We start from the raw sequence: 56420 nt of genomic DNA, 5'->3' as shown, positions 1-56420 counted from the left end.
CTGCGCCGTCTCCCGATATGCCGCCAAGAGCGCGCGAACATCGCCCGCCGCATAGGCGGCCGCGTACGGGCCGGTATACAACTCGACCCGCTGCGCGCCCACGGCCGCCGCGTCGCGTGCATCCTGCGGATTTGCGCTGATAAACAACGACACCCGGCACCCAAGCGCGTTCAGCCGCGCCACGATGCCCTGAAGAAACGGCGCATGAGCCTGCACGTCCCAGCCATGATCCGACGTGAGCTGCTGCGGGGCATCTGGCACGAGCGTCACCTGTGCCGGGCGGATGTCCGCCATCGCGTCCATGAAACGCTCCGACGGATAGCCCTCGACGTTCAGTTCCTGACCGAAGCGAGCGCAAATCGCCGCGATCTCGGGCAGGTCCGCAAAGCGCACATGCCGCTCGTCCGGCCGGGGATGGAGCGTAATGCCGTCCACGCCTCGCTTGAGACACTGCTCCGCGAACCGGCCTAGATCCGGATAGTTGCCCCCTCTGGCATTCCGGATCAGCGCGATCTTGTTGAGATTGATCGATAGTTTGGTGCTCACGTTATTCCTTTCTATTTGACGAGGATCTCTTGCGCTGTTGGCGATTCGGCGTCCACGAGAACGCCGGATTTTATGCACTGACATGCCGGATCGGAAAGCGCGAAGCGCACGTCTTCCGCTGTGCCCATCGGATCAATCACGCTGCGGTGCGAACCGGTTGGGCATTCTGCAAACGTGGATGCGGGCTCGCAAGGATACGGCGGAAACTAGCCTACGCGGTGGTCCCAGGGGGCGCACACACCGCAGGGTTGACACCATCCATCATCTGTATCTACACTAGTTACACTTTATTCTGCTCACCATGACCAGCAGCCGTTTCGCCGTCGCCGTGCACATCCTCACCCTGCTCGCCAGCGCGGAGGGGCCGGTGCCGTCGTCACTGATCGCGGGCAGTGTGGGCACCAACCCAGCGTTGATCCGCCGTTTGGTGGCGCAACTGGCCGATGCCGGTTTCGTGACTTCGCAGATGGGTGCGACGGGCGGCGCCACGCTGGCACAGCCGGCGGACCGCATCACCCTGCTGGATGTGTTTCGCGTGGTGGAGTCGCCGGTGCTGATTGCACTGCCGCCCAATGCACCCAACCCGGCATGCGAGGTCGGCCGCGAGATCACCGGCGTGCTGGAAAGCGTGACGCACCGCGCGCAAGCTGCGCTGGAAGCTGAACTGGCTGCCCGTACCATTGCCAGCATCCTTGACGAAGTCGGACACGCGCAACGTCGCCGCCGCCGGGCCTAGCGCTCCGGCCTATTTTTTTGTCCATATATGTAACTGCATTAATTACATATCCATCATCAACCACCGGAACTGTTCCACAAGGAGTTCATCATGAAGATTGCAATCATCGGCGCCACGGGGCGCGTGGGTACCCGCCTGATCGACGAGGCACTGCGTCGCGGCCATCAAGTGACGGCCATTGCGCGCACGGCCTCGAAGCTGCCGGCACGGGCCGGGTTGACCACCAAGGACGTGGATGTGGCCGATCAGGCGGCGCTCAGTGCGGCGCTCGTGGGTCATGACGTCGCTCATAGCACCGTGCGCTTTCTGCAAGCCAATGCCGACCAGATCGTTGGTGCGGTGAAGAAGGCGGGTGTGCCGCGCCTGCTGGTGGTGGGTGGCGCCGGCAGCCTGGAAGTCGCGCCGGGCGTGGCATTGATCGACACGCCGCAGTTCCCCAAGGAATACTTTGATGAAGCCTCCGCTGGCCGCGATTTCCTCAACGCGCTGCGCAAGGAAACCGAGCTGAACTGGACGTTCGTGTCGCCGGCAGCCATCTTCGAGCCGGGCGAGCGCACGGGACACTTCCGCGTCGGCAAGGACGCACTGCTGGTGGATGCCAACGGCAAGCCGTGGATCTCGATGGAAGACTACGCAATCGCCTTCCTCGACGAAACCGAGAAGCCGGCGCACCCGCGCCAGCGCTTCACGGTCGGCTACTGATCCAGGTAAATCAGTGACCCGGCACGTCCGCCATGCCTGGCGGCACGTCGTCGGGCTCAATGGGTTCGGGCACGGCATCGAGTGCCGGCAGGCGGATGACGATGGCACATCCCCTGCCATCTGCATGGGCCAGGCCGTCTTCAATGGCGACCGAACCATTCCCGAGCTCGGCGATACGGCGCACGATCGCCAGCCCCAGGCCACTGCCCTGCGACTGGCTGGTGCGCGGGCGATAGAACCGCTCGAACACGCGCTCGCGCTCGTCGGGCGGGATACCGGGGCCGGAGTCTTCGATGCGCAGTTCGACCATGGGCACACCGGCCTGATCGACGCGCCTCGCGGACACCCGCACCTCTCCACCGTTGGGCGTCTCGCGCACAGCGTTGTCGAGCACGTTTTCGACCAGTGTGGCGGCGTCTTCATGCGACACCGAGACCCATGCCTGATTGGCACCCTCGTATGACAACGTGATGTTGCGTCGTTCTGCGCGCGACGCCTGCTGGATCACGCCGCTGCGCGCACAACCGGCCAGGTCGGACAACGCACCTTGTGCCAGTTGCGCCTCCACGCGACGCGCATCGAGCCGCGCAATGGCCAGCAGCTTGGCCAGCGATTGCGTCGCACGTGAAATGCCGCGATCGAACTCGCGCAGCGCAGTCGAGCGATCTTCTTCACTGTCGGAATGGGACACCACGTAGGCCTGCGCCTGGATGGCCGCCAGCGGCGTACGCAACTCGTGCGCAGCATCGGCAAAGAAACGGCGGTCGGCCTCAATACCGCGCCGCACGCGCGCGAACAAGCCATTCAATGCGTCAACGAGCGGTTTCAATTCGGCGTGCGCCACGCTCTGCACGGGTTCGAGATCGGCAGAATCGCGCGCTTCTACCTGCCGCGTAAGCGTGCGCAGTGGCTTGAGCCCCTGGTGCGCCGCCCAGCCGACCATCACCATCAGCGCGATCGCCAGAATGGCCAGCGCAATGGCCACTTCCTGAAAGAGATCACGAATGGCGCGCTCGTAGGCCGACAGCGGCTGCGCCACCGTGGCAGAGAGCTTGCCGTCCACGCTATCCACCGTGTAGCTGCGCCACGGTTTGCCTTCGAGCATGATCTCGACCACGGCGTCGTGCGCCTTGCCGCACGGCATGGTCGGCGCACCGGGGAACGCGGTCACAACGTTGCCGGCACGATCGCACAGCACGTAGCGGAATTCACCGGGCAGGATATTGGGCAGTGACAAGCCCAGCTTGATGTCGGTGAGGCGGCGCAGGAATTCTTCGCGGCGCGGCACGTCGTCCATGTTGAGCGTGGTGAGGTCCGCATAGGCCTGTGCGGACATGCGCAGATCGCTCACCACCTGGCGGCTGTTGGTGCGCGAGATTTCCAGGTGCGCGATGACGAGCTGCACCAGCAGCATCAACACCAGCGCCAGCAGGATCAGCACATACAGCCGGAATGACAGCGAGCGAACCCGCAGGATGGCCGGAACCGCCAGCTTCATTGGGCAGCCCCGCGGTTGCCGCCGATCATGTAGCCGACACCACGGATGGTCTGGATGGTTTCGTTGCCGAGCTTGCGGCGCAGGTGGTGAATGACGACCTCCAGCGCATTGGCGCTCACGCTGTCGCCTTCACGGTAGAGCGCGTCCATGAGCGTTTCACGCGGCACCCAGCGGTGCGCGCGACGCACGAGTTCGAGCAGCAGTTGGTATTCGCGCGGGGTGAGTTCGATGACTTGGCCCTCTTGCGTCACGCGCTTCTGCGAAGGCTCCACCACCAAGTTGCCGACGTTCCACTGGTTGGTGCTCTGTCCCGCGTGGCGACGCAGTACGGCACGCAAGCGGGCGATCAATTCATCCACGGGGAACGGCTTGACGAGGAAGTCGTCCGCGCCGGCATCCAGGCCCTTCAACCGTTCGGACAAGGCATCGCGCGCGCTGGCAATGATGACGGGCACATCGCGGTGCGCGGCGCGCAGCTCTTCCAGAAAGACATGGCCCTCGCCATCGGGCAGGCCGAGGTCCAGCACGATGGCCTCGAAGGTGTTGGTGGTCATCCATTTCTGCGCGTCGACCAGGCGGCGCACCCAGGTCGCGTTGTAGCCGGCCTGACGCAGCGCGCGGGCCAGTGCGGTGCCCAACGGCAAGTCGTCTTCGATGAGGAGGATGGCGTTCATGCGCGGAAATCTCGGCGGAGAGTGGTGACGGTAAGAGCCGCTAACAAAACTGTCCTGGCTAGGCGTGCCGACGCAGACAGTACTGGCGTACCGAATGTTCGTCACTGCGGGAGGCACAACGACGCCCGGGCGGTTTTGTTAGCGGCTCGAAGACGGCCGTCACAACGGTAAACGGAGAGCCGGCACCTGGGAAACCGGTGCCGGCAAAGGTCGAAATCTACCGCAACGGACTGAGCTTTGCCTTAAATGTGTGGCGTCATGTGACGGCCGATGTGCCCGCAAACCGGCTTGGCACCGCGGCGGCGGCGCTCAAATCAAGCTTTAGCTATCATGATGTCGTTTTAATTGATTTTTCCTCAAACGGCCGCCGCCCCATGTTCCGCCTACCCACCACCGCCACCGCGCCATTCTGCCCATCCGAGGTGCGCGGCACCGTGGCCGTACCGCCTGGCCTGCCGCTGTGGAAGAAGCTGCTGCGCTTTGCGGGGCCAGGGTTGCTGGTGTCCGTCGGTTATATGGACCCAGGCAATTGGGCGACCGATATCGAGGCCGGCTCGCGCTATGGGTACGGGCTGCTGTTCGTGGTGCTGCTGTCCAGCCTGGCGGCCATCGTGCTGCAGTGTCTGTCGGCGCGGCTGGGCATTGTCACCGGCATGGATCTGGCGCGTGCCTCGCGCGAACGATATCAACGCCACCCCGGTACGTTGCGCGTGCAATGGCTGCTGGCGGAGCTGTCGATCATCGCGTGCGACCTGGCCGAGGTGCTGGGCTGCGCGCTGGCCTTCCATCTGCTGCTGGGCGTGCCGATTCTGGCGGGCGTGGCACTGACGGCGCTGGACACGCTGATCGTGCTGGGCCTGAAGGGCAAGAATTTCCGGCAACTGGAGGCCATCGTCCTGGGCCTCATCCTGACCATCGGGCTGTGCTACTTCGTTGAGCTGGTGCTCATCAAACCCCACTGGCCGTCGGTAGCAGCCGGCCTGATGCCGTCGTGGCAAGCCCTGAGCGAGCGCGAGCCGCTGTACCTTGCCATCGGCATCCTCGGCGCCACGGTGATGCCGCATAACCTGTATCTGCATTCATCGATCGTGCAGACGCGCATGACGGCCAACACCGAAGCCGCCAAAGGCGAGGCCATCGGCTTATCGCGGCTCGACACCATCGTGTCGCTCGGCCTGGCGCTATTGGTGAACGGCGCCATCCTGATTCTGGCCGCCGCTGCGTTCCATGCCCACGGCCATCAAAACGTGGCCGACATTCAAGACGCCTACCATCTGCTGGAGCCGATTGTCGGTACGGCGCTGGCCGGGTTGCTGTTCGGCATCGCCCTGCTGGCGGCGGGGCAAAGCTCCACCTTTACCGGCACCATCGCCGGGCAGATCCTCATGGAAGGGTTTCTGGACTTGCGCATCCCCTGCTGGCAGCGACGGCTGATCACGCGGGCGCTGGCGTTGATTCCGGCGTTCATCGGCGTGGCGATGCTGGGGGACCATGCCATCGGCAAGCTCCTCGTCATCAGCCAGGTGGTGCTGGGCCTGCAACTGCCGTTTGCGATGTTTCCGCTGATCCGCATGACCGGCGACCGCACGCTGATGGGCGCGTTTGTTAACGGTCGATTAACGTCAACACTGGCGTGGGCGCTGTTCGTCATCATCAGCGCGGCCAACGTGTGGCTGATGTGGCAGGTGCTGGCCGGCTGAGTGCTTGTGCGGCGTCGGAAAATCCGTGTGCGAATTCACACGGAACGCGCACACAACCGGCACGGCCCCATTAGAATGCGCGCTTTGCTGCGCAATCCGGCCCCACCGCGCCCGCACCATCCACCGCGCCCGAGGCCGGCTCATTCTGCCTTGAGCGCGAACCCGCCACCCCTTCTCGACGCATCCGCCCTGCCCGACGCGCGCACGCCATCGCGCGACTATCAGGCACGCCATTTCGTCCCGATGATCCTGGCGCTCGCCAAGTGCGGCGTGCTGGCGTATGCCTTCGCGGTGTTGCTTGGCTGGTCGACGGGCATGCTGCAAACGCTCGCCCCGCTGATGGTGACGCTCGGCGTGCTGATGGCCATCGTGCTGACGGCAGAGCGGCACCAGCACACGGGGCTGTGGCCGCCGCTGGCGCTCGCGCATCTGCTGACGGAAGAAATCGCCATCGTGCTCTTCGGGCATCAGGCGGGGCTTGAATGGGTGCTGCCGGCCTTCTATCTGATGCCGCTGGCCACCAGCCCCGCATGGCTGACGCGGCGCGATTTCGTGATCGCTATGGTGCTGTGTGCCGCCGGGCCGCTGGTAGCGATGTTCACGACGAGCACATCGCCAGCCGAGCTGCATAAGGCATGGCTCGGCCTGGTGCTGTATCTGCCGATCTGCATCGGCGCAGCAGCCGTGATTCACACCTACCTGCTGCGCGCGATGGCTCGCCACTTTGCGGCCGAACGCACGCTGGCCGACCGCGCCAACACCGACCACCTGACCGGCATGCTGGCGCGCCAGCGTTTTTTCGAGCTGGGGAGCTTTGCGGTAGAACGCGCCCAGCACCATGCCGAGCCGCTATGCGCACTGTATCTGGATGTCGATCACTTCAAATCCATCAACGATGCCTGGGGACATGCCGCCGGTGACGAGGCGCTGATTGCGCTGTCCGACGCGCTGGCGCAGGTGTTGCGCCCGCATGACCTGTTCGGCCGCCTGGGCGGTGACGAGTTTGCCGTGCTGCTGCCCAACTGCGGGTTGACCGATGCGCTGGCCGTGGTCGAGCGGCTCAAGGCGGCGGTGGCCGCCACACAAACCCCTGTGGGCCCGCTGACGATCAGCGTAGGCGCTGCGCCGCTGCGGCCGGGGCAAGACCTGGCTCATGTGCTGGCTGATGCCGACGTTGGCCTGATCGAAGCCAAACGGCAAGGGCGCAACCGCGTGTGCGTGCCGCCTGATCTGCAAGGGCTTGCCACCGCCACGACGTAACGCGGGCACATTTAGGCAGGCACATTTTGTGCGGCGCCACATCCCGTGACCAATCACGGAGATGCTGATGGAGTGGCTCAACGCCCACACCTTTCTGCGCGTGCCAGCCCGCGACTGGGCCGCCGCCACATTGACTGTCATCGTCGCGTATGTGGCGTTGTCGAGCGTGCTGCATTTGATCTGCAATCGGTTTGATGCCCGCGCCCAGCGCACCGGCTATCGCTTCGACATTCTTGTCACCGCCGTCCTGCGCGATACGCATCCACTGTTCATCGCGCTGGCTGCGTTGCTTGCGGGTTCGTATTTCATCGACCTACCCACGCGTATTGCCAACAAGCTCGACCACATCTGGTTCGTCATCATCGGTTTCCAGATTGCGCTGTGGCTCAACCGCGGCGTGAAGCTATGGGCGCGCGATCGGCTTTCCACACAAACCCATGCCACGCGCAACCCCGTCATCACATCGATGACCGCGTGGGTGCTGCGCTTCGCGTTGTGGTCGATGCTGCTGCTGGCCATCCTGGCCAATGTGGGCGTCAACATCACAGCCTTTGTCGCCAGCCTGGGTGTGGGCGGTGTGGCGGTGGCACTGGCGGTGCAGAGCATCTTGAGCGACCTGTTTGCCTCGCTGGCGATCGGGCTGGACAAGCCATTCGAGATTGGGGACTTCATCGTCTTTGAATCCATTGCCGGCACGGTGCAGCACGTGGGCCTGAAGACCACACGCATCCGCAGCCTGTCAGGCGAAGAGATCGTCGCCTCCAATACGGCGCTGCTCAAGAGCACGATTCACAATTACAAACGGATGTCAGAACGACGCATCGTCTTTACCTTCGGAGTGACCTACGATGCGCGCGCGGCGCAATTGCAGAAGATTCCCGACATCGTGCGCAAGGCGGTGGAGGCGGCCGGCAACACGCGCTTCGATCGTGCGCACTTCAAGGAGTTTGGCGAGAATGCGCTGAACTTCGAGGTGGTGTACTTCGTGACCGACCCCGACTTCAACCTGTACATGGACATCCAGCAGCAGATCAATCTGACGATCCTGGAGGGGCTGGAAAACCTGGGCACCTCGTTCGCGCTGCCTACTCGCACCATCCAGCTCGTGCGTCGCGATGGTGAACCCGTTGAACCCGACGACGTGGCCGGAAAAACGCCATCGGCTAGCACACAACGCGTCAGCGCCCGGGCTAGCGGCTAGGCGCTGCAGGCATGGCAAGGAATGCCGCATCGAGGGTGCGCCACAGCGGCCTGGAACGCGGCACCATGTCCTGCCGGAAGTACCACCAGAAGTAGCCGCCCACAAAGCGCGGATGCGCAACCGCCAAGCCGTAGTAGCGCGTGAGCAGTGCCGCCTTGCGCGGCGCTTGGCGTGTGCCGACTTCTCCGAAGCCGAGCATGGCGTGCGGGAACAGACCACCCAAGCGGTTGAATACGGCGTTCCAGTCCGGCGGTGCAATCTTGCAGTCGTCTTCATAGAAGCTGATGAACACGTAGTCGAGCCCATCGCGTAGGCGCTGCGGCAGTTTGCGTTCGGTCCAGTCGAACATCGCGCGTGCGGGTTGCTCGGCACAGCCCTCGTTGTAGTAGAGCGTGAGTGCGGTGCGGCCGCCGCGCTGGCGGGCGGCATCGTAGGCGGCCAGGGTCTTGTCGACCACGTCGCGTGTGGGGCCGGTCCATTCGCCGTTGATCTCGTTGCCGATCTCCCACACGTTGACGTTGCTGCCGAGCGTGTCGATATAGGCGATAGCGCGCTCGCGCAGTTGCGTTGCGGTGGTTTGCTTGAGCGTGGAGGAATCAGCCAGTTCGCCCATCACGTAAGCGACGTGGCGGATGGCCGCGACCGGCGCGGCATAGTGCGCCGCGCTCATGCCTTCATCAAACACGATGCGTACGGTAGGCGTGCGCGACAGATGCGCCAAGGCATCGACCACGGCAGGCACGTTGTCCACCGCGTCGATCGTCACCCCATACAACGGCACAGGGCCGGCAGGCATGGCACCTACCGGCCCTGCGGCCTGGGTGGATGCACTCAATGCCAGCATGGCCGCTGCCAGCAACGAGCGCATCCCGCGCATGACTACTGCGCCGTACTGGCGTCCGCCCAGGTATAGCCCAGGGACGTGATGCCGGTGATGATGGTTTGGAAATCCGCATACCCTGGCGTACCGATTTCCGGCTCCAGCCAGAACGGGTGGAAGAAGAACGAGGCAAAGCCATCGCGCACGACCAGCGCATAGTTCGCGTTGGTCAGGATGTCCTGCGCGGTGTACGTCAGGCACGACGACGGATCGATATTGCAGATGTTGTATTCCACGTTACCGAGGTTTTCCGGAATGATGCGCTGGTTGTAGTAGTCCTTCTGAATGATGTAGGGGAAGAACTGACCCACCGAGAAGTCATGCCCCGCAGTGGCGGCATTCAGCGTTTGCGGGTTGTCGGACGTGTAATACACCACGCGCTGATACGTGTTCTTGAAGTACTGCGGCACCGCCTTCATAGCCAGCGGCGAAGACTGGTAGTGCGGCGCTTCCCACGCAAACGGGAAGTAGCCGTTGAGCTGAAGCTCCAGCAACCCCGAAGACAATCGCCCGGCCGCCCATTGGGTCGAGTCTTCGTTCACCGGCCGGTTCTGCGTGGCCAGCCAGAACTCGAAGTCGTTCGCGCTGACTGCATTGATCAGGTTCGGGATGTTGCTGTACTGGTGGGTATAGCCGTGCATCAGGATCTTGCCGCCGCGCGCCAGCGCATGGTTCAGCGCCGACTTCAGCCCCGTTGCGTTGACCAGATGGATGGTCTGCGACACACCGCCGTTGTAGACCCCGTTCGGATCCTTGTACAGCGGGATCGTGGCGAGCGAGAACGGAATCTTCTTGCTGTACAGGTAGTCCGTCAGCGTGTTGATGGACGTAACGGTGTTGGTGGCGTTGATGTCTTCCAGACGCACCAGTGCACGATGCAGCGTTGCCGCATTGGTGCCCAGGATGTCGTGCAGCAGATCACACATTGCGAGGTAACGATCGCGCGGTCCGATGTACGAGAACGGCATGTCGGCGAAGTACCAGAAATTGCCGGAGCGGATGACGTACGGCGCGGTCTCCTTGGTGACGGAGTTGGTGATGGTCACCAGGCTGGTGGCCTTGGTGGCATCGGCCACGGACGTCACGCCAATGTCCGGATCGGCGCTGATGGCACCGGTGGAGGCATTGAAGGCGTAGTACTTCGTCATGGTCTGGTTCTTGTACGTCACCGTATCGAAGAACCCGGGGTTGGGCGCGCTGGCAGATGGCGCCGCATTCATGCCGCGCAGGCCGACAAAGTTGATGCCGTAGCGCGAGGTGAACGGATACGCCGTGTTCCAGGCCAGCTCCCACAGGTTGTACTTGAACCAGACCACCGTCTTCTGCGTGGTGCTCACGTCTGACATGAACGCCGCTGGAATGGGGTTGGCGTAGTAGCTGCCCATGTAGAACGTGGCGACGTACTGCTCCGTCATGCCCGCCGTGTAGCTCTGCACGGGCAGCATCGTGATCGTCGTGTTGAAGTGCGCGAGCAGGTTGTACAGCATGATCGCGTACGCCTTGCCGAGGTTGGTGTACTGATCGTTCGCGGGCGCGTCGTACAGCACGAGGATGGGCGCCGGCGTGGTTTGGGCCGATGCCGTGCCGCCCACCGTCACGCAGATGGGGCCAAGCCCGATGGTGCAGGTGGCCGCTTGCGCAGGTCCGCCCACCGAGACGCCGAGCATCCCGCCAACCAATACCAGCGCGCACAAAAACTTCCGAAAGAGGGTCTTCATGATGGTGCTCCGACTCATGGGCGATACACCGAGCCATCCGCTTGACGGTAGAGCCCGAGGTTGAAAGTGGGGCCACGATCGTGGCCGCGTTCCGTACCAGAGACTTCCGTCTCCGGCATGCCAGGTCGGATTTCTGTCATAACGGCTGGCCGTGGCGGGGGGACCACTTGTCCGTTTTCATCCATGACGCCGTAGCCGTAGGCACGCGGGCCACCAGTCACGGGTTTGGGCGTGGCGGCTGCCACCATGGTCGGCTGTACGGGTTGCGCAACCATGACCGTGCCCGGTGAAGCGGTGGGCGCGGCTTTTTGCTTGCCTGCTGCATCACTGCCCGGAGATACCGCCGGGTTGGAGGCGCCGCCAAGCCGGGCCGGCGCCTCCGTATTGCCGGCCCAGGGGGGGGCCATCATCAGCCAGCCGGCAACCAGTGCGGAGGCGAGCAACGCGCCGCCCCCGATGTGTTTCGCTTTCATCAAGACCTCCTAGCCACTCGAGCGGTGATGTGCCGATGGCCCTTGCGCAATGGCACGAGCCGCTTCCAGATGGATGATCTCGGCCTCCAAGGCCGTCTTGCGAATGAGTTGCGGGCCGCGTGCCGCCTGCGGCTGCGTGGTGAACGCCGCCTTCAGCGCGTTGACAATGCGCCGGCAAGCCTGCCCATCGCCATAGGGGTTGTGGGCCTGCGCCATGCGCGCGTATTCCGCGGCGTTGCCCAGCAGCGTTTCAGCCTCATCGACGATGCGTTGCGTATCCGTGCCCACCAAGCGCGCGGTGCCAGAAGCCACCGCCTCTGGCCGTTCGGTGGTGTCACGCGTGACGAGTACGGGCTTGCCCAGCGCGGGTGCCTCTTCCTGAATGCCTCCCGAATCAGTGACGATCAGGTAGGCACGGTCCATCAGGTACACGAACGGCAGATAGTCCTGCGGCGCGATCAGATGCACGTTTTCATGGCCGGAAAGAATGGCGTTGACCGGCTGCTGCACGTTCGGATTCAGGTGCACCGGATACACGATCTGCACATCCGGGTGCCGCGCCGCCAGCACGCGCAGCGCCACGCAGAAACGCTCGAACGGCTCGCCAAAGTTCTCGCGGCGATGCCCGGTGACAAGAATCATCCGCCGGCGCGTATCGAGAAACGGATAACGCGCCGCAATCTCCGCCGACAGCGCAGCATCCTCATCCAGCCGTTGCTTGACGGCCAGCAGCGCATCGATGACGGTGTTGCCGGTGAGCGTGACCTGCCCTGGGTCGATGCCCTCGTCCAGCAGGTTCTGGCGCGATTCCGCCGTGGGCGCGAAGTGCCAGGTGGTGACCGCATCCGTTACACGGCGGTTGAGCTCTTCCGGCCATGGCGACCAGATGTTTCCTGTGCGCAACCCCGCCTCGACATGCCCGACCGGAATGCGCCGATAGAACGCCGCCAGGCTTGCCGCCAACGTGGTCGTCGTATCGCCGTGCACGAGCACCGCATCGGGCTGATAGGCGTCCAGCACGCCGTCGATGCCGCCGAGCACGTTTGACGTGATGTCCGACAGCGTCTGCCCAGGCCGCATCAGGTTCAGATCAAAGTCCGGCACGATGCCGAACAGCTCCAGCACCTGGTCGAGCATCTGCCTGTGCTGCGCGCTCACGCACACGGCCGAGGCAAAGCCTGCCTCGGCTTGCAATGCCTTCACCAGCGGCGCCATCTTGATGGCCTCCGGGCGCGTGCCGAACACGGTCAAAATTTTTCCTGTCATGGTTTCCCCCCCGTTCATCTGCCTCAACGTAAAACAAAGCGCGGCGACGAGCGCGCCGCTTCCCACGCCGGTGCAGCCTTCACCCCAGAGCGAAGGCCGTGCCATGCGTACTACTTTGTCCAGTCTTGGCGATGCGACGCCGTCCTGCCGTGCGTCGCTGTCGCCTGTGTTCTTGACCCGCTTGCCTCGGTGCTCAGAAACGTTTCATTCGTGACACCTCTGACGGGGTCAGCGTGGATGCGTGGCTCCTCAGAACCACAGGATGGCGCGTGCCACCACCCCCTTCGCCCGGTCCGCGTGGGTCAGCGGCAGGCGGTATTGCACGGTCAGATCCAGCCAACTGGCCGGTGCTGCGTATTGCGATTCGCGAAACCAGTAGCGGAAGTTGATGCCGGGGCCAACACCCAGCGCGAGCTGGTGGTCAGCCTTGTTGTCGTGGTCGCCGGCCAGCACGATGTGCGGATACATCGTCAGGTGGTCGCTGATGGATTCCACCCGCCACGTGCGCCCATAGCGCGCCTCGGAGCTGATGATCAAGCGGCCCTGGTTGACGAAATACGCGGCCTCCCCATACACCTGCCAGGTCTGCCAGCGCGGCTTGGTCACCTGCAGGTCGATCCCCTGGTCGGTGGAGAAACCGATACGCAGCAGCGTGTCGTTGGTGGTCAGGTGGCCGATGCGGAACAGGCGCTCGGCGGTAAAAACGAGATTGAGGTCCTTGATCGGCTTGTAGCGCGCACCGACCGAGCCCTGGGCCGTGGGCAAGCCCGTGGTGCCGCTGCGGTCGTACACGCTGTCATAACCGCGCGCGAACACCTGGAAGACGCTGCCGTCGCGGTAGCCAATGCCGGGCGGCTGCCAGTACACCTCCGCACCAGCCTGCGCCACGCTGACGGTGTTGGGCAACCCGAAGGCCGAGGTCTGATAGGCGCCCGAAAGCACCATGCCCCACGTGCGCTGCATCTGTTCGATCTCGCGGCGGTAGCCAAAGCGGCGGTCGGCGGGGAGGCGGTCATCACCGTTGCCTCCGCTATCACCGTTGCTGCCTTTGGCATCGGCATCGGCGTGGTCCAGGCTGTCGTGGAACAGTTTGATGGCGGTTGGGTTGTCGCCCAGGCGCTTGGCAGCATACGCGGCATCGGCGTAGTGGCTCCAGTTGCCCTGGCCGGTGGCGAAACCGCGCTGGAACGCCGCCAACGCGGCGCGGTCATCTCGCGCACGCAGATGGGCGTAGGCGTCGTTCAAGGCACGCTGGCCTGCCGCGCTCGGCGTATCGGGCGCAGCTGCATCGGCCTGAGGCGCCGTGGCCTGGGCAAGCAGCGCTTGCGCGTAGCGTTGGCGGTCGGGGTCGGTGGTGTGCTCGGCGGCAAGTTTGGCTGCCTGCGCGGCCCCGGCGCGGTCCCCCAACTGCAGGCGGGATTGCGCCAACCGCAATTGCACATCCGCATCGGGCTGGTCTTGCAGGGGCGCGAGCGCATCCAGTGCCGCCTGCGGGTGCTTGGCGGAATACGCGCTGTCAGACCACGCCAGATCGAGATTGCGCCGCTCCTGGGGCGTCCAGTCAGTGCCCTTGAGCGCCTGCGCGAAATCTTGTTCGGCCGCAGCGGCGTCGCCTGTCTTCTGTGCAAGGAAGCCATGCTGCGCATACACGCGCGGCTCATCCGGGTACTTGCGCAACAACGCATCGGCTTGTGCGCGCGCGGCATCCAGTCGGCCCTTGCGGGTGAGCACGTCGAGCAGCAGCAGATTCAGTTGCAGGCTATCGGGCTGAACAGCCAGCGCTGCACGCGTGGCAGCCTCGGCATCGTCGAGCTTGTTGGCCTCAATGGCGCGATACGCGCGGTCGGCGCGGAAATACGCATCGGGCTGCAACGGTTGCACAGCCTGGTCGGCCAGCGACACGCCATGACATAGCGTCCACACCGCCACGGCAATCGGCCAGCGCAGCGCATGCAGACGGCGCACAGGAGAACGGTGATCTCGTTTGGGGTTCATGCCACACCTCCCGCAACAGATGGATTGGGGTGTGCCCCGGGCCCAGGCTTCGGGTCAGGCGGCACGGACATCGGGGGGATGGTGGAAACCTCGGGTGCGGGTGCCGTGCTTGGGAGCGCTGAGAACGTATCTGGGCCGGCGCCCGTCATGGATTCTGTAGACAACGTGGCCGCCAGCACGGCGGGTTGCGCCGCCGGGCCAAAGACCACCGTGGGACGGCGGTGCGGGGGTGCCGCCATGTGGGCCAGTTCGGCCAACATCTCATGGTCGCAAGCCATGAAGCACGCCACCTTGCGGCCCGCCGCATGTGCCAGCTCTTCCAGCGCCGCGCCATCGGGCAACTCCGACACCGCAATGTTGAGGGAGCCATCCTCGCCAATGGAAAACGGCACCACGTGATGCCGCACGGCCAGGTCACGCGGCAGGCAGTCCGCCAGCGCGCCCAGCACCACGTTGGTCAAGCTCACGCGTGGCAGGTCGGCCTGTTCGGCCAACGCATCGGCCAGGGTATCGGGCGTGACCAAACCCTGCTGCACCAGCACCTGCCCCAGGCGGCGCCCGGTTTTCTGCTGAATGGCCAGCGCGGCATCCAGTTGCTCTGGCGTAAGCACTTCCCACTTGAGCAGCGTTTCCCCCAGCTTGCACCGCGTACGGCCCAGCGCGTCGTTCGACAGATAGGTGTGCTGCGTCTTGTCCCACGCAATCGGTTTGCCGGTCAGGCAGTAGATAAGGAAAATCTTCCACGCCCGGCATACCGAGAAGAAGTTGATGAAGTTGTTCACCACCAGCCTGGGCAGGCACAGCACACCCTGCAGCGGGCCATTGAGCCGGCCGACAAAGTACACACGCTGCGCCAGCCGGTTGATGAGCAGCGTGGCATTGATGGCCAGCAGATCCTGCATCCACCACGTCCCCACCACAAACGAGCCATCGGGCACCGCAATCCAACCCTTGAGCTGCAGCGCCCCAACCAGCAGGTAGTTGAGCGACAGCACATACGCCAGGATGGAGAACAGTGCCGTCAGCACGCCCTTGCGGTCGCGGAAGAACATGTACTTGGTGATGAGGTTGCCCTTCCACCCCATCTGCAGCCAGCCCTGAAATGCAATGCCCAACACCCAGCGCGCGCGCTGCCGATACGCGGTGCGGAACGTGCTTGGAAAGTACTCGCGCGTGGCCAACAGTTGCGGCCGCGCCCCTGGCCGCCGATGGTGCAGCGAATGAGTGCGCATCACGTCGTCGGCATCGGATGTCGGTGCGACGTCCTCGCAGATCGGGAAGTGCACGAAGGCCTCGCGCATGCCCAGTTCGCGCAGGCGGAAGCTGAAGTCGTAGTCTTCAGTGAGCGTGCTGGTGTTGAAGGGGGAATCGCCGCGCACCTTCATCACCGCCTCGATGGCACGGCGGCTGTAGCACAGCGCCACGCCGGCCCCGGGCACCGTGCCGGTCAGCGCCTGACGGGCCACGAGGTCCTTCTGGTGCGTCTCGGAAAAGTCGTCCATGTAGGTGCCGGCCACCCACTCGTACCACTTGCGCTCAAGCGAAAGCACCGGCAGCTGCACGAGATCCTGGTCGCTGATGAAGTAGTTGAAGTACTTCAGCTCCAGCGGGTGGATCACGTCTTCGCAGTCGTGCATGATCACGCCGGCAAAGCGGATACCGTGGCCGGCCTCGTAGCGCACGATGGTCTGGATGATGGTGTTCAGGCAGTCGGCCTTGCAGGTGGGGCCGTCATGCGTGACGGCGGCGCGCACCACTCGGCCGGGATAGCGGCGCACCATGCGCTCCACCTCGGTGGTGGTCTCGGCATCGTTGCGGTAGGCACCGGCAAAGATGATGAAGTGCGTGTACTCCATCGTCGCCAAGGTGTTCTCCACCATCTTGGCGATGACGTCGTACTCCTTCCAGGCCGGCACCATGATGGCGAGCCACTGCTCTTCGCGCTCGCGCAAGGACTGCGCGGAAATCGTCACGGGCGTGCGGCCACGCTGCGGCCAGAGCCACAGCTCGCGCACCCAGTAGAAGGCGTCGAGGAAAAAATCGTCGGCGGTGCTGATGAGGATGACGAGCGTGGTCGCCACCGTCAGCGTATTGAGCAGCGCCACATAGAAGTCCCATGGCACGTCGCTCATGGTCCCTCTCCGGTGCTGACAAGCTGCCCTCGGCAGGTACGCCCGTCCTGATGCCTCTCGTTCCGCGCTGTGGCGCCCATCGCTTCCCCCAGGTCTTTATCCATGCCCTGCGCCTCGTGTGCAAACGATGGTCGCCAGAGCAACGTTCTGTTGCCCGCTTCGGGAGGAGGGAACGCGAGGACCATACCAACGCCCGCGCGGCGCGCCGTTGTGCGGCACGGCACTGTGCGCACGCACGTTGGCATGCGCCCCACGCGTGGCTTTGTTGCATGGGTGAACGCAAGACAAGGTGCGCAGCGGCAAGGTGATTGCCGCCATGGCATACAAGGCGCGCTGTCGGCACGCGGCACTCATCCACGCAGCCGATAGGGTCGCCGTACAAACGACGGATGCGTGGTGCCCTCGGGCACAGGGTGTTCGGGTTAAGCGTGCCGTGGGCCGTTGCACGGCACATTGCGGGCGGTTTGCCCCGCAGATGGCGCAGTTCCAGCCGCTACAACCACAAACCCTTGTCGCGCAAGGCCGCGCGGACCGCAGCCCATCTCCGATTCAAGAGACGCGTAGAAACGCGGCGAACGCCGTGAGGGAAATAGGCCGATCGCGCACTGCCCTCACCGGGCCAATCCACTGCAGCGGCAATGTTGATCAACCCCACCGCATGATTTGGTTGCAGCCCTGAAACACAAAGCCGCGCACGAGGCGCGGCTTGCATGCGTTGCTACCAACTGCGTTACGTCTGAATCTGCGTCAGAACTGTTCCCAGTCGTCCGCGTCGTCGGAGGTGGTTGCCAGGGCGAGCTTGCCCGGCTTCGATGCAACGGGCGCAGCCGTCGTCGAAACAGGCGCTGAAACAGGTAGCGGAGCCGGCGCTGACACGACCGCCGCTGCGGGCGCCGAAGCTGGGGCTGCCGTTGGCTTGCGCACGGCACGCGCCGTTGAGGTGGTTTTCACAACGGGCTTGCGCGGCGCCAGCTTGGCGATAGCCGGAACGGAAGATGCCTTCGGCGCTGCAGCCAACGCAGTCGGGCTGCTCCCATCCGGCAAGCGGAACGACGCCACAGCCGCGCGCAACACGCCGGCCTGTTCTTCCAGCGACTGCGCAGCGGCAGCCGCTTCCTCCACCAGCGCGGCGTTCTGCTGTGTGACCTGGTCCATCTGGTTCACAGCCTGGTTGACCTGTTCGATGCCGGAGCTTTGCTCGTCCGACGCAGCTGAGATCTCGCCCATGATGTCGGTCACGCGCTTGACGGCCACCACCACTTCGTCGATCACCGCGCCAGCCTCCGTCACCAACGCCGACCCGTTTTCCACACGGCCCACGGAATCGCTGATGAGTTCCTTGATCTCCTTGGCCGCCGTCGCCGAGCGCTGCGCCAGGCTGCGCACCTCACCAGCCACCACCGCGAAGCCACGACCTTGCTCGCCTGCCCGTGCGGCTTCCACCGCGGCATTCAAAGCAAGGATGTTGGTCTGGAACGCGATGCCTTCAATCACGCCGATGATGTCGGCAATCTTCTTGCTGCTGTCGTTGATGCCCGACATCGTTTCGATGACGCGGCCCACCACTTCGCCACCCTTGACGGCGACGTCCGACGCGCTGCCCGCGAGCTGGCTCGCCTGGCGTGCGTTGTCCGCGTTCTGCTTCACGATGCTGGTCAGCTCTTCCATGCTCGAGGCAGTTTCCTCCAGCGAGCTGGCTTGCTCTTCCGTGCGCTGCGACAGGTCCATGTTGCCGGCCGCAATCTGCTTGGTGGCGGTGGCGATGGATTCGCTACCCCCGCGCATCGTTTGGATGGTGCGGATCAGACCGCCCTGCATGTCGATGAGGCCACGCGTGAGCGCGCCCATCTCGTCCTGGCTGGTCACCGTGATGTGCTCAGTCAGGTTGCCGCGCGAGATCTCGCCAAAGTGGCCCAGCATGCGTGACAGCGGCACGGAGATCGCGCGATGCAGCCCGAACGCACAGCCGAGTGCCGCCGCAATACCAACCACGATGGCTCCGATGGACAACGTCAGAAACGCCTGCGTGCGCGCCACCGCGCCGTCATACGCGGCCTTGGCCTGTTCGGCCTGGTTGCGGTCCAGCGCCTCCACAGCGGCGGACAGCGCCACGAACTGCGGCGGAATCACCGTCATCACGACCTTGTCGACCGTGGCAACGTCATGGGCGCGCAGGGCGGCAATCAAGGGCTCGATGCCGTCGCGGAACAGCGCGGCGCGCTTGGTCTCCACTTCGGTCGCCAGGCGGGACTCTTCCGCACTCATCGGCAGCGCCTTGTATTGCTTCCAAGCGTCTTCCGACTTAGCGCGGTAGCCGTTGGCCTTGTCGATGATGGCGGCAATGTCGGCCGCGTCGGGGTGGAACACCGCGCGGTCCAGCGTGGTACGCACGATCGCGGCATTCAACTGTGCCTTGCCGACCAGCGACGTCGAGGCCAGCTGATTGCCGTAAATGTCTTTGATGTTTGCGTCGGACGCGCGCATGCCGACCACGCCGATGGTGCCGATGGTAGTCAGCAGCACCGCAAGCAGCGCCAGCGCGGCATTGAGTCGGAAGCGGATAGAGAGTCGATTAAGCATGGGAGTCGGAGCGGGTTATCGCTTCCGGTATATCGGCGGGCGGGCCGCATTTCTTAAGCGAACAGGCCTCCCATGCTGAGGTGCGGCTTAGAAGTGGTGAGTACCGCACTGCCAACAGGGCCGTCATGACAAAATCCGACCAATGTGCTGATGTCGACCTACGAGGTAGTGAAAATCCAATGAACAACCCGCTCGACAATGTGCTGCAACTGGCGTTGGCCAACGACGAACTGGACAAATTCCTGGTGGGCGAGCCGTTCTACGTCCTCGAGGCCAAGGTCGACAACGATGAGCCGCAGAACGTGGTGGCGGCCTTCGACCAGTTGATCCTGCCGTACTGGCGCCAGACCCATGATGCAAGCTTCCCGACGCGTTTTGTCGCGGCCCTGCTGACCCTCCTGGCGACCGATCCGGACCGCAACCGGGCGATCTACATCGCTCATGACTGGGTTTGGTACTACCGCTTCTGCCAGGACCGGCAGCGCAAGCAGCCGCAGGGCCCCTATGGCGACCTGTTCGATATCGACCTGGGCGGCGTGGCATTGGCGCTCAAGCGCCAGTTGGAGAGCCGCAAGGCCGACCTGCAGGCCGACACCCGCTGGGCGGGCGCGGCCTGGAACAGCCTAGACGGCATGTGGACGCCGTTGATGCGTTCGGCGCTGATGGTGCGGGACAAGCTGGGCGGGCCGGATTTCGTTCCGGCCAATGCCTGAGCCGGCGTCAGGCAGTCACTGCCTGCGCGGAGTGGCCGGCGTCCTTGAGCAGGGCGTCGACCTTCTTAGATGGGGTCAGTACGGCACCGCCATGTTGTTTTCGATGCGCGCGCGATCACCCGGGCGCAAGCCGTTCGGGTTGTTCTGCGTGAGCGTGACGCGGGAGTTGTCGTTCAGGCGCATCGTCACCTGATAGGTCTGACCGACCACGGTGTTGCCTTCCACCGCGTTGCCGGCCATCGCACCTGCCACCGCGCCGCCAATGGTGGCCACGGTGTTACCGCGTCCGCCGCCCACCTGATGACCCAGCAGACCACCCACCACGCCACCTAGCACCGCGCCCACACCCGAGGGTTGGCCACGCACCGGCACGGCGTCGATGCGCTCGACCACGCCGTAGCGGTTGTCCGCAGGGGCCTGGTAGGCGGGCGCATTGTCGGAGGGATACGGCGAATAGTTCGGTTGCGAATAGGCCGGCGCCGGCTGCTGCGGGTACGGCTGCTGCGGATAAGGCTGCGGCGCGTTCTGGTCGTAGCCGTTATAGCCGTTGTTATACGTGTTGCTGTTGTCGTACCCGCCGGTATAGCCGTTGCTGTAGGTGGTGGTGCCGTAGCTGTTGCTGTAGGCACTGCTGCCTGCGGCATAGCCTGCGCCGTAGCCCGCGCCATAACCGGGGTACGGTGCGGTCACACAGCCCGTCAGCCCTGCTGCCGCGGCGGCCAACGTCGCCACCGCTACCCACCGCCCTGCGCGTGCTGCCTTGTTCATTGCTTGCATGATGAATCCCGTCTTGTGGACGAGGCGTCTGGTCCGGGCCGGTGTCGATCTCGGCCTGCGGCAATGCGCCTCTTGCCGCAAAGTCTATGCCGCCGCCTCGATAGCCCGTGAAACCAAACCCGTTCATTGGTAACGCGGTGTAACCGCACCGGGGCCAGGGCTTCCGGCGCGGGCCGTCAGCATGGCCGCCGTGCTGTCACTCGCCGTCGAACTCATACCCGACTTCGCGCAGCATCTCCTTGGCCACGCGCTCGCGCATATCGGGCGTGCGGACTTCTCCACGTCCAGCACGCCCACGGCGCCCTTGTGGTTCACGTCATGCACCTTGCGGAACATGCCCAGGTGCTCACCCACCTTGATCGCCGCATCCACCGTGGAATGCAGCTTCACTTCGATGCCGTGCTGCGTCACCTTGGTTCCCGCATACAGCGCCCGGGCCGCTGGCGGCAGCTCGCGCGTGTCCGCGATGTACACGTCCGACACGCCTTCGCCGTTGCACTCCGGGCAATCCGGGTGCGGCATCAGCGTCTTATTGAAGCCGGTACCGCCTAGCTCGGCGAAGACAGCGGCCGGCGCGTCTTCCTCGGCGTTGGATTGCTCGGCCATGAACAGCGCATAGTCGCGCTCGTACTCGCGCACCGTCCGCTGGTACTTGAAGCCCTTGCCGTAGCAGTGCGTGCAGCACACGCGCCGATGCTGCACAACGTCATTGGCGTCCGCTTGGGCGATGCTCCACAGCAGGCGGACGACGTCTTCCTGCTTGATCTCCAGACGCTCACGCAAAGCGCCTTCCCGCTCGCCTATCAGTTCCTGAACCTGGGGATCGCGCAGCAGCCGGCACGCCGCAGTCTCGGCTGAATTGCCAGTCGCCTTGTAGCCTTCCCGCCGATACGCGGCCGCGGCGTTCCTGTCGACTAGGTATTCATCGACAAACAGGCGTTGCTTGGCGGTCAGCATGGCCCATCACAACAGGCGGCCAGCGGCCACGCCCACGACCAGGCCAACCACCAGCGCCGCCACGATCCGCGCACCAATGCAGCAACGGCAGTCCGTGCCCTCGGTCAGCAGCGCGAGCGCGCCCGACGCGGCTGTCGTCGCGCTCGCAGGGGTTCACGTTCATCGCTTGGGTGGCTTGGGAGGGAGCTTCTTTTTGCAGGGGCAGCCCATGGTCAGGCCTCGGCGGACAGGCGCTCTTTCAGCGCATAGCCCATCAGGGGCCAGATTTTCTGCACGGCGTTCTGGCGCGCGATCTTGCGGCCAATCTCGGCATCGAAGTTCGCCGGGCTGGCACAAGCCGATTCGCCGGTCACGGTGAAGCCGTTGCGCAGCACCAGCACGCAAAACGTCAGCAGCCCCAGCGTGGAGTAGCTTCCGGCCGGCACGCCCTCATCGAGGTTTGCACGCTGGTAGCCCTGCTCTGCCGTAAAGAACACCTCATCGATGATGTTCGCCTCAATGTCAGCCGGCGTCACACGCGGCGCGGTTAGGCCCTTGGCCACGATCTCGGCTTCGATACCGGCGTCGTCCACGCGCGGCGATTCGATGTTGTGCATGCTGGAACACCTCAGAATGGTTGCGGCATCAGGACTCGAACCTGAAACCTCCGTGGTATGAACCCGGCGCGCTACCAGTTGCGCTATGCCGGCGAAATAGAAAAGGCCCGCGCGGTGGCGGGCCTTGCTGAAAACCTCATTGGTTGGGCTTGGCTTTGCCCCCTGCTCACCTACGGATACGATCCGGTAGTGCAAAATCGTCGGTGAGTAGCCGCCCTCCACGAAGGGCTCCCATTGAACAGTGCTGACTATATGACCCAAGAATCCCGCGCCTATCGCCCCTACGATGACTCAGAGCCCACCGGAAAGGCACTCAATGACCATATTGCCGAGCGGATGGGAACGTTCGCGGACGGCTTGCAGGATAGCTTCGCTGAATTCTGGAATTTTCGTGAGCTCATGGCAACAGAGTCTGATCGCGGCTGCGGACTGATGGGTGCCTCGTATGTTGACAATCGACTTGAAGAATTGCTCAAGAAGCGACTGCGCCTGAATAGCGATCTAAAAGCCAGAATGTTTGACTACTCCGGACCACTCGGCAGCTTCTCTGCACGAATCAATATGGCATACGCGATCGGGCTGCTCCCTGGGAATCTGCGCACCGAACTGCATGTCATTCGCGACATTCGAAACGTGTTCGCGCACAGCGCGGCCCACCTTACCTTCGATACGCCAGAGATTGCGAAGCTTGCGGCCAGGCTTAAAGCTCACTTCAGAGAGGAGACCGACCCTGCTCGGAAGAAATTTGTGACCTCAACGGTCGGCATCACAGCGTACCTAAATGGGTGCATCCACAATGCAACGGAGTTCGAAGCTCCAGCAGACATCGAAATTGCAACCGCTGGCGCTCTGGTACGTGAGGAAGTCGACCGCGCCGTCGACGCGATACAAGAGAACATCGGGGACTCTAGCGCCACGTAGTGGCAAACAAAAAACCCGCACTAGGCGGGTTTCGGTCGCACCTGTGGCGGTGCAAGAGCCTCTATTTTCGGCACTGAATGCTGAAAGGTCAAGTCAGCAATGCGCAGCATTCACATGACACGCGCGGTACAAATTGCTGCTCACCTTGGCCGGAAGTTCAGGACGATCCCACTTGGCGCCTTGCCATTGACATCACGCGGCAGTGGGTCGGAGCGCTCCACGGCACGCAGCACGGCTTCGTCATAGGCGCCGTTGCCACTGGACTTCGTCAGGCGTCTGGACAGGATCGAGCCGTCGGGTGCCATCGTCACCATGACCACGGCCAACGGATTGCCGTCGATGGTCTCCGGGTCGAACGCAAGGTTTAATTTCACTTTGCGACGTATTCGTTCTGCATAGCTAACGTGCGAAGCGGTCGTATTGCTCAATGCACCAGACTCGCCCAACGCGCCCCTATTGGGCGCGGCACATCCGGTGAGCAAAAGCGTACTGGCAACAAGCACGAGACAAAGGCCCCCCCCCGCGCGATAGTACCCATGAACCCAGAACATCATTCGTTCACCTGGTATGTTATGCGCTCCTCCCGTGGCCCCAATTTCTCAACCTTCACGATGCGGAAGCGCTCCATGCCGTTGTAGATAAGGTAGTGCTCATATAGAACAGGGCATTGGCGGCCCATAACAGCATATTTGCAATCAGTGGTTTCAGCATACCGACCCTGCGGCTTGCAAACGTTGTAGTTGAATCGGCACGTATAGGTGTTGACTTTCGCAATAGCGGGTTGATTCACTGAAACAAATAAGGCCCCAGAAATTCCAACTACCGCTACTGCTTTGGTGTACAGGCTCATATGACGCCATGGTGAAGTGACGGGCGATTTAGTCTATCCGGCACACATCGACGCACCGTTACATCATGTTGAGCTTCAAGCCGCGCACGCCTCCCGCACAACCCCCGCCTCCTGCAGCAGCTCACCAATCCGCGCAACTGCCCTATCCAGTTCCCCCGCATGCTGCCGATCGCCCGCCACCTCCCGCGTAATCGTATTGGCATGCTTCGCCACCGTGTTGCGGTCCACCCCATACGTCTTCCCCAACTCGACGTAATTGGACGGCGCCCCGGTCAGCGCATTGCGCACCAGCACACGCCCAAGCGCCGGTTGCTCAAGCACCCTGAGAACAGCAGCGCGGTATGGTCGGCCAGCCATTCCAGCGCTGCCGCCCATTCCCGATTCGGCGCATGACCGGAGCAGCAGGCATGCCCACATGCAAACGACAGTTCCGCCGGCGCGAAGCGAACCGCCAGCACGCGCTGCTGGGCGGGTGACAGCTTCTCCACCGACGCGCGAATCATGCCCGCCTGGCCGGCGCCATCCAGCCCACCGAGGCCGCGCCCAGATCCCGGCGGCGCATACAGCCTGGCCATAGCCGACTTGCCGTATTGCTGCGTGCTGAACGAAAACGCATAGCGCCGCGCGTTCTCAGTGCTCTCGAAAATCGGTTCCATGTCTTCACCCCTCGTGCTTCCAAACTTCAATTTCCGTGGTGGGTTAGCATGCCGGCCAACCACCCCGATACCATCACCCCATGACCGCATATCCAGCCTCACTCCTAGCAGCGTCCCTACTTTTCGTTGCCACCACCGCGTGCGCCGCAGAGCCACAGACCAGCGTGAGCGACTTCGTTCCGGGCCCTCCCAGCGTCACGAACGATGGAACTGCTAAGTTGGCCACCCGGCCGTACACCGGTCGCAGCGCCGTCTGCACCGATCCAGCCCCGATCTATCCGGCGCTCTCTCAGCAGCTAAAAGAGGAAGGAAAGGTCATAGCCAAATTCAAGCTAGGCCCGGACGGGGCGGCGCAAGAGGTGAAAATCACCCAGTCTTCCGGCCACGTTCGACTGGACTTCGCGGCAATTGAGGCCATCCGCAAGATCAAATGCACCGTCCCTCCAAATCAGCAAACCGAAGAACCAACCACTGGTTGGATCACCAAGTCGGTCAGGTTCAAGTTGGAGGATTAAGCGCCCGCGACCCTGCCGCAATAGCCGCCCCACTGCGCACCTGCGCCCCCGGAAACCGCAGCAGGCGCCAGCCGGCCAACACTGCCGCGTTGTACTTCTCGCAGTCGGCGGCGAACCCCGTGCCCCGCGTATGCTTGCCACCGCTGTGCGTGCCGCCCTCCACCTTCACGGCCAGCATGCGATCCGGCCAGGCGAAATCGAAGCGCCACTGCCGCGCCGGGTCAAATCGGTATTCGCGCTGGGGCGCCGGCAGCTTCGACGCACGTACCTGAACGCGAACAGCTCCGCGATGGGGCTCAGCGCCCGCACCGGTTTCCTCCCGGACCTGAGAGGCCATTGGACATATTTCGCCGCCCCGAAGCCACGAGCGGTCAGCGAGTCCACGCCTCTAACGAGTCAAATATGTCCGTTGAGAAATGAGGATGGGGCAGCGCTTTTGCTGTCGGACTCTGTCTTGTACCAATTCAAGACCAACGCAATGGTCGATCTATAGATGGACTCACGCGGGCTGACACCCGTCCACGTTAAGATCGAAGCAGTGTAGTTTTGAACACTTGAGGTAACCACTCTGCCTTCCCGCATTCACAATATGCCGACGCTCCTGATCCTCATTGCGATGACGCCCGACAACGTGGCGCAGATCGCCGAACACTTTCACGTGATCCACGCCCCCACTCGCGCCGAACGCGATGCCGCCATCGCACGCGATGGCCAAAACGTACGCATCGTGCTCACCAACGGTTCGACGGGGCTCACCGGCGCGGAAATGGCAGCGATGCCCAAGCTGGAACTGGCCTGCGCGCTGGGCGCCGGTTACGAGAACATCGACGTGGAAGCCGCTCGTGCCCGCGGCGTGGTGGTGGCCAATGGCGCCGGCACCAACGACGCCTGCGTGGCCGACCACGCGTTCGGGCTGCTGCTGGCTGCGGTGCGGGGCATCCCCAAGCTGGACCGCGCCACGCGCAACGGCGTCTGGCGCGACGACATTCCGCTGCAACCCGGCGTCTGCGGCAAGCGCCTGGGCATCGTCGGGCTGGGCACCATCGGCATGCAGATCGCACGCCGCGCGGCCGGCTTCGACATGCAAATCGGCTATCACAACCGCAAGCCGCGCGAAGCGGTGTCGTACCGCTACTTTGATGCGCTCAAGGACATGGCCGAGTGGGCCGACTTTTTGATCGTCGCCACGCCGGGCGGCGCGCAGACCAAGCACCTCGTCAACCAGACGATCCTGGAAGCGCTGGGGCCGAACGGTTACGTGGTGAACATCGCGCGCGGCAGCGTGGTAGATACGGCGGCGCTGGAGGCGGCCATCCGCGCGGGCAAGCTGGGCGGCGCAGGGCTGGATGTGTACGAGAGCGAGCCGAAGCCACCGGCCGGGTTGCTCGATCTAGAGCAGGTCGTGCTGAGCCCGCACATTGCCGGCTGGTCGCCGGAATCGGTGCAGGCGACGGTGGATCGTTTTCTGGAGAACGCCCGCGGACACCTGGCGGGCACAGGCGTGGTGTCCCCGGTCTAAGCCAGGGACACCTGCATCACAGCGTTACGACGTCGGCCGCTTCATCTGGCACGACGTCGGCTGGGCGCCCAGGTGGGGTTCCAGCGTGACGTCGGTGCGCCAGCCGTAGCCGGTGTTTTCCTGGTCGTACTTGATCTTCTTGCCGTCGGCCTTGACCCAGGTGGTCACATACAGCGTCTGCTGGGCCTGGTGATCCGTCTTTCGCATCTCGATCGGGCCATTGAGGCCATCGACCGTCATGCCTTCCATGACCTTCGCCACCTTGGCCGGCTCGGTGGAACCGCTGGTCTTGATGGCCTTCGCCAGGAAGGCAATACCGGTGTAAACATCGGCGTTGAAGAAGTCATCGTTGTACTTCTTCTTGAAGCCGTCGAGCACGGCGCTCGTCTTCGGGTTGCCGTCGTTTGGCGCGAAGTAGCTGATCACCTTCACACGGTCCGCACCCGATGCGCCCATTGCCGTCGGCACGCCCGTGGTGCCGGCGTAATACGTGTAGAAGTTGGTGGTCAGGCCGGCATCCTTCGACGCACGAATCAGCAGCGCCAGGTCGCTCCCCCAATTGCCCGTGATGACGGTGTCGGCGCCCGACGCGCGAATCTTCGCTACGTACGGCGAGAAATCCTTCACCTGCGCCAGCGGGTGCAGGTCCTCACCCACGATCTGGATGTCCGGGCGCTTGCGTTTCAAGTACTCCTTGGCGGCACGCGCCACCTGGTGGCCGAACGAATAGTTCTGGTTCAGCAGATAGACCTTCTTGATGCCCTGATCCTTGGCCAGGTAGCTGGTCAGGGCTTCCATCTTCATGTCGGAGTTGGCATCCAGGCGGAAGTGCCAGTAGTTGCACTTGCTGTTGGTCATGTCCGGATCGACCGCGGCGTAGTTGAGATAGATGATCTCCTTGCCGGGGTTGCGGTCGTTGTACTTGGCGATGGCGTCCTGCAGCGCCATGCCTACGCTGGAACCATCGCCCTGCGCGACGTAGCGGATGCCCTGGTCGGTGATCTGCTTGAGGATCGTCAGGCTCTCTTGCGGCGAAACCTTGTTGTCAAAGCCGACGACTTCAAACCTGGTGCCGTTGCCGCTCCAGTTCTGCTGGTTGGCGAGGTCGGCCGCGTATTGCCAGCTGCGCAACTGGTTTTGGCCCAGCGCGCCCATCAGCCCGGACAGCGGATCGATCCAGGCGATCTTGACGGTCTCGGCGTGCGCCGTGCCAGCCAATGCGCCAACGGTGGCCGCAGCGCACAGCGCGAGTCGGAATGCCTTCATGCAAATGTCTCCTGATGTCTTATCTCTTATCGGTGGACGCCGTGCTGAAGGCATTGTCGAGCATGGTTCTTGCCGGGGTCTGTTGACACCGCTCCGCAAACCAAGGCTTACGGCAGCTCGATCCTTCCATACACAAACGTATGTGCATGGTAGGAAGACGTTTGTTGACGTGTCAACCCGCGCAAACCTGGGGGCGTCAGCCTGCTTTAAGCGCTGGACAGCCGTGTTAGCGCGACTAGAATCCGCCTTCATGCCCAAGCCCTCCCCGCTGATCGACGAACACGACGCACCCGCTGACGCCGATGCCGCTGAAGCCGATGCCTCCGCCGCCACTGCACCGCGTGCGCAGCTCACGCCCAACGACTGGGTGCGCGCCGCCACCGATCTGCTCGTCACCAAGAGCATCGATGCCGTGCGCGTGGATGTGCTCGCCAAACAGTTGGACGTCACGCGCGGCAGCTTCTACTGGCACTTCAAGAACCGCGATGATCTGCTGCATCAGGTGCTGCAAGACTGGAGCGAACGCACACGCATCGGCCCCAAGCTAGAGCGGCAGAACGCATCCGTGCAGGGCTTGGTGCGTGACCTGCTCGCGCTGCCGTTTCGCGGTCGCAGCGCGCGACGTACGGCGATGATCGAATTCGCCATCCGCGCCTGGGCACGGCGTGACCCGATGGCACAGGAAGCCGTTGATGCAGTGGACGAACACCGCACGGACTACTACATCCAGCACTTCCAGGCGATCGGCTTTGCGCGCAAGGATGCCAAAGCGCGCGCGTTCATGCTGTACGCCTACCAGCTCTCCGAAGCGCTGCTGTGGAACCAGGGCAGCAAGCCCGACAAGGATGCGCGTCGGCGCTTCTTTGAAGACACACTGCTGGCTGGCGCGCCGCTCGCCGCCTCACGCGACGCCGCACAGGAATAAAACGTGCTGCATGGCGCGCATGCCATCCTATGTGCGCTGCGATGCCCGGTTCTGCCCCTGCCCAATCCTCCGACCTACCCAGCCGGCTTGACCGACTGCCGTGGAGCCGCTTCCACACGCGCGTGGTCATCGCGCTGGGCATCACGTGGCTGCTCGACGGGCTGGAGGTAACGCTGGCCGGCGCAGTGGCCGGCGCCCTCAAGCAAAGCCCCACACTCCACCTCAGCAACGCGCAAGTGGGCGTGGCCAGTAGCGCTTACCTGGTGGGCGCGGTGCTGGGGGCGCTGCTGTTTGGCTGGCTGACGGATCGATGGGGCCGTCGCAAGCTGTTCTTCATCACGCTGGGCGTGTACATCTCGGCGACAGCGGCGACGGCGTTTTCATGGAACTTTGCCAGCCTCGTCGTCTTTCGGATGCTTACTGGTGCGGGCATCGGCGGGGAATACGCGGCGATCAACTCGACCATCCAGGAACTGACCCCGGCGCGCGTGCGCGGGTGGACGGACTTGGCCATCAACGGCACGTTCTGGGTGGGTGCGGCGCTGGGTGCGGGGGCATCACTGTGGTTGCTGGACCCAGTGCACATGAGTTTGGATACCGGCTGGCGGCTGTGCTTCTTCATCGGCGCGGTGCTGGGGCTCGTCATTCTGGTGATGCGGTTCTGGATTCCGGAGAGCCCGCGCTGGCTCATCACGCGCGGCCGGCATGACGAAGCGCAAACCATTGTGTGCGACATCGAACGCGATATCACCGCGCGTGGCCATTGCTTCGACACCGCACCGCTGCCCGCGCTTCGCTTGCGCAGCCGCGACCATCCGGGCCTGCGTGAAGTGGCGCGCGTGGTCTTCGTGCAGCACCGACAGCGCGCGTTGGTGGGGCTCTCGCTAATGGCAGCGCAGGCGTTCTTCTACAACGCGATCTTCTTTACCTATGCGCTGGTGCTGACGGATTTCTATGACGTGCCAGCCACGAAGGTGGGCACGTATCTGCTGCCGTTTGCGTTGGGCAACTTCCTGGGGCCGCTACTGCTCGGGCGCTTGTTTGACGTGGTTGGCCGACGCACGATGATTGCCGCCACCTATGCGATCAGCGGTGTGTTGCTGCTGGCAAGTGGCGTGCTGTTCAAGGCAGGCGTGCTGGACAGCGCCACGCAGACGCTTGCGTGGACGGTGGTGTTCTTCTTTGCGTCAGCCGCCGCCAGTTCGGCGTATTTGACGGTGAGCGAAACGTTTCCGCTGGAAGTGCGTGCGCTGGCCATCGCGCTGTTCTATGCCGTTGGCACGGGCCTGGGTGGCGTGGCCGGCCCCGTGCTGTTCGGCTGGCTCATTGACACCCATTCGCGCAGCGCGGTGCTGAGTGGCTACGTGTTCGGCGCCGTGTTGATGCTGCTGGCCGCCGCCGTGCAGGCCCGCTGGGGCACCGCTGCAGAACGCAAGCCGCTCGAGCACGTGGCCGTGCCGCTGTCGTTGGACGACCGCACGGCTTGATCCAGGCCAAGTCTGGGCTGCGCGCGCGGTCGCCTGCGGCATATATACTGCCCGCTGCCATTTTCCCGTTTTCCGGAGACACCCATGCCCGAAGCGACCACCCCCGCGACGTACAACGACCAAAACATCTTCGCCAAGATCCTGCGCGGCGAGCTGCCCTGCATCAAGGTGTACGAAGACGATCACACGCTGGCCTTCATGGACATCATGCCGCAGGCCGACGGCCACGTGCTGGTGCTGCCCAAGGAAGGCGCGGCGGAGTTGTTCGACCTGTCGGACGAGGCGGCTTCGGCCGCCATCCGCACCACGCGCAAGCTGGCGCGTGCCGTGCGTGCAGCGTTCACGCCGCCGGGCATCGCCATCTTCCAACTCAATGGCAGCGCTGCGGGACAGACCGTGCCGCACGTGCACTTCCACGTACTGCCGCGCTACAGCGATACCCCGCTGCAACCGCACGCCCGCGTGCAAGCCGACAGCGACAAGCTGAAGGCCCAAGCCGAAAAGATCATCGCGGCACTGCAAGCCGACCAGTAACGCCCTTCCCTACGGCGCGGCGGACGGCACTGCCGAATCCGCCTGCGCCGCGACGTTTCGTGCGTCGTCCCGTCGATAGGCCAACCGGTACAGCACCGGCAGCACCAGCAGCGTGAGCGCCGTCGACGACAGAATCCCGCCGATCACAACCGTTGCCAGCGGACGCTGCACCTCTGCGCCGGTACCGGTCGCCAACGCCATCGGCACGAAACCAAGCGATGCCACCAGAGCCGTCATCAGCACTGGGCGCAGGCGCGTGAGCGCGCCCTCACGTACGGCCACGTTGACCGACTTGCCGTCCTCCCGCAGGCTGCGGATGAAGCTCAGCATCACCAACCCGTTGAGCACCGCCACGCCCGACAGCGCGATAAACCCCACCGCTGCCGAAATCGACAGCGGAATGCCGCGCAACGCCAGCGCCAGAATGCCGCCCGACAGCGCAAACGGAATCCCCGAGAACACGAGCAGCCCATCCTTCAGGTTGCCGAACATCATGAACAGCAGCGTGAACACCATGGCCAGTGCCAGAGGCACCACAAGCTGCAGGCGCCCGGTGGCGGACTGCAACTGCTCGAACTGCCCGCCCCACGCCATCCAGTAGCCGGTCGGCAAACGCACTTGCGTATCGAGCACGGCTTGCGCCTCTTCCACGAACGATGCGATGTCGCGTCCGCGCACGTTGGCGCTGACGACGATGCGGCGCTTGCCGTCTTCGCGGCTGACCTGGTTGGGGCCGGTCACTTCATTAAGCGAGGCAACGTCGGACAGCGGCACGTAGCCCTGGCCGTTGGGCAATGCGAGTGGGAGACGACCCAGTGCAGCGGGGTCACTGCGCGCGGTTTCCGGCAAGCGCACAACGATGCCGAAGCGGCGGTCGCCCTGGAACACCGTGCCCGCATCCTTGCCGCCGATGGCAGCGGACACCGTGTCCTGAATCACACCGATGGAGAGGCCATAGCGTGCGGCCTTGTCCCGATCGATATCCACGTTGAGGAACGGCAAACCGCCGGTCTGTTCGATCTTCACCTCTGCAGCGCCAGCCAGTTTGCCGAGTTGTGCAGCGATGATCCTGGCCTGCGCCTCCAGCACGCCCATGTCGTCGCCGAAGAGCTTGACGGCCACATCGCTGCGCACGCCGGAGATCAACTCATTGAAGCGCAACTGGATCGGCTGCGAAAACTCGTACGCGTTGCCGGGCAGCGCATCCGCCGTCGCTTGGATGTCGGCGAGCAACTGGTCGCGATTGCGACGTTTGCCATCTGGTCCATTAGGCCAGTCTTTCTCAGGCTTGAGCATGATGTAGCCATCGGAGATGCTGGGCGGCATTACATCGGTGGCCACCTCGGCGGTGCCGGTGCGTGCAAACACGCGCTCGATCTCGGGAAACTTCGCCTTGAGCGTGCGCTCGATCTGCATCTGCATCTCCAGCGATTGCGCCAGCCCCGTGCCCGGCACGCGCATCGCCTGCATGGCGAAATCGCCCTCATTCAGGCTCGGCACAAACTCGGCGCCCAGCCGCGTGGCAGCCACCAGCGAGACCAGCACGGCCACCGTCGCAAAGGTAAGCACCACAGCGGGCGCGGCCAGCACGCGTTCAAGCAGTGGTGCGTACATGCGGCGTGCCCAGCCCATCAGGCGGTTCTCTTTCTCGGCGACGCGTTCGCCAATGAACAGCGTCACAGCCGCGGGTACGAAGGTGACGGAGAGGATCATGGCAGCGGCCAAGGCCAGCACCACCGTCATCGCCATCGGGTGGAACATCTTCCCTTCCACGCCCGAGAGCGCAAAGATCGGCAGGTACACCACCATGATGATGAGTTGACCGTACAGCAGCGGTCGACGTGCTTCGCGGGCGGCTTCGAATACCTCTTCGAAGCGCTCCGCGCGCGTGAGTGGTCGGCCGCGTACCTCCTGCGCATGCGCGAGACGCCGCACGCAGTTCTCGACAATGACAACTGCGCCATCAACGATGATGCCGAAGTCCAGCGCACCCAGGCTCATCAGATTGGCGCTCACCTTGGCCGACACCATGCCGCTGAAGGTCATCAGCATCGACAGCGGAATCACCAGCGCAGTCAACACCGCCGCACGCAGGTTGCCGAGGAAGAGGAACAGAACAGCCATGACCAGAATGGCGCCTTCCAGCAGATTCTTCTTGACCGTGGCGATGGCCTTGTCGACGAGCACCGTGCGGTCGTACACCGATTCCACGCGAATGCCGGAGGGCAGCGTTTTACGGATCTCCTGCATGCGCTTGTCCACCGCCTGCGAGACGGTGCGGCTGTTCTCGCCCATCAGCAGGAACGCCGTGCCCAGCACGACCTCGCGCCCGTTGCTGGTGGCCGCGCCCGTGCGCAACTCGCTGCCGCTTTCGATAGTCGCCACATCGCGCAAGCGCACCGGCGTGCCGTTGGGGCTGGCGAGCACGACGTTGCCGATGTCGGCCGCGTCGCGCAACTGGCCTGGCGCGCGCACGAGGTATTGCTCGCCCTTGCGCTCGATGTAGCCGGCGCCGACGTTGGCGTTGTTGCGCTCCAGCGCGGTCACCACATCGGCCAGCGCGAGCTTGTACGACGCCAAGCGTTCAGGGCTCGTAGCAACCAAGAACTCCTTGGCAAACCCGCCGATGGTGTTCACCTCCGTCACGCCCGGCACGTTGCGGATCTGCGGGCGGATCACCCAGTCCTGCAACTCGCGCAGGTCGGCCGGCGTATACGCGGTGCCATCGGGCTTACGCGCGTTGGCATCCGCCTCGACGGTCCACAGGTAGATTTCGCCCAGGCCGGTGGAGACGGGTCCCATGCTCGGCGTGACGCCTGCAGGCAACTGCTCCTTGGCGGCCTGCAAGCGCTCGCTCACCAACTGGCGGGCAAAGTAGATGTCGGTGCCTTCCTTGAAGATCACCGTCACCTGCGACAGCCCATAGCGCGACAGCGAGCGCGTCTGCTCCAGCTTCGGCAAGCCGGCCATCGCGGTTTCCAGCGCGTAGGTAATGCGCTGCTCGGTCTCCAGCGGTGAATAGCCCGGCGCAGGCGTGTTGATCTGCACCTGCACGTTGGTGATGTCAGGCACCGCATCAATGGACAGGCGCGTGTAGCTATACGCGCCGAACCCGGCGGCGGCCAGCACGGCCAGCAGCACCAACCAACGTTGCGCGATGACGGTGCGCAGAAGGCGTTCAAACATGGCGCCTCCTTTTAGTGGCCGTGGTCGGCCGACTTGCCGGCTTCGGCCTTCAGCACGTAGCTGTTGGCGGCGGCGTAGCGCGTGCCAGCAGGCAGGCCTTCGAGGATTTCGGTCCACGTGCCGTCGGTGCGGCCGGTCTTGACGGGGCGCACTTCAAAGCCGGTCGGCACGGGCACGAATACGGAGGGCTTGTCGTCGACGGTCTGCACGGCGTCGGCACGCACGGCCACCGGCACCGGCGCGCGGCCCGACTCGACCGATACGTTGACGAACATGCCCGGGCGCCAGGCCAGCTTGGGGTTGTCTAGCGTCACGCGCGCCGGGGCAGTACGGGTCTGTTCGCCCAGCAATGCGCCCACGTACGACACCTTGCCCTGCACGGACGTACCGGTGGCCGTGGCGCGCACCGTGGCGGCGGCATTGGCAGTCACCGCCTCCAGGTCCTTGGCCGTAACGGAGAAATCCGCCCATACCGTGCGCAGGTCCGCCACAGTGAACACGGCTGTCTCTGCCTGCACCGCCTCGCCCTGCGACAAGTGTTTGGCGACGACCACGCCATCAAACGGCGCGCGCAACTCAAAGCGATTCAATGCCGAACCGGCCGGTGCCGCGCCGATAGCCGCCAGCTTCTGGCGTGCGTTGTCTGCGGCGATGCGCGCTTCCTGCAACGCGGTACGTGCCTGTTGATAATCCTGCTCGGCGGCGATGCCCTGCTCCCACAGGCGCTTTTCGCGCGCATGCGTTTCCTGCGCGAGTGCCAGGCGCTGCTGCGCGGCTTGCAGTTCGCTGCGCTGGTCCGACAGCGCAGGGCTCGACAGCACGGCCAACAGTTGCCCACGCGTGACCGGCTGGCCCAGCTCCACGGCCACCTTCTCTGCCACGCCAGCCACACGCGGCACGACGTGCGCGGTGCGGTCTTCGTTCAGGCGGATCTCGCCGGGTAGAACGACTTCCGTGCGCAACTCGGTCGCGCCTGCGGTTTCCACACCAATCTTGGCGTTCGTGATGGCCTCGGCCGTCATGGCCAGGGTTTCGGCATGAGGAGCGGCTTCGCCATGCCCCTCTGCCTGGTGCGCGGCGGCAGGCGCAGGGGCCGCTTCCGCCTCGGAGGCGGCTGTCTGGCGCGCGCCCATGCCGAACCACAGCCCGGCGGCGGCCAACGCGCCCAGCATGACGATGAGCGCGATGGCGCGCCGTTGTTGCGGTGGAAGTGTCATGTCAGCAGAGTCAGCAGAAAGGGGATAGCGGCATCACCGGCCGAGAATGCGGTCGATCCCGGCCGCCGCCTGATGCGCGCGCGACAGCGCGGCCAGGTACTGCGCGCGCGCCTGGAATAGCGTGCGCTGGGCGTCCAGCACATCGAGAAAATTGAACTTGCCGGCATCAAAGCCGATGCGGGCGGCGTCGTAGGCGCGCTGCGCGCCGGGCAACACGTCTTGCCGCAGCGATTGCACAGCGGTGCGTGCGGCGTCGAGCCGCGCGACATCCTGCGCAAGCGTGGCGTTCTGTTCAAGCTGCAAGGCGCGGTAGTCCTCAACCGCCTTGTCGGCCAGGCGCTGCGCTTCGAGCTGGCTGCCCTGGTTTCGGTCGAACAGCGGCAGCGGCACAGCAATGCCGAGCACCGCCATGTTGTTGTTCGCGGCGCTGTCGCGCTTGGCCCCGACGCTGAGCGTCACGTCGGGCACGCGCTTGCTGCGCTCGACGTTGGCGAGCGCCTGACGGCGGTCGATCTCCAACCGGGCGCGCACAGAGCGCGGCGTGTTCTCCAACGCGCCAGTGGCCTGACGGGCTTCGGGCAGCACGATGGGTAAGGTCTCCGCGCTGCCGTCAGCTTCGGGCATGGCAGAGGCGTTGCCCCAGAAGGCAGCCAACGCACGCTGCGCCACCTGCAGTTCGGCGCGCGCATCGCGCAGTTCGATGGCGGCGCTGGCACGAGCCACCCCTGCCTTGGTCTGCTCCACCGGAGATACCTTGCCCGCTTGCACGCGCCGCGCGGCGGCCGATTCTGCCTGCGCGGCCAACGTGTCGGAGGCCTGCGCGAGCGTCAAGCGCTCCTGCGCGATCACCAGATCGAAGAAGGCACGCGTGACATCGGCACGCAGCTGGGCCTGGAGTACGGCAGCATCTTGTGCTGCGGCATCTCGGGTGATTTCCGCGGCGCGCATGCGTGCACTGCGCTTGCCACCAAGTTCCAGGGGGATATTCAGTTGCGCCGTCATCGTGGCACGGTCGCGGCGCACGTCTTCCGTCGTGAAGGCGGCCTCGGGATTACGCAGTCGGCGGGCTTGATCGAGCGCGCCTTCGCTGGCCGCGACTTCGTAACCGGCCGCGGCCAGCGCAGGATGCGTCTGCACCGCGCGCTCGACAGCCTGCTGCAGCGTCACACGTTCGGACGCAGCGGCAACCGGTTCACTGGGCGTAGAAAGCGCCACCGCGGCAACAGGGTCAGCCGCCGCTGTGGCCAAAGGGGCAGCCAAAAACCACGCAAGGGCTGCCCCGACGGACCGGATGCCACGCATTACGCGTTGGCGCCATCGGTGTACGGATCACGGCCACGCGGGCTGATGAGGCCGCCGTCGGTGTAGGGGTCGCGCGTGCCGGCGCGGGCCTCGAGCGCGGTTTGTGCAGCACCGTCCGTGTACGGATCACGGGCGCCGGTCTTGGCACCATCGGTGTACGGGTCACGTGCACCGGCCCGGGCGCCGTCGGTATAGGCATCGCGCGCGCCAATCCGGGCGCCATCGGTGTACGGGTCACGTGTGCTGTTCTTGGCCAGCGGCACTGTCACCGATTGCGCGGCCACGGCCGTGCCCGTTGCCAGCAGCGCAGCCAGAGCCGCCAGGGGAAGCAGACGTTGGAATCGAATCGCCATGAGAATCTCCTTCGAAAAGCCCGACACCAGCAAACAGGAAACAAACAGGAAGGGGGGGCGGTGTCAGTGCGGCCAGTCTAGGGAGGCGTGCCCCACGCGGGCATGACCCGAAGATGACAAACTTGTCATCTTCAGCCCGGCGTGCGGCGTTTTGGCATATCGTGGCGGCAATCGGTAACCACGGCAGCCACGGCGGGGCCAGACGCGCCCGCCCTTTTTTTCTCATGCGACTGCTCATTGTTGAAGACGAGCCCAAGGCGGGCGACTACCTACTCAAGGGCCTGACGGAATCGGGCTTTGTGGCCGACCTCGCCCGGACGGGCCCCGATGGCCTCTTCCAGGCCATGGAGCACGACTACGACCTCATCGTGCTCGACGTCATGCTGCCCGGCATGGACGGCTGGCAGGTCCTGCAGGAACTGCGCCGCCGCAAGAGCACCCCGGTGTTGTGCCTGACCGCGCGCGACGAACTGGCCGACCGTCTGAAGGGCCTCGAGCTAGGTGCGGACGACTACCTCGTCAAACCCTTCGCCTTTGCCGAGCTGGTGATGCGCGTGCGCACCATCCTGCGGCGCGGCCCGCTGCGCGAGAGCGAGATCCTCGAAATTGCGGACCTGACCATCGACACCATCAAGCGCCGCGTCACGCGCGCTGGGCAACGCATCGACCTGACCGCCAAGGAGTACGCGCTACTGCACCTGCTGGCGCGCCGCGCGGGCGAGGTGCTCTCGCGCTCGCTGATCGCATCCCAGGTGTGGGACGTGAACTTCGACAGCAACACCAACGTAGTCGACGTATCCATCCGCCGCCTGCGCGCCAAGGTGGATGACCCGTTCGAGCACAAGCTGATCCACACGCTGCGTGGCATGGGCTACGTGCTGGATGAGGCCGCACGCTGATGCGCTGGCCTGCATCGCTGGCCGGCCGGCTGGTACTGGCCTTCGTGGTGGTGGTATCGGTCACGCTCACGGCGGCCGGCACGTATCTGTACTACGCGCTCAATGCACAACTGCGTGCAACGGACGACGCCATGCTGGTCGGCAAGATCACGCAGCTGCGCCACCTCTCCAGCGAAGCGCTGAGCGCTGACGATCTGGCCCGCACCGCGCACCGCTATACCGACGTGGTGTCCGGCCACGACGGCCTGATCCTGCGCATTGCCACGCCCGAAGGCCGCACGCTGGTGGAAGTGAACCCCGAAGGCGAACACGTGACGATGCCGCCCCTGGTGCGGGCCGCGGTGCCACCGTCCGAGTCCGCCGTCCACACGTGGATGTCGATGGCGGGGATGGCATCGCGCGCGATTGCGGCGGAAGCCCCGGTGGGGCAAGGCGGTACGAGCGTCATCGTGCTGGTCGCGCAGGATGGCGACAGCCGCGCCGTGTTGCTGACCCACCACCAGCGCCACATCGTGTTCGCCGTCATTGGTGGCGTGGCGGCGGTGGCACTGCTGAGTTTGTTGCTGGTGCGCAGCACGCTGCGTGGCCTGGCGCGCATCGGCAAACAGGCGGCCGCCGTGGTGCCCAGTCAGTTGGATACGCGCTTGACGCTGCAAGGCGCGCCGCGCGAGTTGGCCGATCTGCTGGCTTCGCTCAATGCCATGCTCACGCGCTTGCAGGATGGCTTTGCGCGGCTGTCGCAGTTCTCCACGGATCTGGCGCACGACTTTCGCACGCCGCTGGCCAATCTGGTCGGCCAGACCGAAGTCACGCTCGCCCACCCCCGCTCGGTGGAGGAATACCGCAGCGTGCTCGAATCCAACCTGGAGGAATACGCTCGCCTGTCGCACATGATCGAAGACATGCTGTTCCTCGCCCGTGCGGATCATGCACGCGTGGCGCTGTCCGTCGCGCTGCTGGATGCGCGGCACGAGGTGCAAGTGCTGGTCGATTATTTCGAAGCGGTGGCAGCGGACCGCGACATCACCATCAACGTGAGCGGCGATGCGCAATTGCGGGCCGATGCCACGCTGCTGCGCCGGGCGATCAACAACCTGCTCGACAACGCGCTGCGCCACACGCCTTCTGGCGCGCACGTCGACGTGGTGATCGAACAAGGTACGGACGAGATCGGCATTGCCGTGCGGAACCCGGGGCCGGGCATTCCGGCGGTCAGCCTGCCGCTGCTGTTCGAGCGGTTCTACCGGGGCGACCCTTCACGGGCGCAATCCGGGGTGCAGTCGAGCCAATCCACGGGGTTGGGACTGGCCATCGTAAAGACCATCATGGACCTGCACGGCGGTCGCGTGCAGGCCAGCAGCCCGCCCGAAGGAGACGCCGGGCGGACCGAGTTCCGGCTGGTGTTTCCCGCTTAGGCTCAGGTGCCATCAGGTACCAATCCGCAGCGCAGAAGGCGTACGCGCTGCATCTTGCCCGTCGTCGCGCAGCAGCTGGCGATAGGCGGCCCCCACCAGCAGCGCAATGAAGCGCAGCAGGCGGCGCGGCGCGTTGATGTCTTCCGTCACGGCAAAGCGCGCCGGCGTGCCATCCACCGGTTCGCCCGACAGCCAGAAGCGCACGCCCGCCGGCACGTCGATCGATTGGCCCGGCTTGAGCCAGATGTCTTGCAACTGGTGCTCTTGCGTGACCCACAACCGCCCGGCCTGTGCGGCGATGGTTTGGGCCCGTGCCGACCGCCAGCTCACCGGCACGCCCGGCCGGTCAAGTTCAAAGATCCTGATTTCGCGCATGATGGAGACTCCTGTGCCGGGGTTCGTGGTGGATTTTTTATGGGGACTGCGGATCGGCACGACTCCATCTTGCGCGGCGGGCCACACCGTTGACATGAACAGTTGCGAACACTTTGGCTGAACTGTTCAGCATCTTTCGCGAACAGTTCAGCGAAATGACGGACTGAACTGCATTTGGATATGTGGAACCGTTCGTTTTCCGGCCCGCGCCGGCTGGCTAGCATGGGTGGTCCTTTCTTGCCGGAGCCCTCCATGTCGCACGATCGCCACACCCACATCGACACTACGTTTGGCGCGCTGCGCGTGCGCCGCGTGGCCGGGCACATTGGCGGCGAAGTGCTCGATATCAAATTGGGAGATGACCTGCCGGAAGACACGTTTGCCAGCGTGTACGCGGCACTGTTGAAGTACAAGGTGTTGTTCTTCCGCGATCAGCAACACCTAGACGACGACCGCCATCAGGCCTTCGGCAAGCGTTTCGGCCGCATCGTTGCGCACCCAACGGTGCCGGCGCCCACCGGCACGCAACTGTTTGAACTCGATGCGTCAAAGGGCGGCGGCCGCGCGGATTCCTGGCATACCGACGTGACCTTCCTCGATGCGTTTCCGAAGGTGTCGATCCTGCGCGCGGTAACGATTCCGGCCTATGGCGGCGATACGGTCTGGGCCAACACCGCCCGCGCCTACGAACAGTTGCCCGACACACTCAAGCAGCTCGCCGAGCAACTGTGGGCCGTGCACACCAACGACTACGACTACGGTGCCGAGCGCACGCAACTCGATGGCGCACGCCTGCGGCATCACCGCGATGTGTTTGCCGCCGCGGTGTATGAAGCCTCGCACCCGGTGGTGCACGTGCACCCAGAAACCAGCGAGCGCGCCCTGCTGCTCGGCCACTTCGTCAAGCGCTTTGCCGGCCTGCCGGGCAGCGAATCCACGCGCCTGTTCGAGCTACTGCAGAACCGCGTCACGCGGCTGGAGAACACCGTGCGCTGGCAATGGCGCCAGCACGATGTCGCCATCTGGGACAACCGCGCCACGCAGCACTACGCCATCAACGACTACGGCAACCAGCCGCGCGTAGTGCGCCGCGTGACGGTGCACGGCGACACGGCCATCTCCGTGGACGGCAGCCGCAGCACGCAACTGCGCCGCCCTGAGGCAACCAACGACGCGCACATCGATGCGCTGGTGGCGGCTGCCCACTGACATCAGCCCGCAGCTTGCTGCACCAGCCGGTGGTAGAAGCGAATCAGCTCCACGAGGTTCGCCTCGCTAATGCGCTCGTTGGTGCCATGAAAGCGCGGCAGGTCTTCGGGCTTGGCGCGCACGGGGGAAAAGCGATACACGTGGTCGGCAATCTCGACCATGTGGCGCGAATCGGTGGCGCCGATCATCAGCCCCGGCGCCACCACCGTGCCCGGAAACAGCTCGCGCACCGTCTTGTTGATCAGCTGATACGACGCCGATTGCGTGGGCGAGATGGACGATAGCGGCGACGCCTCGCTTGAGCCCGGCAGCTTGCTCAGTTCGAACTTGCCCTGCGGCGCGGCGGTCTTGGCGGCGTCTTCCACGTGCGCGGTAACGGAGGCAATGGTGTCACCCGGCAGCAGGCGGAAGTTGACGGTGGCCTCGGCGCGGCCGGGCAGCACGTTGTCTTTATTGCCGGCCTGGAAGATGGTCAGCGCCGTGGTGGTGCGCAGCATGGCGTTGGAGCTGCCCGAGGCCTCCAACTGCTTCTACACCATCGGCCCGAACAGCCACAGATTGGACAGTGCCACGCGGCTGAAGCCCTGCATTTCAGGCGCCAGCGTCGCAAACATCTCTTGCGCCACGCCACGAATGCCGGCCGGCAGTTGATCGTCGTCGAGCCGCTTGAGCGTGGCGCTCATCATGGCGATGGCGCTCTGCCCGTGCGGCGGCGGCATCGACGAATGCCCCGGCGTGGCCGCGACCTTGAGCTGTACGGAGAGGAAGCCCTTTTCCGCCACCCCAATCAACGCAGCCGGCTTGGTCAGGCCCGGCAGCACGCCTTCGGTAATCAGCAGGCCTTCGTCGATCACGAAATCGAGCCGCTCGCCGCGTGACTTGAGCAGCGCGGCGATCTGTTTGGCGCCACGCTCGCCGCCCACTTCCTCATCGGCGCCAAAGGCCAGGTGGATGGTGCGGCGGGGCTTGAAGCCGCTGGCGGCCAGCAGTTCGATGGCTTCCATCTGGGAGATCAGATTGCCCTTGTCGTCCCATGCGCCGCGGCCCCAGACCATGCCGTCTTTCACCACGCCGTCTAAGGGCGGCTGAGTCCAATCGCCCTCAGTGCCGGGGGCGATGGGTACCACGTCCTGGTCCGCCATCAGCATGATGGGCGGCAATGATGGGTCGGAGCCTTTCCACGTATAGAGCAGCGCGAAGTCGCCAACGGGCTCGCGTTGCAGCACGGCGTGCGCTTGGGGGTAGCGCGCCTGCAACATCGCATGTAGCTGGTGGAACTGGTCGGCATTCAATTGCGCATCGGTGGCGCTCGATACGGTACGGGCGCGCACCGCTTCGGCCAGGTGCGCTGAGGCGGCTGCGCCATCCACGGCCACCGGCGTAATGGCGGGCACGTCCAACTGGCGGGAGCCGTGTCGCCACGTATTCACGCCCACAGCCGCCGCAAGCCCCACCAGGATGATGACGATTGCCAATAGCAAACGCCCCACCACCCGCCCCTCTATCGCACGCCTACGATTGAAAGATGCACGCATCGAAGCGTCCCCTCCTTGAGATTGAACTGCCACGGTCGACCGGAAGTATCCCCCTAACCCAGACCGAGTAACCATCTACGCAAATATTCGTGGGAATCGGGCGGGTTGCCATGCTGGAATCACCGCATGTTCCCTTTACGGTATCCGTGCCCATGAAACTCATCAAACGACTCTCCCTCGCGCTCTCCGCCCTCACCTTTGCGGCTGCCGCGCACGCGGCGCCGCTGCGCATTGGCGTCACGCCTGGCGCGCTGGCCGACTCCGTGGAGGTGGCTGCCGCCGAAGCCCGCAAGCAGGGGCTGGATGTCAAGGTGGTGGAGCTGACCGACTGGACCACGCCCAACGTCGCCCTCGCTGCGGGCGATCTGGATCTCAATTACTTCCAGCACCAACCCTTCCTGGAGAACGCCATCAAAGAGCGTGGTTATGCGTTCAAGAGCGTGGGCATTGGCGTGCTGGGCAATATCGGCCTGTACTCCAGCAAGATCAAGCGCCTGAGCGATTTGAAGGACGGCGCGCGCGTGGCGGTGGCCAATGACCCGGTCAACCAGGGCCGCGGCCTGTTGCTGCTGCAGAAGGCGGGGCTGATCAAGCTGCGCGAGGGTGTGGGCGCACGCGGCACGCTCAACGACGTGGTCGCCAATCCGAAGAAGCTGAAGTTTGTCGAGATCGAAGGCCCACAGCTTGTGCGCGCGCTGGACGATGTGGACTTGGCGCAGGGCTACCCCGCGCACCTCGTCAACGCCGGCAAGGCCGACGTAGCCAGCGCCGGCCTGTTGTATTCGGGCATCGATGACGAGTACTTCGCCATCCGCTTCGTCGCCCGCAACGACAACGCCAACGACCCGCGCATCGCGCGCTTCATCAAGCTGTATCAGGAGTCGCCAGCCGTGCGCCAGCAAGTGCGCACGTCCTATGCCAACGACGACAAGCTCTTCACCCTGCCCTGGGTGAAACGGTAAGACGGCAAAACGGTAAGGCCATGACCACACTCGTCTCAAACCCCGCACACCTCTGGACCGACGCGATCGCGCCGCATGCCAGACAGACCGACGCCGCCATCGCCACACCCACTGCCGGCACCATCAGCTTCCGCAACGTCGGCAAGACGTATCGCGCGGCGGCGGGTGATGTGCATGCGCTGCAAGACATCAACCTCGACATTCCGGCTGGAGGGATCTTCGGCATCATCGGGCGCAGCGGTGCGGGCAAATCCAGCCTGCTGCGCACCATCAACGGATTGGAGCGGCCCACCAGCGGTCAGGTGTTGGTGGATGGCGTGGATGTCAGCGCGCTTGGCACGGCGGCACTGGTGGGGCTGCGCCGGCGTATCGGCATGATCTTCCAGCACTTCAATCTGCTCTCTGCCAAGACGGTTTGGGAAAACGTCGCGCTGCCGCTGAAGGTGGCGGGCGTGCCGGCCGCCGAGATTGCACAGCGCGTGGATGCGCTGCTGGCGCTGGTCGGGTTGGAGGGCAAGCAGCACGTGTATCCCGGGCGCTTGTCCGGCGGGCAGAAGCAGCGCGTTGGCATTGCCCGTGCACTCGTGCATCGGCCCGAAATTCTGCTGTGCGATGAAGCCACCTCTGCGCTCGACCCCGAGACGACCGACGCCATCCTCGCCCTGCTGCGCGACATCAACCGCCGCCTGGGTCTGACCATCGTGCTCATCACGCACGAGATGGGCGTGATTCGCGATATCTGCGACAACGTGCTCGTGCTCGAAGCAGGACGCATTGCCGAGCAAGGCCCCGTGTGGCGTGTGTTTGGCGACCCGCAGCACGACGCCACACGCGCGCTGCTCGAACCGCTGCGCGGCGGCCTGCCCGAAGACGTGGCCCTGCGTTTGCAGCCCACGCCGCCCGCGCGCGCACCGTTCGAGCAATTGATCGAACTCAGTTACACCGGCGCCGCTGCCGTGCCGGAACTCGCGCAAATCGCCCAGGCACTGCATCAACCCACACGCCTGCTGCGCGCCGACCTTGACCGCATCCAGGGCCGTACGCAAGGGCGCCTGCTAGTCGCGGCTGCGGGCAGCACGCTCTCAGCCGACGCGCTCGCGGCGCTGCAGTTGTCCCAACACACCCGGAGCCTCGGCTATGTCGCCACTCACGATTGACCGCATCTGGCAGGGTCTGTTCGACACGCTCACGATGGTCTCGGCCTCTGCGCTGATCGCCGTGCTGGCTGGTATTCCGCTGGCGCTCATTCTGGTGCTAACGGCGCCGGGCAATACGCTGGAATCGCCGCGCGTGCACCGTGTGCTGGGCGCGCTCATCAATGGCTTCCGGGCCACGCCGTTCATCATCCTGCTGGTGGCACTGCTGCCGTTCACGCGGCTGGTGGTGGGTGCGACGATTGGTGTGTGGGCGGCCGTGGTGCCGCTGTCGATCAGCGCCACGCCATTCTTCGCGCGCATTGCCGAGATCAGCCTGCGCGAAGTGGACCGTGGGTTAGTGGAAGCCGCGCAGGCCATGGGCTGCGAGCGTCGTCACATCGTCTGGCACGTGCTTCTGCCCGAGGCCCTGCCCGGCATCATCGGCGGCTTTACGCTGACCGTGGTGTCGTTGATTGGTGCATCGGCCATGGCGGGTGCCGTGGGTGCGGGTGGTCTTGGCGATATCGCCATTCGCTATGGGTATCAGCGCTTCGATACCACTGTCATGGCGGTGGTGATTGTGGTGTTGATCGGGCTGGTGAGCCTGGTGCAGTGGGTGGGGGATGTTTCGGTGCGGCGGTTGAAGGCTCGATGAGAGCACGGTGAGTTTTTTTGTTAGTGGTCCATCCCTGGTTTCATCCCCTGCCGGGGCTGACTCACTTTCTTTGTCTTGCCAAAGAAAGTGAGTCGCCCCCGGCAGGGGGTGAAACAGAGATGGACCAACAAGGCCCGCCCCGGCAAAGGCCAAAAACAAAAAACGCCCTGCCAGCCCAAACACAGAGCCGACAGGGCGCCTTTCTCCAACGGCCCTAAATAGCTCACCGCCGCGCCAACGCCCCCACCACCCGCACGAGTTCATCCACCTCCTCGCACGTGTTGTAGAACGCCAGCGATGGCCGCACCGTGGCCTCCACCCCAAAGCGCCGCAGGATCGGCTGCGCACAATGATGGCCGGAGCGCACGGCAATGCCCTCGCGGTTGAGCGCCGCACCCACTTCCTCCGTGCGGTACCCAGCCAGCGTGAACGACAGCACGCTCGCCTTGTTCGCAGCCGTACCGATCAGCCGCAACCCAGGGATACGCGACAGCCCATGCGTGGCATACACCAGCAGATCGTGCTCATAGCGGGCGATGTTCTCCAGGCCAATGCGATCGACGTAATCCAGCGCAGCGCCCAGCCCCACCGCATCCGCGATGTTGCCGGTGCCGGCCTCGAAGCGTGCGGGTGCGGGCTGGTACAGCGTCTTCTCGAACGTGACGTCGGCAATCATGTTGCCGCCGCCCTGCCACGGCGGCAGCGTGTCGAGCAGATGCTGCTTGCCATACACCACGCCAATGCCCGTCGGTCCGAAAATCTTGTGGCCGGAGAACACGTAGAAGTCCGCATCCAGCGCCTGCACGTTCACACGCAAGTGCGAGACCGCCTGCGCGCCATCCACCAGCACACGCGCACCTGCCGCATGTGCCAGCGCGATGATCTCCTGCACCGGCGTCACCGTCCCCAGCGCATTCGACACCTGCGTGACGGACACCAGCTTCGTCCGGCTGCTGAGCAGCTTGCGGTATTCATCGAGCAGAACCTGTCCGCTGTCGTCCACCGGAATCACGCGGATACGCGCGCCCACCTGCGCGGCAAGCTGCTGCCACGGCACGATGTTGGCGTGGTGCTCCAGGTGCGAGACGATGATCTCGTCCCCTGCGCCGATGTGCTGGCGGCCGAACGTCTGCGCAACGAGGTTGATCGCCTCGGTAGCGCCGCGCACGAAGATGATCTCGCTTGACGACTTCGCGCCGAGGAAGCGCGCAACCTTGTTGCGGGCGCCCTCGTACGCATCGGTCGCACGCGCGGCCAGTTCATGCGCCGCGCGGTGGATGTTGGAGTTCTCGTGCGCGTAGAAATACGCCAGCCGATCGATCACCGCTTGCGGCTTGTGCGTGGTGGCGGCGTTGTCCAGCCAGATCAGCGGCCGGCCATTCACGCGCTCGGCCAGGATCGGAAAGTCACGTCGAACCGCTTGCACGTCGAACGTGCTGGCGCGATGCGGCTGGTGGCTGGTGTCACGTGACGCTTCCAACGTAGGCACCGTGGGTGGCGCTAGGAAGTAGAACTGCCCCGCCTGCGCGGCACCTCCGCGCTGCTGCAATGCAGCCGGCCCAGCGGGCGGCGTGCCAGCCACGCCATCGATCAACCGTGCCAGCGCATCCGTGCCCGGCAGGTGGAACGGCTGCGCCGAGACGCGATCATCCGGCACACCCGCCTCCGATGCCGCCACCCCCGCGTGCGGCACAGCAGACTGGTAGCCGCTCGCCTCACCCAGGAAGTAATACGGCGAACTCGGGGCCGAGACGGGATGCGCAGGTACTGGCTGGCCATGACCGGATGCCACCTGCGGCAGCGCTGCCGCGTACTGCGTGGGCACGCCCAGCACAGGCACCTGCGGTGCAATCGGTGCGGCATCCGCAACGGGCAACGCACTCAGTTGCGGCGATGTGCCCACCGGTGCCAGATCGATGGTGGGCTCCGGCTCGCTACCGGGCAGCGCCGTGAAGAACGCGTTCGCCAGTTGCGCCAGCGCAGCCACGTCCGGCAAACCCGCCGGCACATCACCCGTCGGCAGCGCCAGGCCGCTCACGCCGGGCGCATTACTTGTAGGTGTCGGGGTAGTCATGGTACTTGCCAATCTCCACGTCTTCGAGCACCGCCAGCGCGTCTTCAGTCAGCACGGCCAGCGAGCAATACAGCGAAATCAGATACGACGCGATGGCGTTCCGGTTGATGCCCATGAAGCGCACCGACAGGCCCGGGCTCTGTTCGCCAGCCACACCCGGCTGGTACAGGCCGACCACACCCTGGCGCTTGTCTCCCACGCGCAGCAGCAGAATCTTCGTGCGGCCGTTCTCGTCAATGGGCACCTTGTCCGACGGAATCAGCGGCAGGCCGCGCCACGTGAGGAACTGCGAGCCGAACAGGCTGACGGTGGGCGGCGGCACGCCACGGCGCGTGCACTCGCGCCCAAACGCAGCAATCGCCAGCGGATGGGCGAGGAAGAACGCCGGCTCTTTCCACACCTTGGTGATCAGCTCGTCCAGATCGTCCGGGGTGGGCGCGCCGGTAAGCGTGGAGATGCGCTGCGTTTCATCCACGTTGGCCAGCAGGCCGTAGTCGGGGTTGTTGATCAGTTCGCTTTCCTGACGCTCCTTGATGGTCTCGATGGTCAGGCGCAGCTGCTGCTGAATCTGGTCGTGCGGGCTGCTGTACAGGTCGGACACACGCGTATGCACGTCCAGCACCGTCGTCACCGCGTTGAGGAAGTACTCGCGCGGATGTTCGTCATAGTCGACGAAGGTTTGCGGCAGCTCTGCTTCGTCGCGCTGCGAGCAAGCGACACGCACATCGCGCGGATTCTTCACGCGGTTCAGGCGGAAGATGCCCGCCTCCACCGGCTGCCATTGCAGCAAGTGCACCAGCCAGCGCGGGCTGATGGTGGACAACTGCGGAACGGTCTTGGTCGCGTTCGCCAACTGGCGTGCGGCGCTGTCGCCTAGCGCAGTGCGCACGTCCTGGGTATCTGCTTCTGCCATGCAATGACTCCCAACTTCATTTGAAAAAATGCCCCCGTTTCTCTGGCGGGTGCGGTGGATAAAACCGGTGGGAAAGGCACGTCGGGCGAATCAGCGCGCGGGGTGAACCTCGCTGTCGCTGTGCGTGTGTGGCCGAGGGTCCTGAACGCCCTCCTGCACACCGCTCTGCACGTTTGCCTGGGTGACACTGCTGCCGGGCGGCACGCTGCGCGTGAGCCACACGTTGCCGCCAATGGATGAACCGCGCCCGATGGTGATGCGCCCGAGGATGGTCGCGCCGGCATAGATGACGACGTCGTCTTCCACCACAGGATGGCGCGGCGTGCCTTTCTCCAGGTGGCCATCGGCATCGGCGGAGAACCGCTTGGCGCCCAGCGTCACGGCCTGATAGATACGCACGCGTTCGCCAATCACGGCGGTCTCGCCAATCACCACGCCCGTGCCGTGGTCGATGAAGAAGCCGCTGCCGATCTGCGCGCCGGGGTGGATGTCGATGCCGGTGTCGGCATGCGCGGTCTCGGCCACCATGCGCGCAAGCAATGGCAGCCCAGCGCGGTACAGGTGATGCGCAATGCGGTGGTGAATGACCGCGAGAATGCCCGGGTAGCACAGCAGCACCTCGTCGACGCTGCGCGCTGCCGGATCACCGTGGTAGGCGGCCAGCACGTCGGTATCGAGTAGGCGGCGCAGCGTCGGGAGTGCCGCCGCGAAGTCGCGCACGAGTTGCACCGCCTCGGCATCGGGATCGCGATCCACGGCACGCGCCTGGCGCACCGTGTGACGCAGCTCAAGCCGCACCTGTGCCACCAGCGCATTGAGGGCCGCGTCGAGCGTGTGGCCAACGTAGAAGTCTTCGCTCTCTTCGCGCAGGTCTGTGGGGCCAAGCCGCATAGGGAACAGCGCTCCGCGCAGTGCCTCCAGAATCTGCTGCACGGCCTCGCGCGAGGGCAACTCGCGGCCCGTGACTTCGGTACGGCCGTTGCGGGCGCGCCAATCGGCCCGGGCCGCACGCAGCTCACTGACGATGCGATCCAATTGCCAGCCCGGGTCTTGCGCGGGCGCAGGCCTCCCCGCGATGACGCTATCGCTCATCGTCGCTCCCCTGTTCTGTTGGTTTGGTTGTTAGCGGATACGGCGGCGCTCAGTCCTGCTGCCAGGGCAGGCCCCAGCGGCGCCAGCCGCCGGCTTCGCCGCGCTGCTGCTGTTCGTCCAGGTCGCCCTCAAAGCCTTCGAGCACGTTGAACACGTTCTGGAATCCGGCAGCGGCGGCCGCTTCTGCGGCGGCGGCAGAGCGTTTGCCGCTGCGGCACAGCAGCAGCAACACGGCGCTCTTGGGCGCGGCTTTCTCCAGCTCGCGCAGGAAGCGCGGGTTCTTGATCATGGCCGGCCCCGTCTGCCACGCCGCGTGCGGGGTGTCCGGCACGCGGCCCACGAACTTGCGTTCTTCAGCGGTGCGGACATCCACGAGCACGGCGTCGCCACGACTGACCAGCGCCCAGGCTTCGGCCGGTGTCAGCCCGCCTGCATAGCGCAGGCCTTGCTCGGCGGCGTGACTGCGTGCCCGCTCCAGCAGCGTTGACGACGGTGTAGATAGAACGCTATCGAGCACGGCTTGCACAGCCGGATCGCGCGGGGCAGTTTGAACGGGGGTGGCAGACATCGAATCTCCGGCTTAGTGGGTACGAGCGCGGTACGAACGCGGTACGAGCGCGCAATACGTGACGGACAAGCCCACTCTAGCCGTGGGTGATATTTGCCAAAACGAATAAAACCGCCCTTCGATGGTTGCGAAACGCATAAGCCAGCCCCGGCGCGGCACTTGGGCGATCGGCTTTCCGTTGGGCGCAGCCCCACTACAATACGAACACTGCCGAACAGTTGCGGATGACTGTTCGGCATCTTCCGCTGTCCCACGACATTGCCCGCGCCATGAAACTCCAGATCGACGCCACCACCCGCGTGCCCATTGCCGACCAGATCGTGGCGGGCGTGCAGGCTTGGATCGGCGACAACGACGTGCGCCCCGGCGCCAAGCTGCCGTCGATCCGCCAGTTGGCGGCCGAGCACGGCATCAGCCGCTTCCCGGTGATCGAGGCATATGACCGGCTGGTGTCGCTGGGCTTGCTGGATTCACGCCACGGCTCGGGCTTCTACGTGGCCGAAAGCAGCCTCACGGGGCGCGACGGGCGCGGCTGGTCAGACCCGCGCCGCGCGGAGGCCGAGTCCAAGCACATCTTCGAGCAGTTCAGTTACCCAGACGGCATGCTCAAGCTCGGGGGCGGTTTTGTGCCGGCCGACTGGCGCGACATGGAAGGCCTCACGCAGGCCATCCGCCAAGTCTCGCGCACCGATACGCACGCCGTGATCGACTACGGCATGCCGCTGGGCAACCCCGCACTGCGACAGCAGATCGTGATGCGCGCGCGCCAACTCGGCATTCACGCAGAACCGGCCAACGTGCTCAGTACGGCAGGCGCGAGCCAGGCCATCGACCTGATCATGCGTCACCTGCTCAAGCCCGGTGACACGGTGTTTGTGGAAGACCCGGGCTACTACACCGTGTTCGGCCTGCTGCGGCTGCATGGCGTCAAGCTGGTCGGCATTCCGCGCAAGGCCGATGGTCCGGACGTCGAGGTGGCCGAAGCCATGCTGCGCGAGCATCGGCCCAAGCTGTTCTTCATCAACAGCGTGCTGCAGAACCCGACCGGCTCCACGCTATCGCCGCCGGTCGCGTTTCGGTTGCTGGAATTGGCACGGCGCCACGGTTTCGTGTTTGTGGAAGACGACATCTTTGCCGACCTGCAGTCCGACCCGACCGCGCGGCTCGCCACGCTGGACCAGCTTGAGCACGTGATCTACGTGGGCGGGTTCTCCAAGACGGTGTCGGCGTCGCTGCCGGTGGGCTACCTGATAGCCAAGCGTGAACTGGTGCACGACCTGACCAACGTGAAGATGCTCACCAGCGTGGGCGGATCGCGCTTTGCAGAGGCCGTGGTCACCACGCTGCTGGAGCGCGGCGCCTATCGCAAATATGTGGAGCGGCTGCGCCAGCGTGCGGGCGACTCGGTCATCGCCTCGCTCAACGTGCTGAGTGACGCGGGCTGGGAGGTGTTTCATCAGCCGGCGGGCGGCAATTTCCTGTGGGCGCGTGTGCCGCATGTGGAGGATTCGCGGGACCTGGCCGCCACAGCAGAGAAGCACGGCGTGACGCTGGCCCCCGGCCATTACTTCCGGCCCAACCTAGAGGTGTCGCCCTGGGTGCGCATCAACAGCGCCTACGCAACGGAGCCGCGTGCACAGGCCTTCCTGCAAGACGCCGGACGTCGCCCTACCCGCAAGCGGGCTTAGACGGGCAGGCGCCAAGATCAGGCACGCACGTTGCGGCGGCATGCAACGCGATGCCGCTGCCGCGGCGCAGGAGCCCGATCATGCACAACGCGGAACACAACCAAGCACAGCCCCAACCCGAAGAGCCTGTCACGCATCAGCCCGAGCGCGCCAAGCTGACCGAGCCGCCGCCCGATACCCCGGAGAACGACCCGCTGGCGCGTGCTTCACGCCGCATTCGTTCGGTGGATGCGGCCGGCACCGAAGCCTCCGACAACACGATCGACACCGATGGCAAAGGCCTGGAAGCGGCCAAGGACCCGTCGCACTGGCAAGACAACGTCATCTATTCCAACGCGTCGCTCACCAACGCCAACCCGGAGCCCGATCCGGAAGCCCCCATTGCCGGGGTCGACAGCCGCCCGAGCCAAGGACAGCCGACCATCGCCACTGAAGCTGGGCACAAGGTCGTGCATCGGGGCGTGGTGGATGAGACGGTGCGCAACGGCACACGCGCCGCGCAACGCTTTTCACTGGAAGACGACGAGTCGGCCTGACGCGGCTTAGCTCATTCGCCACCACGCGGGCTGAAGGTGCGCGGAAAGACCACCGGCGCGCTGCGGTCGATCAGCCGGTAGCCCTTGGCGGGGCGGTAGGAATCGCCCTCGGCCACGCCCGCCTCTTCCAGAAAATTGGCCGCCAGCATGCGCGTGCGGAAGCCGCTTTTGTCCACCGGCCGGCCCAACACGATCTCGTACATACGCTGGAGCTGCGGCAACGAAAACGGTTCGGCGAGCAAAAACGCCGGCAATGACGTGTATTCCACCTTGCTGCGCAGCCGCTCCACAGCGGTGCGCAGAATCTCCGCATGGTCGAACGCGAGCTCGGGTGCGCGCAGCACGTCGTCCACAGCAAACCAGCCGACGTCTGCAGCGTTTGCTCCCTTGGCGAGCACCACGTCCTGCGCGGGCATCAACGCAAAGTAGACGTGCGTGGCCGACCAGCCGCGCGGGTCACGGGCGGCGCTGCCCCAACTGCCGAGCTGCTCCAGATACGGGCTGCCCACGCCGGTTTTCTCGAGCAGCTTGCGGCGCGCGCAATCTTCCAGCGTGGCATCGACGGCCGTATCGACAAACCCGCCCGGCAACGCCCACGCGCCGGGGAAGGGCTCGGCCTCCGTACTCGGCCGCTGCACCAGCAGCACGCGTAGCACGTCTTCCAACACGGTAAAGATCACCACATCCACCGTCGTCAACGGCAAAGGGAACGTCTTGGGGGCGGATCGGGAAGCCATGGTCTGCTCACAAATGTCTTGACAGCCGCATAGTAAGTTGTATTATCCAACTCAATCAAGTTGTACTGTACAACCCAAACAAAAAAAGGGAGGTCGCCATGTTCGGTATCCGCTTTATCAAGTCGCAGCCCACCGTTCATCTGATGCAGTTCCGCGCCGGCAAGGTCGTGCGCGAAGGCTCGGGCCTGTCGTTCTTCTACTACGGCCCGACCGCCACGCTGGTGGCGGTGCCGGTGGCCAGCCAGGACCGCCCCTTCATCCTCGAACTGGTGACGGCGGATTTCCAGAGCGTGACGGTCCAGGGTCAGGTGACCTACCGCATCAGCGACCCGCGCCGCACGGCGGCCATGATGGATTTCTCGCTCGCCAAGAACGGCCAGAGCTATGTGTCGGAAGACCCGAAGCGCCTGGGCGATCGCGTCGCGCAGCAAGTGGAAGTGATCGTGCAGCAGGCCGTGCAGGCAATGGAGCTGAAGGCCGCACTGCGCGCATCGGCCGCCATCGCGCGCACCGCGCAAGCTGAACTGGCCGCACAACCGGAGATTGCCGCGCTGGGGTTGGAGGTACTGGGCGTGTCCGTCATGGCGGTCAAGCCGACGCCCGACATCGCCCGCGCGCTGGAAGCCGAGGCCCGCGAATCCAACCTCAAGGCCGCAGACGACGCCGTGTATCTGCGCCGCATGTCCGCCGTGGAGAACGAACGCGCGATCCGCCAGAACGAACTGGACACCGACATCGCCGTCGAGCAGAAGAAGCGCCAGATCCGCGAGACGCAGATGGAAGCCAAGGCCACGCTGATGCGCAAGGAGAACGCTCTGCGCAACGAACAGATGGCCGCCGATGTGGAACTCGAAGGGCAACGCAAGGCCTTCGTGGCCGGGCAGGCAGAAAACAGCCGCACGCTGGCCGAAGCCGAGGCCTACCGCGTGGCCGCCGTCATGCAGGCATTGGAGAAGGCCGACCCGCGCATCGTCAGCGCACTCGCTGCGGCCGGCATGCAGCCGGGCCAGCTCATCGCACAGGCCTTCGGCGGCATTGCGGAACGTGCAGAGCGCATCGGCCAACTCAACGTATCGCCCGACCTGCTGCAAGGGTTGATGAACGCCGGCACCAACGCAACCGGCAGGGCTGCATCATGAGCACCGATGGCCGCAAGGTGGTACTGGTGACGCGCCGCACCCGGCTCGAAGAGCTGGTCGCGCGCCACCACACCCTGGCCCAGGCGAAGTTCTACCTCGAACATCTGGGCGCGGATTTCTCCGACTACGTGGCCGAAAACGCCGCCTATGCACGCAGCCTCGAGATCACCGTGCGCGCGCTGGAGGCCTGGGGCCGCTATCAGGTGGTGGACCGCAGCTATCTGCCCAACTTCATCTTTGCGCCGGACGACATCATCGTGGCGCTCGGGCAAGACGGGCTGGTCGCCAACTCGATGAAGTACCTCGACGGCCAGCCGCTCATCGGCCTGAACCCCGAGCCCGGCCGCTGGGATGGCGTGCTGTTGCCCTTCGAGCCGAAGGACCTCGGCACTGTGCTGACCGACGTGTCACGCGACAAGCGCCCCACCAAAGCCGTGACGATGGCCGAAGCGCGGCTCTCTGATGGGCAGGTGTTGCGCGCTGTCAATGACCTCTTCATCGGCCCGCGCACGCATGCCTCTGCGCTGTATGAAATCGAGTTGGGCGAGCGGCGTGAAGCGCAATCGTCGTCCGGGATCATCGTTGCAACGGGCTTGGGTTCAACGGCGTGGCTCAAGAGCATCGTGACGGGCTCGATGGGCGTGGCGCGGGCCATGCAGGCCGGCGGCGATGGCTTTCGCTACGAACCCGAACCGTGGGACACGCCGCAACTGACGTTTGCCGTGCGCGAGCCGTTTCCCAGCCGCGCATCGCAGGCCACGCTGGTGTTCGGGCATGTGGATGCCGACCAGCCGCTCAAGCTGCGCTCGCGCATGCCTGAGAACGGCGTGATCTTTTCCGATGGCATGGAGGCGGATTACCTGCGCTTTACCGCTGGCATGGAGGCGACGATTTCGGTCGCGGCCACACGGGGGCGATTGGCCGTTTAGCACGGGAAAGCGCTCATCTCTGAGTTCTAGGAAGCGCCGGCTTGATGGCCCGAATCGGCCAAAAGGAGCCGTTGAACTGATGCGTCCAGATCGACGACGATCGCGCTTCCGCAGACTCGCTCAAGCTCGCCCGCTCTGACTATCTCAGCGGGCATACGCAGGGCCGGCCTTAAATCCACTGGTCGTTCTCGACAGTACGCTCGCCCGCCGCGCCGTCGCCCGTGTTCACCACACCTCGCGGCTCGATCAGCAGCAGCTTGACTTCGGCGTTTGCGCAGGGCTTGTGTTCGACGCCCTTCGGCACCACCGCCATCTGGCCGGCACGCAGCACAATAGAACCGTCGCCCGAAAGGCCCGCGCGAAAATCGATACGCAACTCGCCTTCGAGCACGATGAACGTTTCGTCGGTATCGGCATGGCGGTGCCACTGAAACTCGCCTTCGACTTTCACAACTTTGAACTGATAGTCGTTCATTTCCGCGACGACACGCGGTTGCCAGTGACCGTCGATCAGCGCGATCTTGCCGGTCAAGTCGATGGTCTGGCACTGGCCGCGTTCGGCCGGCACGTTGCTGGGGTTCGAGGATTGGGACACCATTTTCTCCGTTCAAGTGGCAATGCTTCGAGAATACGCATGCTCCTTGCGGCCGTATTGAACGATCGTGGTGTTTTCAGCCGCGGTGGATGCTGCCCACAATCTGGAGCCAGCGCCCCGGCGTCAGCCCGAATGTTTTCGAGAAGTGTCGCGTCATGTGGCTCTGATCAGCAAAACCCGCGGCCGCGGCGGCGTGAGCGAGCGAGGTGCCGGCAAGCAGCATGCGGCGCACCGCATCGAGGCGCCGCATCGTCAGATAACGGTACGGGCTCGTGCCGTAGAAGGTGCGAAAGTCGTGCGACAGACTCCAGCGATCGCGGCCCGTCACTGCTTCAAGTTCGACGAGCGTAACAACGCGCGCGCAGTTCACGTGCAAATAGTCGCGCGCGCGCCGCGCCGCGAGGAAGTCGCCTTTCGGACGGCGCGTGGGCATGCGGGCAACGGCGGCAAGCGCATGCGTCAGTTCGGCGAGGGCATCGCTTTGTTCCAGTGGTTCAAGCCTATAGCCGACGTGCTGCAGCAATGTCGTGGTTGCCGCCGCAAGGCGCGCATCGGTCGTCACGCCGCCTTCTAGGAACGGCAGCGCGCGCCCGCCGAGCACGTCCTGAAAAAGCGCGGGTTCCACGTAGATCATCCGGTATTGAAACCCTTCGTCGGTGCCCGCTTGACCATCATGAGCCTCGTCAGGATGCAGCACCATCGTGTTGCCGGCCAGGCTGTTTCGCAGGCTGCGCCGATAGTTGAAACTCTGGACGCCAGTGAGCGTGCGACCAATCGCATAAGTATCGTGGCGGTGCATGGCATACGCCTTGCCGTGAAACCACGCTT

The 56420-nt window shown here is 64.6% G+C and carries 50 protein-coding genes, 1 tRNA gene and 2 pseudogenes (2 of these 53 running past the window's edge); 22 read left to right on the top strand and 31 right to left on the bottom strand.

All coding sequences use genetic code 11. The features are described from left to right. Window positions 1–546, bottom strand: the 5' portion of a protein-coding gene (locus ACS7SF_RS25460; RefSeq protein WP_439893238.1) for a pyridoxine 5'-phosphate synthase. Its footprint begins 183 nt before the window's first position; the window shows 546 of its 729 coding nt (coding positions 1–546); the start codon lies at window positions 544–546; its stop codon lies beyond the left edge, outside the window. A 301-nt stretch (window positions 547–847) separates the two neighbouring features. Between ACS7SF_RS25460 and ACS7SF_RS25455 the strand changes: the two genes are divergently transcribed. Together ACS7SF_RS25455 and ACS7SF_RS25450 are read left to right on the top strand one after the other, a co-directional pair. Further along, the gene (locus ACS7SF_RS25455) at window positions 848–1282 is read left to right on the top strand and encodes an Rrf2 family transcriptional regulator (protein ID WP_439893237.1); all 435 of its coding nucleotides are present in this window, start codon (window positions 848–850) and stop codon (window positions 1280–1282) included. A gap of 90 nt (window positions 1283–1372) precedes the next feature. Beyond that, a complete protein-coding gene (locus tag ACS7SF_RS25450) occupies window positions 1373–1984 on the top strand; it encodes an NAD(P)-dependent oxidoreductase (protein WP_439893236.1) in 612 nt (203 codons plus the stop codon). A 10-nt stretch (window positions 1985–1994) separates the two neighbouring features. On the opposite strand, the gene ACS7SF_RS25445 is transcribed toward ACS7SF_RS25450, so the two are convergent. Then, window positions 1995–3482, bottom strand: coding sequence for an ATP-binding protein (locus ACS7SF_RS25445; RefSeq protein WP_439893235.1), 1488 nt, complete (start codon window positions 3480–3482; stop codon window positions 1995–1997). After that, on the bottom strand, window positions 3479–4156 hold the full coding sequence (locus ACS7SF_RS25440) for a response regulator (RefSeq protein WP_426398931.1): 678 nt from the start codon (window positions 4154–4156) through the stop codon (window positions 3479–3481). The genes ACS7SF_RS25445 and ACS7SF_RS25440 overlap by 4 nt, the downstream gene beginning before the upstream one ends. Before the next feature lie 374 nt (window positions 4157–4530). On the opposite strand from ACS7SF_RS25440, the gene ACS7SF_RS25435 reads away from it, so the two are divergent. The 3 genes from ACS7SF_RS25435 to ACS7SF_RS25425 all read left to right on the top strand — a co-directional run bounded on the left by ACS7SF_RS25435 (window position 4531) and on the right by ACS7SF_RS25425 (window position 8317). Next, window positions 4531–5856, top strand: a complete 1326-nt coding sequence (locus ACS7SF_RS25435; RefSeq protein ID WP_439893234.1) for an Nramp family divalent metal transporter — start codon at window positions 4531–4533, stop codon at window positions 5854–5856. Window positions 5857–6006: 150 nt separating this feature from the next. Continuing rightward, window positions 6007–7116 carry a diguanylate cyclase gene (locus tag ACS7SF_RS25430; protein ID WP_439893233.1) on the top strand — a complete coding sequence of 370 codons (1110 nt, stop codon included), beginning with the start codon at window positions 6007–6009 and terminating at the stop codon, window positions 7114–7116. A gap of 67 nt (window positions 7117–7183) precedes the next feature. Further along, window positions 7184–8317: a mechanosensitive ion channel family protein gene (locus ACS7SF_RS25425; protein ID WP_439893232.1), complete on the top strand. Its 1134-nt coding sequence runs from the start codon at window positions 7184–7186 to the stop codon at window positions 8315–8317. On the opposite strand, the gene ACS7SF_RS25420 is transcribed toward ACS7SF_RS25425, so the two are convergent. The 7 genes from ACS7SF_RS25420 to ACS7SF_RS25390 all read right to left on the bottom strand — a co-directional run bounded on the left by ACS7SF_RS25420 (window position 8307) and on the right by ACS7SF_RS25390 (window position 19361). Next, window positions 8307–9194, bottom strand: coding sequence for a hypothetical protein (locus ACS7SF_RS25420; protein ID WP_439893231.1), 888 nt, complete (start codon window positions 9192–9194; stop codon window positions 8307–8309). The genes ACS7SF_RS25425 and ACS7SF_RS25420 overlap by 11 nt on opposite strands. Window positions 9195–9196: 2 nt before the next feature. Next, window positions 9197–10915 (bottom strand): DUF2334 domain-containing protein, encoded by a 1719-nt coding sequence (locus tag ACS7SF_RS25415; protein ID WP_439893230.1) that lies wholly within the window; start codon window positions 10913–10915, stop codon window positions 9197–9199. 14 nt (window positions 10916–10929) lie between these two features. Further along, complete coding sequence (locus tag ACS7SF_RS25410) at window positions 10930–11388, bottom strand: hypothetical protein (RefSeq protein ID WP_439893229.1); 459 nt, start codon at window positions 11386–11388, stop codon at window positions 10930–10932. 9 nt (window positions 11389–11397) lie between these two features. After that, window positions 11398–12654 carry a non-hydrolyzing UDP-N-acetylglucosamine 2-epimerase gene (wecB, locus tag ACS7SF_RS25405; RefSeq protein ID WP_439893228.1) on the bottom strand — a complete coding sequence of 419 codons (1257 nt, stop codon included), beginning with the start codon at window positions 12652–12654 and terminating at the stop codon, window positions 11398–11400. Between the two features lie 249 nt (window positions 12655–12903). Beyond that, window positions 12904–14649, bottom strand: a complete 1746-nt coding sequence (locus ACS7SF_RS25400; RefSeq protein WP_439893227.1) for an NfrA family protein — start codon at window positions 14647–14649, stop codon at window positions 12904–12906. Next, window positions 14646–16781 (bottom strand): glycosyl transferase family protein, encoded by a 2136-nt coding sequence (locus ACS7SF_RS25395; protein WP_439893226.1) that lies wholly within the window; start codon window positions 16779–16781, stop codon window positions 14646–14648. Before ACS7SF_RS25395 ends, ACS7SF_RS25400 begins: the two co-directional genes overlap by 4 nt. Window positions 16782–17528: 747 nt before the next feature. Continuing rightward, window positions 17529–19361 carry a methyl-accepting chemotaxis protein gene (locus ACS7SF_RS25390; RefSeq protein WP_439893225.1) on the bottom strand — a complete coding sequence of 611 codons (1833 nt, stop codon included), beginning with the start codon at window positions 19359–19361 and terminating at the stop codon, window positions 17529–17531. A gap of 179 nt (window positions 19362–19540) precedes the next feature. Between ACS7SF_RS25390 and ACS7SF_RS25385 the strand changes: the two genes are divergently transcribed. After that, complete coding sequence (locus tag ACS7SF_RS25385) at window positions 19541–20074, top strand: hypothetical protein (RefSeq protein WP_439893224.1); 534 nt, start codon at window positions 19541–19543, stop codon at window positions 20072–20074. A 75-nt stretch (window positions 20075–20149) separates the two neighbouring features. On the opposite strand, the gene ACS7SF_RS25380 is transcribed toward ACS7SF_RS25385, so the two are convergent. From ACS7SF_RS25380 to ACS7SF_RS25365, 4 genes are all read right to left on the bottom strand, one after another. Continuing rightward, entirely contained in the window at window positions 20150–20851 is a 702-nt protein-coding gene (locus ACS7SF_RS25380) for a glycine zipper 2TM domain-containing protein (RefSeq protein ID WP_439893223.1), read from the bottom strand. A gap of 123 nt (window positions 20852–20974) precedes the next feature. Further along, window positions 20975–21808, bottom strand: coding sequence for a terminase small subunit (locus ACS7SF_RS25375; RefSeq protein ID WP_439893222.1), 834 nt, complete (start codon window positions 21806–21808; stop codon window positions 20975–20977). A gap of 212 nt (window positions 21809–22020) precedes the next feature. Continuing rightward, on the bottom strand, window positions 22021–22380 hold the full coding sequence (locus ACS7SF_RS25370) for a Gp49 family protein (RefSeq protein WP_439894482.1): 360 nt from the start codon (window positions 22378–22380) through the stop codon (window positions 22021–22023). 41 nt (window positions 22381–22421) lie between these two features. Beyond that, window positions 22422–22498, bottom strand: a tRNA-Met gene (locus tag ACS7SF_RS25365). A gap of 158 nt (window positions 22499–22656) precedes the next feature. Here ACS7SF_RS25365 and ACS7SF_RS25360 point away from each other — a divergent pair. After that, on the top strand, window positions 22657–23325 hold the full coding sequence (locus tag ACS7SF_RS25360; protein WP_439893221.1) for a hypothetical protein: 669 nt from the start codon (window positions 22657–22659) through the stop codon (window positions 23323–23325). Window positions 23326–23465: 140 nt separating this feature from the next. Here ACS7SF_RS25360 and ACS7SF_RS25355 read toward each other — a convergent pair. The 3 genes and pseudogenes from ACS7SF_RS25355 to ACS7SF_RS25345 all read right to left on the bottom strand — a co-directional run. Further along, window positions 23466–23726, bottom strand: a pseudogene (locus ACS7SF_RS25355) (energy transducer TonB); the annotation flags it as partial. Window positions 23727–23875: 149 nt separating this feature from the next. Next, window positions 23876–24175, bottom strand: coding sequence for a hypothetical protein (locus tag ACS7SF_RS25350; protein ID WP_439893220.1), 300 nt, complete (start codon window positions 24173–24175; stop codon window positions 23876–23878). 272 nt (window positions 24176–24447) lie between these two features. Further along, the gene (locus tag ACS7SF_RS25345) at window positions 24448–24831 is read right to left on the bottom strand and encodes a hypothetical protein (RefSeq protein WP_439893219.1); all 384 of its coding nucleotides are present in this window, start codon (window positions 24829–24831) and stop codon (window positions 24448–24450) included. A 164-nt stretch (window positions 24832–24995) separates the two neighbouring features. On the opposite strand from ACS7SF_RS25345, the gene ACS7SF_RS25340 reads away from it, so the two are divergent. Beyond that, window positions 24996–25346, top strand: a complete 351-nt coding sequence (locus tag ACS7SF_RS25340; RefSeq protein WP_439893218.1) for an energy transducer TonB — start codon at window positions 24996–24998, stop codon at window positions 25344–25346. Between the two features lie 589 nt (window positions 25347–25935). Continuing rightward, window positions 25936–26865, top strand: a complete 930-nt coding sequence (locus tag ACS7SF_RS25335) for a 2-hydroxyacid dehydrogenase (RefSeq protein ID WP_439893217.1) — start codon at window positions 25936–25938, stop codon at window positions 26863–26865. Window positions 26866–26889: 24 nt separating this feature from the next. Here the strand turns inward: ACS7SF_RS25335 and ACS7SF_RS25330 are convergent, their stop codons facing one another. Next, window positions 26890–28131 carry a branched-chain amino acid ABC transporter substrate-binding protein gene (locus ACS7SF_RS25330; protein WP_439893216.1) on the bottom strand — a complete coding sequence of 414 codons (1242 nt, stop codon included), beginning with the start codon at window positions 28129–28131 and terminating at the stop codon, window positions 26890–26892. 250 nt (window positions 28132–28381) lie between these two features. On the opposite strand from ACS7SF_RS25330, the gene ACS7SF_RS25325 reads away from it, so the two are divergent. The 3 genes from ACS7SF_RS25325 (at window position 28382) to ACS7SF_RS25315 (ending at window position 31077) form a co-directional block, all read left to right on the top strand. Beyond that, window positions 28382–29056, top strand: a complete 675-nt coding sequence (locus ACS7SF_RS25325; protein ID WP_439893215.1) for a TetR/AcrR family transcriptional regulator — start codon at window positions 28382–28384, stop codon at window positions 29054–29056. Window positions 29057–29097: 41 nt separating this feature from the next. Next, entirely contained in the window at window positions 29098–30543 is a 1446-nt protein-coding gene (locus tag ACS7SF_RS25320; RefSeq protein WP_439893214.1) for an MFS transporter, read from the top strand. Between the two features lie 84 nt (window positions 30544–30627). Continuing rightward, entirely contained in the window at window positions 30628–31077 is a 450-nt protein-coding gene (locus tag ACS7SF_RS25315) for an HIT family protein (protein WP_439893213.1), read from the top strand. Window positions 31078–31086: 9 nt separating this feature from the next. Here the strand turns inward: ACS7SF_RS25315 and ACS7SF_RS25310 are convergent, their stop codons facing one another. The 4 genes from ACS7SF_RS25310 to ACS7SF_RS25295 are packed head-to-tail and all read right to left on the bottom strand — an operon-like array spanning window position 31087 to window position 37135. Further along, window positions 31087–34263, bottom strand: a complete 3177-nt coding sequence (locus ACS7SF_RS25310; protein WP_439893212.1) for an efflux RND transporter permease subunit — start codon at window positions 34261–34263, stop codon at window positions 31087–31089. 11 nt (window positions 34264–34274) lie between these two features. After that, window positions 34275–35480: an efflux RND transporter periplasmic adaptor subunit gene (locus tag ACS7SF_RS25305; RefSeq protein ID WP_439893211.1), complete on the bottom strand. Its 1206-nt coding sequence runs from the start codon at window positions 35478–35480 to the stop codon at window positions 34275–34277. A gap of 33 nt (window positions 35481–35513) precedes the next feature. Further along, on the bottom strand, window positions 35514–36782 hold the full coding sequence (locus tag ACS7SF_RS25300; protein WP_439893210.1) for a TolC family protein: 1269 nt from the start codon (window positions 36780–36782) through the stop codon (window positions 35514–35516). Then, window positions 36782–37135, bottom strand: coding sequence for a hypothetical protein (locus tag ACS7SF_RS25295; protein WP_439893209.1), 354 nt, complete (start codon window positions 37133–37135; stop codon window positions 36782–36784). The genes ACS7SF_RS25300 and ACS7SF_RS25295 overlap by 1 nt, the downstream gene beginning before the upstream one ends. Window positions 37136–37359: 224 nt before the next feature. Between ACS7SF_RS25295 and ACS7SF_RS25290 the strand changes: the two genes are divergently transcribed. Together ACS7SF_RS25290 and ACS7SF_RS25285 are read left to right on the top strand one after the other, a co-directional pair. Then, window positions 37360–38034 (top strand): heavy metal response regulator transcription factor, encoded by a 675-nt coding sequence (locus ACS7SF_RS25290; protein ID WP_439893208.1) that lies wholly within the window; start codon window positions 37360–37362, stop codon window positions 38032–38034. Continuing rightward, on the top strand, window positions 38031–39449 hold the full coding sequence (locus ACS7SF_RS25285) for a heavy metal sensor histidine kinase (protein WP_439894481.1): 1419 nt from the start codon (window positions 38031–38033) through the stop codon (window positions 39447–39449). Before ACS7SF_RS25290 ends, ACS7SF_RS25285 begins: the two co-directional genes overlap by 4 nt. Window positions 39450–39461: 12 nt before the next feature. On the opposite strand, the gene ACS7SF_RS25280 is transcribed toward ACS7SF_RS25285, so the two are convergent. Continuing rightward, window positions 39462–39824, bottom strand: a complete 363-nt coding sequence (locus tag ACS7SF_RS25280) for a DUF2917 domain-containing protein (protein WP_439893207.1) — start codon at window positions 39822–39824, stop codon at window positions 39462–39464. 252 nt (window positions 39825–40076) lie between these two features. On the opposite strand from ACS7SF_RS25280, the gene ACS7SF_RS25275 reads away from it, so the two are divergent. Beyond that, on the top strand, window positions 40077–41033 hold the full coding sequence (locus ACS7SF_RS25275; protein ID WP_439893206.1) for a TauD/TfdA dioxygenase family protein: 957 nt from the start codon (window positions 40077–40079) through the stop codon (window positions 41031–41033). Window positions 41034–41035: 2 nt separating this feature from the next. Here the strand turns inward: ACS7SF_RS25275 and ACS7SF_RS25270 are convergent. Then, window positions 41036–42568 (bottom strand): annotated as a pseudogene (locus ACS7SF_RS25270) (M20 family peptidase). Window positions 42569–42720: 152 nt separating this feature from the next. Between ACS7SF_RS25270 and ACS7SF_RS25265 the strand changes: the two are divergent. The 3 genes from ACS7SF_RS25265 to ACS7SF_RS25255 are packed head-to-tail and all read left to right on the top strand — an operon-like array spanning window position 42721 to window position 45321. Continuing rightward, window positions 42721–43530 (top strand): MetQ/NlpA family ABC transporter substrate-binding protein, encoded by an 810-nt coding sequence (locus ACS7SF_RS25265; RefSeq protein ID WP_439893205.1) that lies wholly within the window; start codon window positions 42721–42723, stop codon window positions 43528–43530. A 20-nt stretch (window positions 43531–43550) separates the two neighbouring features. After that, the gene (locus ACS7SF_RS25260) at window positions 43551–44687 is read left to right on the top strand and encodes a methionine ABC transporter ATP-binding protein (protein WP_439893204.1); all 1137 of its coding nucleotides are present in this window, start codon (window positions 43551–43553) and stop codon (window positions 44685–44687) included. Beyond that, window positions 44668–45321: a methionine ABC transporter permease gene (locus tag ACS7SF_RS25255; RefSeq protein WP_439893203.1), complete on the top strand. Its 654-nt coding sequence runs from the start codon at window positions 44668–44670 to the stop codon at window positions 45319–45321. Before ACS7SF_RS25260 ends, ACS7SF_RS25255 begins: the two co-directional genes overlap by 20 nt. A 223-nt stretch (window positions 45322–45544) precedes the next feature. Here ACS7SF_RS25255 and ACS7SF_RS25250 read toward each other — a convergent pair whose 3' ends face one another. From ACS7SF_RS25250 to ACS7SF_RS25235, 4 genes are all read right to left on the bottom strand, one after another. Continuing rightward, entirely contained in the window at window positions 45545–47395 is a 1851-nt protein-coding gene (locus ACS7SF_RS25250; RefSeq protein WP_439893202.1) for a family 2A encapsulin nanocompartment cargo protein cysteine desulfurase, read from the bottom strand. After that, complete coding sequence (locus ACS7SF_RS25245; RefSeq protein ID WP_004631502.1) at window positions 47370–48308, bottom strand: family 2A encapsulin nanocompartment shell protein; 939 nt, start codon at window positions 48306–48308, stop codon at window positions 47370–47372. Before ACS7SF_RS25245 ends, ACS7SF_RS25250 begins: the two co-directional genes overlap by 26 nt. A 90-nt stretch (window positions 48309–48398) precedes the next feature. Beyond that, window positions 48399–49400, bottom strand: a complete 1002-nt coding sequence (epsC, locus tag ACS7SF_RS25240) for a serine O-acetyltransferase EpsC (protein ID WP_439893201.1) — start codon at window positions 49398–49400, stop codon at window positions 48399–48401. Window positions 49401–49449: 49 nt separating this feature from the next. After that, window positions 49450–49968, bottom strand: coding sequence for a rhodanese-like domain-containing protein (locus ACS7SF_RS25235; RefSeq protein ID WP_439893200.1), 519 nt, complete (start codon window positions 49966–49968; stop codon window positions 49450–49452). A 269-nt stretch (window positions 49969–50237) separates the two neighbouring features. On the opposite strand from ACS7SF_RS25235, the gene ACS7SF_RS25230 reads away from it, so the two are divergent. After that, on the top strand, window positions 50238–51656 hold the full coding sequence (locus tag ACS7SF_RS25230; protein ID WP_439893199.1) for a PLP-dependent aminotransferase family protein: 1419 nt from the start codon (window positions 50238–50240) through the stop codon (window positions 51654–51656). An 80-nt stretch (window positions 51657–51736) separates the two neighbouring features. Continuing rightward, window positions 51737–52192 (top strand): DUF3005 domain-containing protein, encoded by a 456-nt coding sequence (locus tag ACS7SF_RS25225; protein ID WP_439893198.1) that lies wholly within the window; start codon window positions 51737–51739, stop codon window positions 52190–52192. A gap of 11 nt (window positions 52193–52203) precedes the next feature. Here ACS7SF_RS25225 and ACS7SF_RS25220 read toward each other — a convergent pair whose 3' ends face one another. Next, on the bottom strand, window positions 52204–52929 hold the full coding sequence (locus ACS7SF_RS25220) for an NUDIX hydrolase (RefSeq protein WP_439893197.1): 726 nt from the start codon (window positions 52927–52929) through the stop codon (window positions 52204–52206). 98 nt (window positions 52930–53027) lie between these two features. On the opposite strand from ACS7SF_RS25220, the gene ACS7SF_RS25215 reads away from it, so the two are divergent. Together ACS7SF_RS25215 and ACS7SF_RS25210 are read left to right on the top strand one after the other, a co-directional pair. After that, a complete protein-coding gene (locus ACS7SF_RS25215; RefSeq protein WP_439893196.1) occupies window positions 53028–54068 on the top strand; it encodes an SPFH domain-containing protein in 1041 nt (346 codons plus the stop codon). Then, window positions 54065–54997, top strand: a complete 933-nt coding sequence (locus ACS7SF_RS25210) for a sugar kinase (RefSeq protein WP_439893195.1) — start codon at window positions 54065–54067, stop codon at window positions 54995–54997. Before ACS7SF_RS25215 ends, ACS7SF_RS25210 begins: the two co-directional genes overlap by 4 nt. A 169-nt stretch (window positions 54998–55166) precedes the next feature. Here the strand turns inward: ACS7SF_RS25210 and ACS7SF_RS25205 are convergent, their stop codons facing one another. Continuing rightward, window positions 55167–55595, bottom strand: coding sequence for a cupin domain-containing protein (locus ACS7SF_RS25205; protein ID WP_439893194.1), 429 nt, complete (start codon window positions 55593–55595; stop codon window positions 55167–55169). A gap of 73 nt (window positions 55596–55668) precedes the next feature. Beyond that, window positions 55669–56420: the 3' portion of an AraC family transcriptional regulator gene (locus ACS7SF_RS25200; RefSeq protein ID WP_439893193.1), read on the bottom strand. 76 nt of this gene lie beyond the right edge of the window; only the last 752 of its 828 coding nucleotides appear in the window; the start codon falls outside the window, past its right edge; the stop codon is at window positions 55669–55671.

The organism is Ralstonia sp. 25C, assembly GCF_051904805.1.
In the GTDB taxonomy this organism is placed as follows: Bacteria; Pseudomonadota; Gammaproteobacteria; order Burkholderiales; family Burkholderiaceae; genus Ralstonia.
The sequence above is the reverse complement of the archived record's forward strand: the minus strand, read 5'-3'. Positions and strand labels throughout refer to the sequence as shown.

What these genes read in the sequence shown, in the direction of transcription:
- ACS7SF_RS25440 (WP_426398931.1), bottom strand. Translation starts at nt 4,156, where the DNA reads ATGAACGCCATCCTCCTCATCGAAGACGACTTGCCGTTGGGCACCGCA.
- ACS7SF_RS25435 (WP_439893234.1), top strand. Translation starts at nt 4,531, where the DNA reads ATGTTCCGCCTACCCACCACCGCCACCGCGCCATTCTGCCCATCCGAG.
- ACS7SF_RS25210 (WP_439893195.1), top strand. Translation starts at nt 54,065, where the DNA reads ATGAGCACCGATGGCCGCAAGGTGGTACTGGTGACGCGCCGCACCCGG.
- ACS7SF_RS25360 (WP_439893221.1), top strand. Translation starts at nt 22,657, where the DNA reads ATGACCCAAGAATCCCGCGCCTATCGCCCCTACGATGACTCAGAGCCC.
- ACS7SF_RS25215 (WP_439893196.1), top strand. Translation starts at nt 53,028, where the DNA reads ATGTTCGGTATCCGCTTTATCAAGTCGCAGCCCACCGTTCATCTGATG.
- ACS7SF_RS25415 (WP_439893230.1), bottom strand. Translation starts at nt 10,915, where the DNA reads ATGAAGACCCTCTTTCGGAAGTTTTTGTGCGCGCTGGTATTGGTTGGC.
- ACS7SF_RS25305 (WP_439893211.1), bottom strand. Translation starts at nt 35,480, where the DNA reads ATGACACTTCCACCGCAACAACGGCGCGCCATCGCGCTCATCGTCATG.
- ACS7SF_RS25320 (WP_439893214.1), top strand. Translation starts at nt 29,098, where the DNA reads ATGCCCGGTTCTGCCCCTGCCCAATCCTCCGACCTACCCAGCCGGCTT.
- ACS7SF_RS25325 (WP_439893215.1), top strand. Translation starts at nt 28,382, where the DNA reads ATGCCCAAGCCCTCCCCGCTGATCGACGAACACGACGCACCCGCTGAC.
- ACS7SF_RS25350 (WP_439893220.1), bottom strand. Translation starts at nt 24,175, where the DNA reads ATGAGCCTGTACACCAAAGCAGTAGCGGTAGTTGGAATTTCTGGGGCC.
- epsC (WP_439893201.1), bottom strand. Translation starts at nt 49,400, where the DNA reads ATGAGCGATAGCGTCATCGCGGGGAGGCCTGCGCCCGCGCAAGACCCG.
- ACS7SF_RS25400 (WP_439893227.1), bottom strand. Translation starts at nt 14,649, where the DNA reads ATGAACCCCAAACGAGATCACCGTTCTCCTGTGCGCCGTCTGCATGCG.
- ACS7SF_RS25450 (WP_439893236.1), top strand. Translation starts at nt 1,373, where the DNA reads ATGAAGATTGCAATCATCGGCGCCACGGGGCGCGTGGGTACCCGCCTG.
- ACS7SF_RS25455 (WP_439893237.1), top strand. Translation starts at nt 848, where the DNA reads ATGACCAGCAGCCGTTTCGCCGTCGCCGTGCACATCCTCACCCTGCTC.
- ACS7SF_RS25380 (WP_439893223.1), bottom strand. Translation starts at nt 20,851, where the DNA reads ATGCAAGCAATGAACAAGGCAGCACGCGCAGGGCGGTGGGTAGCGGTG.
- ACS7SF_RS25385 (WP_439893224.1), top strand. Translation starts at nt 19,541, where the DNA reads ATGAACAACCCGCTCGACAATGTGCTGCAACTGGCGTTGGCCAACGAC.
- ACS7SF_RS25335 (WP_439893217.1), top strand. Translation starts at nt 25,936, where the DNA reads ATGCCGACGCTCCTGATCCTCATTGCGATGACGCCCGACAACGTGGCG.
- ACS7SF_RS25245 (WP_004631502.1), bottom strand. Translation starts at nt 48,308, where the DNA reads ATGGCAGAAGCAGATACCCAGGACGTGCGCACTGCGCTAGGCGACAGC.
- ACS7SF_RS25315 (WP_439893213.1), top strand. Translation starts at nt 30,628, where the DNA reads ATGCCCGAAGCGACCACCCCCGCGACGTACAACGACCAAAACATCTTC.
- wecB (WP_439893228.1), bottom strand. Translation starts at nt 12,654, where the DNA reads ATGACAGGAAAAATTTTGACCGTGTTCGGCACGCGCCCGGAGGCCATC.
- ACS7SF_RS25235 (WP_439893200.1), bottom strand. Translation starts at nt 49,968, where the DNA reads ATGTCTGCCACCCCCGTTCAAACTGCCCCGCGCGATCCGGCTGTGCAA.
- ACS7SF_RS25330 (WP_439893216.1), bottom strand. Translation starts at nt 28,131, where the DNA reads ATGAAGGCATTCCGACTCGCGCTGTGCGCTGCGGCCACCGTTGGCGCA.
- ACS7SF_RS25425 (WP_439893232.1), top strand. Translation starts at nt 7,184, where the DNA reads ATGGAGTGGCTCAACGCCCACACCTTTCTGCGCGTGCCAGCCCGCGAC.
- ACS7SF_RS25250 (WP_439893202.1), bottom strand. Translation starts at nt 47,395, where the DNA reads ATGACTACCCCGACACCTACAAGTAATGCGCCCGGCGTGAGCGGCCTG.
- ACS7SF_RS25295 (WP_439893209.1), bottom strand. Translation starts at nt 37,135, where the DNA reads ATGGCGATTCGATTCCAACGTCTGCTTCCCCTGGCGGCTCTGGCTGCG.
- ACS7SF_RS25280 (WP_439893207.1), bottom strand. Translation starts at nt 39,824, where the DNA reads ATGCGCGAAATCAGGATCTTTGAACTTGACCGGCCGGGCGTGCCGGTG.
- ACS7SF_RS25345 (WP_439893219.1), bottom strand. Translation starts at nt 24,831, where the DNA reads ATGGAACCGATTTTCGAGAGCACTGAGAACGCGCGGCGCTATGCGTTT.
- ACS7SF_RS25290 (WP_439893208.1), top strand. Translation starts at nt 37,360, where the DNA reads ATGCGACTGCTCATTGTTGAAGACGAGCCCAAGGCGGGCGACTACCTA.
- ACS7SF_RS25260 (WP_439893204.1), top strand. Translation starts at nt 43,551, where the DNA reads ATGACCACACTCGTCTCAAACCCCGCACACCTCTGGACCGACGCGATC.
- ACS7SF_RS25410 (WP_439893229.1), bottom strand. Translation starts at nt 11,388, where the DNA reads ATGAAAGCGAAACACATCGGGGGCGGCGCGTTGCTCGCCTCCGCACTG.
- ACS7SF_RS25230 (WP_439893199.1), top strand. Translation starts at nt 50,238, where the DNA reads ATGAAACTCCAGATCGACGCCACCACCCGCGTGCCCATTGCCGACCAG.
- ACS7SF_RS25420 (WP_439893231.1), bottom strand. Translation starts at nt 9,194, where the DNA reads ATGCGCGGGATGCGCTCGTTGCTGGCAGCGGCCATGCTGGCATTGAGT.
- ACS7SF_RS25275 (WP_439893206.1), top strand. Translation starts at nt 40,077, where the DNA reads ATGTCGCACGATCGCCACACCCACATCGACACTACGTTTGGCGCGCTG.
- ACS7SF_RS25205 (WP_439893194.1), bottom strand. Translation starts at nt 55,595, where the DNA reads ATGGTGTCCCAATCCTCGAACCCCAGCAACGTGCCGGCCGAACGCGGC.
- ACS7SF_RS25395 (WP_439893226.1), bottom strand. Translation starts at nt 16,781, where the DNA reads ATGAGCGACGTGCCATGGGACTTCTATGTGGCGCTGCTCAATACGCTG.
- ACS7SF_RS25375 (WP_439893222.1), bottom strand. Translation starts at nt 21,808, where the DNA reads ATGCTGACCGCCAAGCAACGCCTGTTTGTCGATGAATACCTAGTCGAC.
- ACS7SF_RS25445 (WP_439893235.1), bottom strand. Translation starts at nt 3,482, where the DNA reads ATGAAGCTGGCGGTTCCGGCCATCCTGCGGGTTCGCTCGCTGTCATTC.
- ACS7SF_RS25300 (WP_439893210.1), bottom strand. Translation starts at nt 36,782, where the DNA reads ATGCGTGGCATCCGGTCCGTCGGGGCAGCCCTTGCGTGGTTTTTGGCT.
- ACS7SF_RS25220 (WP_439893197.1), bottom strand. Translation starts at nt 52,929, where the DNA reads ATGGCTTCCCGATCCGCCCCCAAGACGTTCCCTTTGCCGTTGACGACG.
- ACS7SF_RS25225 (WP_439893198.1), top strand. Translation starts at nt 51,737, where the DNA reads ATGCACAACGCGGAACACAACCAAGCACAGCCCCAACCCGAAGAGCCT.
- ACS7SF_RS25255 (WP_439893203.1), top strand. Translation starts at nt 44,668, where the DNA reads ATGTCGCCACTCACGATTGACCGCATCTGGCAGGGTCTGTTCGACACG.
- ACS7SF_RS25265 (WP_439893205.1), top strand. Translation starts at nt 42,721, where the DNA reads ATGAAACTCATCAAACGACTCTCCCTCGCGCTCTCCGCCCTCACCTTT.
- ACS7SF_RS25390 (WP_439893225.1), bottom strand. Translation starts at nt 19,361, where the DNA reads ATGCTTAATCGACTCTCTATCCGCTTCCGACTCAATGCCGCGCTGGCG.
- ACS7SF_RS25310 (WP_439893212.1), bottom strand. Translation starts at nt 34,263, where the DNA reads ATGTTTGAACGCCTTCTGCGCACCGTCATCGCGCAACGTTGGTTGGTG.